Below are 57,306 nucleotides of genomic sequence, written 5' to 3' on the forward strand. Positions count from 1 at the left end.
ACCTGTGGATTGGCTGCTCAGATAGCCGCGTACCGGCTAATCAGATTGTGGACTTGTTACCTGGTGAGATTTTTGTCCACCGTAATGTGGCGAACATGGTTGTGCATACTGATTTTAACTGCTTGTCGGTTTTGCAATATGCGGTCGAGGTGCTGAAAGTAAAGCATGTGATTGTGTGTGGCCACTATGGCTGTGGTGGCGTAGAAGCGGCTATGGGAGATCAACAATTTGGGTTGATAGATAACTGGCTGGCGAATATCAAAGATATTTACGCTAAACACGCTGAAGAGGTAAATGCACTGCCCAAGGACCATCGCTCGGCTCGTTTATGCGAACTGAATGTGATGGAGCAGGCGCGCAATGTAAGCCGCAATAATATTGTAAAAGACGCACTAGCGCGGGGGCAGGAATTAACTATTCACAGCTGGATTTACAGCCTCAAAAATGGACGCATAACCGACCTGAAATTCAATCCTTAATATCAGTTCACAGCCAGTTGTCATTGTTCTTTTGTTAGTTTCTCGTTGATAACTGGCTTTTGTTGTTCTTCTAAGAAAAACTGATAATAAATATCTAACGCGTACTGTGATTGCTGTTCGATAGTGGCTTGTACCGCTTCGAGAAACAAATTAGGTGTCAGTTCATATTTTAACGCGAGGTCGGGTGGCCCCTGTCTTCTTCTCAAGGCCTGACTGGAGCTGTCTTCCTTACTTAGGCCCACGTCAAAATTATATTCTACTGATAGTCTGTCGTTAATCTGGCCGGTCACCGATAACTTGGTGTCATTACCACCGGGGCTGGATGTTGTGCCAATGCTTAAATTCTCGATACCTAGAGATTCACCTACCTGATTCGTTAACGACGTCGTACGAGACAGTCCAAATCCAACCAGCAGTGCTTCGTAGTTTGGATCCTGACTCTTGGAGTCGGGACCACGCCCGTTGAGCAGGTACGAAAGAACAGCGCCCTGGTTCATAGAGGGAGTTGAGAACAGGTTAACATTTGGATTATCGGCTGCCCCATCAATCCTTATGCCGGCAATGACCCCATCAGCGGTTTTATCAGGATTCCTAATGGCTTCAATCAGTAAAAAAGGTTGATCGATTGGTCCATTAAACTGCACTTCCCCGGTTTGGATCAGCAAGTTTTGCCCATACGCTTCATAGCGACCATCTAAAATCTGTAAATCTCCATAGCCGACAACGGCCGGTAACGTATTTACCCGAATAGCACCGTGCAGGTTTGCCGTAAGACCAAAGGCGTCCAGTTTTACTTCACCGCGTTTCGCCTCATCAATTTTAACCTGAACGTTCGCATCAATGATATCAAGGGGATCTTCCTTAGGCGGTTCACCTCGTAGATACACATCTTTTGAGGGGGCAACCGCATTCTCTGGCAACTCTTCCACCACAATGCGCGCCCACGGAACATTAATGTCCCCCGTTACGGTAATGTTGCCAGGTTGAATGGATGCCGAAAGGTCCGGAGAGACTTTTAACGTGGCTTGGCTATGCTTTACATCAAACTTGTCACCCGTCAGGTCCACGTTAAGAACCGGTGATGATGACCAGTCCAGGTCTCCCGACAGCGTGCCTTTTCCTTCTCCAAGCATGAAGCTTCCTGCAAACGTGGCAGCTTGCCCATCCAGCTGGATATGCTGCTGCCATTGGCTGATCGTGATTGGAGAATCCTCCACATTCATCGCGCCATTTTTTAAATCAATTTCGCCATTTAATGATAAATCATTCAGTTTTCCCCCCAAGGATACATGCCCGTTCAAGTTTCCCGTGAGTTCGCGAATGGCGGGTGATACCGGTTTAAGGGGGGCGATATCGATATCATTAAATACCACCCGACCGTCAAAGTTCCCTTCTGCAGAAAGGGGGGTTAAGTTGATATTTCCTTTAAATTCACCCAGTTCAGTACTGGTCACCAGCATCTTTGCGGTTAATTCATCGTTGACTGCTTCTCCCACCAGACTGACTTTACTTAATGTGAGGGTGAGTGGATTTTGTTTGCCAATTTTCCATTTGGCAGGGGTTACCTGGATATTGAAATCGGCATCTAATGGTGAATCCTGCCCATAATTGCCGACACTTTGAATGGATAACATGGAGTCGGGGGTGGTGGGGAATACGTCAGGTAAGAATTCGTGCGCCCATAGCCCCAAGGGTAGACCTTTAGCATCAACGTTCCAAAACCCCTTTTTGTCACGATAGAGCAAATCTTTCATACAAAGTTGACCCTCCTTGCGTGAAAACCAGCAATTTTCTGTGGCTTTTACGATCAGTGGGTCTGCTTTGAATGCCACATCGAAGGCGTTTTGCAAGGACCATTGCGTATTGAATACCGCAACTTCGCTGGATTTTACATTCGCCTGCCAACTCTCGGTGTCGGCCTTCCAGTTACCTAACATCGCTAATTCTACAGTGTGTTCGGGATACGCTAAACTGATATCAATAGCGTGTTCGGCGAGTTCTCCTTCTACCTTTAAATCACCATTTAATGGCCCCTGCTCTGCCATGAACGCACTGAGGGTGGGCGATAGCCTGACGTTGTTAAACGACAAACTCGCCACTGCTTTGGGGTTCTGCCAGTTGCCGGAAGCATCAATTTTTCCCTTAATGCTTCCGCTCGCGCCGGAATATAATGAATTGAGCTGTTCCAAATCAATGAACACATCAGCGGTTAAGTAGCGCTGATTGATTAACTGACCTGCAAAGCGAACAATATTATTCTGCTGAGTCAGTGCCCCGGTCGAAACAATAAGATCACTTGCCTCGGAATAGACCACCGAGCCTGTCAACGAAATGGGCAGGTCGGCCTGCAAAGCCGAAAGAGTTAAATCCGCGATACTGACTTCCAATCCTTTGGCCCCATATTGCAGCAGACTGGGAATAGATCCATTTAAGTTTGTGGGTCCCTGGGCAACTAACCGGGCAGTGTTGATATCCACTAATTGGGTGTTGCCTTGCCAACTTATCGTATCGCTTAAGTACAAGGTGCCGGTGTTGTTGATTTCACCGTTTAATAATTTAAGGGTCAGTTTGTTAACGGCTACATTGTCGGGGGTAATAGTTGCGTCAACCGTTGCCGGGATAAAACCGGTTTGTAGGGTCGTGAGGGCGGTGTCGGCGCGTAACTGATAGGCGCCCATCTTGCCTTGCAGTGATAACGTTCCCTGATGCAATTTACTTTCTGGCAGGGCATCAATATTTTGCTCAGGCCAGGACAAATGCAAGGTTAACGGCAAATCATCGTTTAATACATTCACTTGCAGATGGGCTTGTGCCTGATAAGTTCCTTGCGTATTCAGGTCGACAGTTAAATTATTCAGCGCGCCATCAATATTAAGTTGTAAGGTTTGCTGTATATCCTGGACCTGAATCTTAGAGCCAGCCAGTAAACTAATCGCGTAGTTTTCTTTTAATGTCGCTTGAACATTAAGATCTAACGTCGCTAATTGATGTTTCACGAAGAGTTCTTTAAGCAACACATCATGCTGTGCGAAATGCAGGCGTTTAAATTTTATCTGTTCTATTACCTGTTCAGCCTCACCTGATTTCAGCTTTAAGGTCTTAAACCTGAAACCATTAATCTCGATGGGGATGGGCGTGCTTATTTCGGGCAATTCTGGAGTCGAGTAAGCCAGCGTATAGTTAGTGGGTTGCACACTGGGGGGCACATTTGCAGGGGCGATGGTGATACTCAGGCTTTCACCTTGTATTGCTGCTAACTTAATGCGTTGGTGCGCACTGCCGCGGCCCTTGAGTTGCTTCAATTCGATGACTTGCGCTGCTAAATCGAGCTTGACGCGATCCAATTCGAATGCCTGCACGCCAATGGGAAATGGCAGTTCGATATTTTCCACAGGCGGCTCATCCGTCTCTTCTTCGGACACAGCGAGTTGTTGCACCGCAACGCCAGCCAGCGATAGCTTCTCAATACAAATTTGGGGCGTGAAGAAACAGCCAAACTCAAACTTCACGTATCCCTTTTCCAGATTGACCTGCCACGTGTCATTCTTCCACGTAAGGCCCTTAATATTTAACTCATTGGTTAAACTTCCACTGAGTGAATCAATCTGTAGTTCAGGCACACTCTTGATTGCGACCAGCTTGATAAGAGGCATGCTAAGGGGGGTGAGCAGAAATAGTAGCAGCACCAATACCAGCAGTACCGGAGACAACGTAAGCAGCAAAATGTTGCGCTTCTTCATAGTTCAGGGCCTATCATAAAATGAATTCTCCAACTATCTTCATAATCGGAAAAACCCCGGGCAACATAAAAGCGAACCGGTCCAAACGGTGATATCCAATGAATACCAGGACCTACGCCAATGGCATAATCGATGGTGCCGCTAATGTCATTGGTGGCCGTACCCATATCGACGAAAGCGGCTGCGCGCCAGTTATCTTTAAATTGATAAGCATATTCAATACTTTGCGTGGTCAAATACTTTGCGCCAATCGTGGCTTCGGTACGCTCACCCGTGACTGGGTTGAAAACTTCCGAGCGCGGCGAAATGTCTCTGTATGCAAAGCCCCTTACACTTTGATCGCCTCCGGCAAAGAAGCGAAGTGAAGCCGGTACACGGTCAAAATCATTAGTTTTTATCGCGCCCAGTTCTGCTCGACCTACCCAGCGATGTTTACCATAGGTACGAATTATTTTTCCTTCCACCCCGCCTTTCATGATGTCGATATCGGAAAGCAGATCTTCCCGCCCAATTTGGAAATAACCTTTCAGGTAAAGCCCTTTTGTAACATTAAGAAAATCATCTTTCTTTAGATATCGGATTGCATAACCGGGCATCACCAATTCGGTAGTGCGAGGAATTTCATCGCCTTGCCTGTAGTTTTCTTTCAGATAGGTTACCGAACCATCCTGTTGCCATGGGGAATCAGTTTCCTGCCAATATCGGTGAGTGGAGAGCGAAAGTGTCTCACTTTGTGTCGCCGTATTAGAATATTCAATGAACTGATAGCCTGCCTCGATACTCACATAGTCATTGGAAATATTTTCCATGGGAATGCGGTAATCCATGGTCAATGATTGTTCGGGCTCTGATAAAAATAATTCTGAGTTGACTGAATGGCCACGTGAATTTACCCAGGGGCGTTCCCAGCGCAAACGAAATCGGGGGCCGGTGTCAGTCGCCGCGCCAACGCCTACGTTAAAGGCGTCCCGGGGTTTATGCAGCGCCGTGACTTCGATGGGGACAACATAATCAACCGCTTTATTCACCACGGGACGAGCGATAACACGGGTAAAATAACCTGACTGGTTCAGTCGCCGATTGTATTCCGTTAACTTTTCAGCGCTATACGGCTCTCCTTTTTCAAACGGCGTAATTCGTTCAATGATGGCGACGGCTTTATCCTCGCCCACTATGCGGATCCCGCCAAACTTATAGCGGCGGCCACTTTGCGCAATGAGCAAAATGTTTGCTTCGCGTTGCTCCCTGACTAAATCCAGTCGCGTGGCCTGCCAGTTAAAATCAAAATAGCCATGGGAAAGGGCGTAGTTAAACATGGAGGATTTAAATGCTTCGTAAACGGGCTGTTCCAGCGTGTCACCCGGCTTTAACGGGAAAGCATTAAACCGTTTTCTAAATTCATCATCTTGGCGTCCCTCGCCGATGATTTCCCGCGTTACATTGGCTACTTTTAACGGACTGTTCAGGGAAACTAGCAACGCCACCACGGCGTCTTTTTTTACTTCTACGAGGGTTTCACTATTGTAATAACCAAAGGGTTTAACAGCGGTAGCAACGGTTTCAGCCACTTGCTCCCGCCAAAACGGGTCCGCCAGGTTGGAGGGTTCAACTTTTAAGTTGTTTAGATGTAGTTTGATATTATCTTTAAGTTTATCGTTTTCGACGCCTTTGATGTCGTAATCCACTGCTAACAGTGTCACATTGTGAAATAGGCAACAAAGTGCCATCAGATAGATAGCCAGGCGCTTATGCTGAATAGTAAAATTGAGGAAATTACTGCTTTTGAATAGCGTGAAGTGCACAGTCCCTAGTCTCTTGAATCCTGTGGTGAGGTGAACGCACCGAGGCAGAAAAATCGCATTATAACCTGGATAGTAGAGACTTTTTTATTGATTTGGTACAAATACAACAGATTACGCATAAAATAACTCGGAAATATTTTTCAAAGGGCAAACCGCGAGAAGTGGTGACATCTCTTTTTCTACTTTAATTGCTCAAGAAAGGATTGCTGTATATTTTATTAATGACGAAAATTTAACGGGTAACTAGACGAGGACGTTTTTACCGCATTAGGCGAGTTTCCAAAGAGGGAAATTTTGAGTAAAGTAAGCAAAGGGTAAGTTATAACAACACCCACCATACAAGGAATCATGTCGCATGGAAACTCTAACAGGACCTGAACTTTTCGGCTTCGCCTGGAAAGTTATCGCAATACTCGTAGTACTGGTTGTGGTGAAAACCGGTATACGGTTCGTTCCGCAAAATCGAGCTTATATTATTGAACGTTTTGGCAAGTACAACCGCTCGATGGCCGCCGGACTCAATTTCGCTATCCCCATCATTGAATCTGTTGCCGCAGACCGCTCGCTTAAAGAGCAACCTATTGATGTGCCCTCCCAAGGCGCGATTACCAGAGATAATATAACGTTGACAGTGGACGGCGTGCTATATATTCGTGTGATTGACCCGGTTAAGGCAACCTATGGGGTAGAAGATTATAAATTTGCTGTGTCCCAGTTAGCGCAAACCGCCATGCGCAGTGAAATTGGCAAGATGGAACTGGATAAAACATTTGAAGAAAGAGAGTTGCTGAATACTGCAATAGTGAATGCACTCAATGAGGCCAGTGACCCCTGGGGTGTTCAGGTGCTGCGTTATGAAATAAAAGATATCACGCCGCCTCAATCTGTGATGGAGGCGATGGAAGCGCAAATGAAGGCTGAGCGGGTGCGACGGGCAAAAATTCTCGAGTCCGAGGGTGAACGCCAGTCCGCAATTAATATCGCAGAAGGACACAAAGCATCGAAAGTGCTGGCAGCGGAAGCGGAAAAATCAGAGAAAATTTTATACGCTGAAGGGGAAGCCCAAGCAATATTGAAAGTGGCTGAAGCTCAGGCAGAGTCGTTGCGGGTGGTAGGTGAGCAAGCTGCAACAGACAAGGGAGCAAAAGCTATTCAACTGGATCTGGCGATCAAAGCCATAGAAGCGAAAAAAGCAATTGCGGATGAAAGCTCGGTCATTTTATTGCCAGAGAGTGCTACGGATCCATCTTCATTAGTTGCACAGGCGATGGCAGTGATGAGCAAAATTAATGCAACCCGGGTAAAGGCAGACTAATGTTAGGTGAACTTCCACAAAGCGCACCCGCAATAGCGATGTTGTTGGGATTAGGGCTGATTTTAGTTGACGTGCTGATACTGGGTGGAGGAACTATTATTCTCACCGTCGCCGGTATCACGTTTCTGGTGATGTCGGGATTATTGTACACGAATGTAATTCAATCCTGGGACGTGGCTTTGCTGGTATTTGCAGTGTTGGTGGGGGGGCTTTCACTTATCTTGTGGAAGCCATTAAAAAACTTCACTAAAAATACCTCTAAAAAGAAAACCAAAACGGACTACCACGGGATTAGGTTTGATTTGCCCGAAGATTTACGCAAAGGGCAACACGTACCTTACAGCTATTCCGGAATTACCTGGCAAGTTTATAGCGACACCGAAATCACCGCCGGCAGTACCGTGAAAGTGGTGGATGTCAGTGTCGGTAAATGGTTTGTGAAACCCATCTAACGTGGGGTTGAGGACAGCGTACCAGCACGATGATGGTTTGCTTATCACACCAGTGACGGTAACACCGAGGCCACCAACAGCACTGCCATTGAAACATTAAACATCCGCAGCGTTCTCGGCTTGGAAAGAAAATAGCGTAATTTGGTACCGGCCATCACCCACGAAGAGATGCAGGGTAGGTTTATTACGCCAAATACCAGGGCAACAAACAAAATGCTCGACACCTCTCTTCCTGGCGCATAAACCGTGATCGCTGTGAGTGCCATTGTCCAAGCCTTAGGATTCACCCACTGGAACAGCGCCGCCTGTAAAAAGGTCATTGGCCGGCCGGTATTTTTTGTTTGCCAGTTGGCCTCATTGGCGGTGGCAATTCGATACGCCAGGTATAACAAATACACCAAACTAACCACGCGTAATATTGAATAAACCACGGGAAAGCGGTCAAACGCGACCATCACACCCAACCCCACCGCAGCAATCATTAACGTAAACCCAAGCCCAACGCCAAACATATGTGGCAGGGTGCGTTTGATGCCGTAATTGACGCCGGATGTCATCAGCATAATATTGTTGGGGCCTGGGGTGATAGACGACACCAGAGCAAAAAGACTGAGGCCGGCCAATATTTCAGTTGTCATGATTATTTACCCTAATACGCTTGTAGGAACAATTTTACTCCGGTAATGTCATCATTTCTCAGCGTTAACAATCGTAAATGGCGAACTTTATGCAACAAACTTTCAAAATTGACTCTTATAACAAAAGAATATTGTCAGAGCTGCAAAAGAATGCGCGTATTTCGAACGCAGAGCTTGCCGATATTATTGGTTTGTCTCCCTCAGCCTGTTTGCGCCGGGTTCAGGACCTTGAGAGTAAAGGGGTCATTGCAGGCTATCGGGTGATACTTAATGAAAAGTTATTAGGCAATGGTTTTACCGCTTATGTGGCAGTCGGGCTTAAATCTCACTCCAAATCTTCTCAGGCAGCATTTGAAGAAGCAGTCAGTGGTGCGCTCGAGGTCAAAGAATGTCATAACGTTACAGGGGCATTTGAATATCTTTTACGGGTGGAAACATCCGACATTGACGCATTTAAACGATTCCATACCGACGTTCTGGGTTCGATTCCGCAGGTTAATACGATAAGTACGCATGTGGTGATGGAATCGGCAAAAGATGAGAGGCGATAACAGCAGGTAGTGTTCAGTTTGGAAATAAACGGTTAAATCGGTCTCTTTATCGGATTACCACAGGACATGCCGCAGGAAGATGGTATCATCCCGGCCTATTTTTCTGACCTTGCAGTCACTTTCATGCGCGACGCTTCACTGACAACTTCTGCCACACCTACACTTCACTTAGCTGAGTTTATTGCGTTGATGGCGCTGCTGACTTCTTTCGTGGCGTTAAGTCTCGACGCCATGCTACCTGCACTTAACCAGATAGGTGAGGATCTCCAGGCTAAAAATCTTCAACAGGTTCACCTGACAATTACCGTTTTCTTCGTCGGCATGGGGCTCGGTCAGTTATTTTTCGGTCCCTTCGCTGACGCTAAGGGTAGAAGGGCAACTATTTTAGTCGGTTTACTCATTTTTGCTGCGGGCACATTGGTCTGTATGCTGGCGACCAGCATGGAGATGTTACTTTACGGCAGAGTGATTCAGGCGATTGGAGTGGCGGGGCCGCGTATTGCGTCGATGGCGATTATTCGGGATATTTATGTAGGGAACGCGATGGCCAGAGTAATGAGTTTTATTATGATGGTGTTTATCCTGGTACCTATGCTTGCTCCGGTTGTTGGACAAATGGTGCTCAATGCGTTTTCGTGGCGACACATTTTCACTTTATTTTTGTTAATGGCAATAATTGTGGGGTGTTGGTTTTTTGCCCGTCAACCGGAAACCCTTTCGCCCTCTAACCGTAGTCCGTTCAGCTTAAAACAATTACAAGCCTCGTGTCTGGTAATTTTTCGCCACAGAGGTGTTATGGGGTATACCCTTGCAATGGGTTGCATCTTCGGCTCTTTTCTAGCGTACCTGAGTGCCTCACAAACTATTTTTCAAACGTTTTATAAAACCGGCCACCACTTTCCGTACTATTTTGCGACCTTAGCGTTCGCGGTGGGTCTTGCCTCACTTTTTAACGGCACCATGGTATTGCGGGTGGGCATGAGGAGACTTTGCCGCGTAGCACTCTACGGCGTGATTAGCTTTTCACTGATATTTACCGCCATAATCCATCAGTGGGAAGGGCTGCCCCCGTTATGGATAACTGTCATCACCATGTTCTGTGGCTTCTTTTTTATCGGTATACTCTTTGGAAATCTCAATGCCATGGCAATGCAACCTCTAGGCAACATGGCAGGACTTGGAGCGGCGATTATTGGCTCGATATCCAGTCTGCTGGCTGTGCCAATTGCTATGAGTATCGATGCATTCATCCACACTACCCTTTATCCCATCGGGGTAGGTTTCATCGTTTTTATGTCGCTCGCGTTTTTCGCTGTCAATTACGCTGAGCGAGATTGAGCCGGATAAAAACCTTATCAAGTAAAATCGCAAGCTTCTTAATAACTGAATGACGCTTTTTATTTGACTAATTGAATTTTTGCCAGGGGTTTTTGATTTTCTTCAATGGCGACAATGCGCGGTTGGCGTCTGCCACGACGTACTTTATCGTAATGCACTTCTTTAGCGTCGAGTTGTTTGCAGAATTCGTAGAAAGACATGTAATCATCACGATTAAAGTCTTCATTTAGGCGGGTCATTTGGGAGTCGATATACAGATTGTCTCCATTAACGGTGATACTTGCAAAAGCGCTGTATGGTTGACCAAACTCTTGTACACGTAACGCTCGCACCATTTTGACTTCAAAAATCCAATCTCCAACTTGTGTAAAACGGGACATTCCTGCTTGCATGATTTACCTCTGGTTTTTATAAGAATATAGGAAGGACGTATTGTATAACCAAACTTTGTGCCAACTATGAAAATCTTATAAAAACAACAGGTTACGATATGTAATTGTTACAGAGTGTTGCGAAGTCGCTACAGACGATAATATATCGTACTAATGCGGGAACACTAAACATTACATAAATTTAACAAACACTATTATATCGACTTAAGTTATTGATTTATAAAGACTCAAAAATGTGTCTCTATATGTCGTCACTTTTAGACATAAGTATGATAATTCACTAATACGTATCACTTAGTATTACTAAATACCCGTGAAAAGAAAGAGGTGATCAGTTTATTAGGATAAAAAACGTACAGCGTTGACAGTTTAGGGTGCCAAAAACAAGTCTTTTGTAGTCGTTATCAGGCAAACTAACTTAGTTATGTGAGGCATACAAGGGACTCTGTCTGTATTGTAGCTCAAGGATGATTAACCATTGATATTAAGATGTTAGTGCCATTTTAGGGCAGCATGGTGGGGTGCGCAGCAGGGCTTTTTCAGGAACGCGAATAAAATAGAGTGAGGCGCTTGGTTAAAGTATAAAAAAGCCCAGCTAAATTAGCTGGGCAAGAGGGCTTTTTAAAGCACCTAACGACAGAACTTGATATTTGTTACGCCACAGAGCGCATTGTGAGCATATGTTCCCGTAGTGAATGACCCACACTTTCAATTAAATGATCCCGAATTGCAAAGTTGGCATGCAATAATTTTTGGTTATTGACGTAATTAGACGACAGCTTTCGAGCTTTCCCTATAAGCGTTAGATCAATTTTCGGCATGATCGCTTCTCTCAATAGGGGGATGGCACGCTGGCAGAACAGATAATTCCCGTATTCTGCAGTATCAGAAATGACCACATTCATTTCATACAAGCGCTTGCGAGCAATGGTGTTAGCAATTAAGGGGGTTTCGTGTAAGGACTCATAATAAGCCGATTCAGGCAACATGCCTGCTTCGACCATCACCTCAAACGCAAGTTCCACGCCCGCCTTTATCATCGCAACTAAAAACAGACCGTTATCGAAAAACTCCTGTTTATCGATGGATCCGTTGTAGGCAGGCGCTTGTTCAAAGCCCGTTGATAGGGTTTCTTGCCGCCACCTCAGTAGATTGCTATCTTCGTCCGCCCAATCCTGCATCATCTGTTCAGAAAATTTACCGCTTAGAATATCATCCTGATGCTGTTCAAAGAGGGGGCGCAACACCTGTTTTAACTCGTCTGCGAGGTGCATCACGGTGAGCTTATCCGGGTTAGATAGTCGATCCATCATATGCGTGATCCCGCCTAATTTCAGCGCTTCAGTGATTTGTTCTAAGCCCTGCTGGATCAGGGCCGCAGCGTATGCAGCATCGATACCGTCGGCGGTCATCTTATCAAACGCTAAAATAGCCGCAGATTGTTGCATCCCGCATAAGATCGTCTGTTCGCCCATTAAATCTGACTTAACCTCGGCGACGAAAGACGAAGCGAGAACGCCTGCTCTGTCCCCGCCTGTTGCACTGGCCAACGCTTTGGCAATCTCCCATCCTTGTTGCTGCGGATCATTTTCAGGATGCACGGCAATTAATGTGGGTACACCGAATCCGCGCTTATATTCTTCGCGTACTTCGGTGCCAGGGCATTTGGGGGCACACATCACTACAGTAATATCCGCGCGAATTTGCTGGCCTTGCTCAACAATATTAAATCCGTGTGAATACGCTAAAGCGGCGCCCTCTTTCATCAGGGGCATTACCGCATTAACCACATCAGCATGTTGCTTATCAGGCGTCAGGTTGTACACTACATCCGCTTCAGGTACCAATTGGTTATAGGTGCCTACTTGAAAACCATTGTCACACGCACGTTTGAAAGAATCGCGATTTTCATCGATTGCACTTTGTCTTAACGCGTAACGCACATCTAAACCTGAATCACGCATATTAAGACCTTGGTTTAACCCCTGCGCGCCACAACCCACAATAACTATGCGTTTATTTTTTAGAAACGTGCAGCCGAGGGAGAACTCATCGCGCGACATGAAACGACACTGTTTTAGTTGTCTAACCTGCTCACGCAATGAGAGGGAATTAAAATAATTAGCCATAATTATCCAACTTCTTTTTACTCTTTACTTTCTACTTTTTATCTAACGATCTGAAAAGCGCATGTGCCTTCGTCGGAATAGTTGCAGCTTACGCTGGTCTTTATGTTTTATAAAATGATATATTTGCAAAACTATTTTGCAGAAAATGCAATGTATGGATTTTCGATCACTTAAATTATTCGTCCACTTATCCAAGACGCTTCACTTTGGACAAACCGCGCTGGCCATGCATGTCACCGCTTCCACCTTGAGCCGGGTGATTCAACGCTTAGAAGAAGAGTGTCAATGTGCACTTTTTGTGCGGAATAATCGCTCAGTGAAGCTTACCTACGAAGGGAAAAAGTTGTTGGCCTTCGGTGAGCAGACCCTGCAACAGTGGCAGGAATTGCAGGCTGATCTGAGTACAACAAAACAAGTATTGCGCGGTGAAATCAAAATGTACTGTTCGGTCACGGCCAGTCAGAGCCATTTGCCTGCATTACTGTCCCAGTTCAGACAATTCCATCCCCATGTTGATATTCGCCTGACTACGGGGGATCCGGCATCATCCATTGAGCGCGTGCTGTCTGAACAATGTGATATTGCCATTGCTATTCATACCGATGATTATCCGGGTGAACTTGCTTTTAGTCCTATCGACTATATTCCCCTGGTGCTCATTACGCCAAGAGAGTTCAATGTAGCCACGATAGAAACGATTGATTGGCAGACGCAACAGGTTATTCTGCCTGAGCAAGGCCCCACCAGAACTATCGTCCAAGCGTGGTTTCGTCATCAATCTATCTCACCGTCTATCTACGCATCTGTAGGGGGGAATGAAGCTATCGTCAGCATGGTGGCGCTCGGCTGTGGCATCGGTTTCGTGCCTAAGGTCGTGTTAGATCATTCTCAACTTGGGAGTAAAGTGACGCAAATTCAGGTAGCCGACCTACCGGGGTTTCAGTTGGGACTAAGCTGTTTAAAAGCTAAACGTCATCATCCACTGATAAAGGCCATGCTTCAGTTAGCACTTAATTGAGCAATAATTTTATCCAGGGCTCTATACCCTAATGCTTCAGCTATGTGTTTTCGGGTCACGCACACACTCTGCTCTAAATCTGCGATGGTGCGTGCCACTTTTAACGTGCGATGAAATACCCGCATTGACAGTTTTAACTGTCTGGCGGCTGTCTGCATAAATGCTTTGTCCTCATCGCTAAGCAGACATAATGGAATCAATACATCAATTTTAATTGAGCTGTTTAAACACGCTTGCCTCTCAAGTTGCGTGTGGCGGGCGCTGGCTACACTTTTTTTGGCGCTCATCGCCGAGTCGGTATCAGGAGATACGGCAATGTCATGCATCGGATAGTCGTTAAGACGCGGTACTTCAACCTGCAGATCTATACGGTCTAGTAATGGACCAGATAACCGGTTTAAGTACCGCAATACCTGATCAGGCGACATTCGATTATCTTCTATGTCGCCGGTAGGGCTGGGGTTCATGGCGGCAATAAGCTGGAAGTTAGCTGGGAAGGTCGCACTACCTGATGCTCTGGATATATTCACATCACCTGTTTCTAAGGGCTCGCGCAGTACATCTAATGCTTTGCGACCAAACTCTGGTAACTCATCCAGAAATAACACCCCATGGTGCGCCAACGATATTTCGCCAGGGGTGGGATGACTACCACCCCCTGTAAGCGCTACAGCTGAACTGGTGTGGTGCGGGGCGCGAAAAGGCCGTTGGGCAAATTTGTCAGGGTCAATTCTAATTCCTTTGACAGAATGAACAGAGGCTACTTCCAGCGCTTCAACGTTGTTTAGGGGAGGCAGTAAGCCGGTTAATTTGCTGGCTAGCAAGCTTTTCCCCGTACCCTGGGGGCCGACGAAAAGCAGATTATGGGCACCAGCAGCCGCAATCATCAAGGCCCGTTTAGCTTGTCCCTGCCCTATTACATCATCCCACTGCGGACTGGCCTCAATATGCTGTAAGTTAAGTTTTCGCACCGCCGTTAATTGTTCCTGACCTACTAAAAACTGGTAGGCCTGCAACAGTGACATCAACGGTAAACAGTAAGCGTCACTAACCAAGCTGACCTCGTCAGCGTTAGCCTCGGGAAGAAGAAGTGTTCGCTGTGCGTGACTGCTGGCGATGGCGGCAGGGATCACGTTTTGAACTTCTTTTAACTCGCCGGTTAGCCCTAGCTCGCCAATAATTTCATAGTCACGCAAATGGTCAGCAGGGACAAGGTTCGATGCTGCTAAAATACCGATAGCAATGGCTAAATCATAGCGCCCGCCATACTTTGGAATATCCGCAGGCGCTAAGTTTACGGTTATGCGTCGTACCGGAAAGTCAAAACCGCTGTTAATCAGCGCACAACGAACTCGATCACGCGCTTCTTTTACGCTTGTTTCCGCCATGCCCACTAAATGGAACGCTGGCAGCCCATTCGCCAGATGGACTTCTACCTTAACCAGCGGTGCAGATAACCCCGTCCCTGCCCGCGTATACACGACCGCCAATCCCACCGCTGTTCTCCTGCATTTACCTGGCGCTCAGGCTAGCGGATCCTGATCAGGAAAAGTACTGCGCAAAAGGTCAGTTTTTGGGATGTTCGCTATGAAATACGGGTAATTGCCAGTGCCAGCGCATGGCTCCCAAACGCGTAAGAATAGTGATGATGAGTGCGATCATCATGCAAGTTTGGCTACTTAGCCCCAGGTTATAAGCAAGCGCATAACCGAAACCGCCAACTATGCAGGTTATGGCGTACAGTTCACCATTTAATACCAGTGGAATTTCACGGCAAATTACGTCTCGTAGTAAGCCTCCAAAAACTCCAGTGATGGTGCCCATAGCTATAGCCACCGCCATCGGCGCATCCACCATCAGCGCTTTTTCCAGACCGACCACGTTAAACAAAGCCAAGCCAAACGCATCGGCGATTAATAAATAATGGTAAGGAAAACGTGGGCTAAAGCGTAACCAGATGATGGTGACAAAAGCCGCCAGAAGGGTGATATAAAGATAATCGGTGTTTTGGACCCAGAACACGGGCAGGTCTAACACCATATCACGCAAGGTCCCCCCACCAATAGCGGTGACCGAAGCCAAAACAACTACACCGAATCCATCCATACGCTTTTGGTAGGCCATTAACGTACCTGAAATTGCACACACAGCCACACCAGCTAAGTTAATGATATGAAACCAATCTTCCACACTGCATTCCGATAATCTTGGAGAGTTCATTGCAAAATACTTGAATATGCCGTTTATTTCATGCTATTTATTCTAAAAGTGAAGAGTCCTAGCCAGCTTTTCACTTTTCACTTCTCTCTTTTTACTTTTTACGATTACTGTTAAAGGTAATCATCTAACTTTCGCTATCTATCTGTAGGTATGCGCTTATCTATCTCTTGCGTCGGGCAGGAAAATTTACACCTGCGCTGATGAAAAGTGGTCTGACGAAAGCAATCGTTATTGGGTGCGTATGCCCCGTCATGTATTATTCGTTGCGATACTCATTACGCTGCATTGGCAGCACGGGGCGCTGCTCCGACACTCAAAGGATTTAACATGGCTAAGCAACTTGCTGAATATATTTGGTTTAACGGCAAAATCGTTCCCTGGAAAGAGGCTACCGTTCACGTTTTGACCCACGCGATCCATTACGGTTCGTCGGTGTTTGAGGGCATCCGCGCCTACAACACTCCTGATCAGGGCACCTGCGTGTTCCGGCTGCAAGAACATAATCGTCGCTTGTTCGATTCGGCGAAAATTTATCGGATGACCATCCCTTATACGCTCGATCAAATTAACGAAGGTACGTTGGATATTATTCGCAAAAATAATTTGAAATCTGCGTATATCCGTCCCATCGCCTATTACGGCGATATCGGAATGGGCCTGCAGGTGCCCTTTGGACAAGAAACTGAAGTGTCCATTGCTGCATTTGAGTGGGGTGCGTATTTAGGTGAAGAAGCACTCAAAAATGGTGTGGATGCCGGAATTTCTTCCTGGAACCGTCTCGCTGCTAACACTATGCCTACGGGCGCAAAAGCAGGCGGAAATTACCTGTCTTCACAATTGATTTCAATGGAAGCTCGTCGTCATGGATATGGCGAAGGCATCGCACTAGACCGAAACGGTTATATCAGTGAAGGGGCGGGCGAAAACATTTTTGTCATCCGCAACGGCGTGGTCAGCACCACACCCAAGACGGCCGCCATATTGCCTGGCATTACGCGGGACACTGTGATGACTCTGCTTAAAGAAATGGGTTATGAAGTTCGTGAAGAAAATATCCCTCGGGAAGCCATGTATCTGGCTGATGAAATTTTAATGTGTGGGACTGCCGCTGAAGTCACACCTGTGCGTAGCGTGGACGGTATCAACGTAGGCAGTGGCACCCGCGGCCCAATCACTAAACAGGTGCAAGACATGTTCTTCGGTCTGTTTAACGGTTCAACAGCTGATAAATGGGGTTGGTTAACGCCCGTTTACAAATAACATTATGGTAAAACAACATGCCCAAACTACGATCTGCAACGACCACTCAAGGTCGCAATATGGCGGGCGCCCGAGCTCTATGGCGCGCTACTGGAATGAAAGATGGTGATTTTGGCAAACCCATTATTGCGATTGCCAATTCCTTTACGCAGTTTGTGCCCGGGCATGTTCATCTCAAAGACTTAGGTCAGCTGGTGGCTCAGCACGTTGAGCTGGCCGGCGGCGTAGCCAAAGAATTCAATACCATCGCGGTGGATGATGGTATTGCTATGGGCCACGCGGGCATGTTGTATAGTTTGCCTTCCCGTGAAATTATCGCTGATGCGGTGGAATACATGGTAAATGCGCATTGCGCCGATGCCCTGGTATGTATTTCCAACTGCGACAAGATTACCCCCGGCATGCTAATGGCGGCGATGCGGTTAAACATCCCGGTAGTGTTTGTTTCAGGGGGCCCTATGGAAGCGGGTAAAACGAAGCTGTCCGATCAAATTATTAAATTAGATTTAGTCGATGCGATGGTCGCCGCAGCCGATGATACGGTCAGTGATGAGCAAAGTGACGAAATAGAACGCTCAGCCTGCCCTACCTGCGGCTCCTGTTCTGGTATGTTCACTGCCAATTCCATGAATTGTTTAACCGAAGCGTTGGGGCTGGCGTTACCTGGCAATGGTTCTACCCTGGCTACCCATGTTGATCGCAAACAGTTGTTTGAGCAGGCCGGCAAGGTAATAGTCGATTTATGTCAGCGTTGGTATGCACATGATGACGAAAGCGCATTGCCACGAAATATTGCCAACCGACAAGCGTTCGAGAATGCAATGAGCCTGGATATTGCAATGGGAGGCTCAACTAATACCATCTTACATTTATTGGCAGCAGCTTCTGAAGGGGAAATTCCCTTTTCGATGGAAGATATTGACCGCTTATCAAAGCAGGTACCTCACTTATGTAAAGTAGCGCCGTCCACCCCTAAATATCATATGGAAGATGTTCATCGGGCTGGGGGGGTAATGGGAATTTTAGCAGAGCTTGCCCGTGGCAAGTTGTTGCATGGCGATGTCCCCCACATTTTAGGTGGCACCCTACAAGACGTGGTCAATGCCTGGGATATCACCAATGAGAGTAATCGCGCGGCGATAGAATTTTATTGCGCTGGCCCTGCGGGTATTCGCACAACCCAGGCCTTCAGTCAAAATTGTCGCTGGCCGGATGCCGATACCGACCGCGAACATGGCTGTATCCGAAACGTCGATCACGCTTACAGTCAGGATGGCGGGCTGGCGGTACTTTACGGCAATATTGCCGAAAACGGCTGCATTGTTAAAACTGCTGGCGTGGATGAAAGTATCCATACCTTTACCGGACGCGCGCGCGTGTTTGAAAGTCAGGATGATGCTGTGGCCGCCATTCTGGGAGATAAAATCGTAGCTGGTGATGTGGTGGTTATCCGCTATGAGGGGCCAAAAGGCGGGCCAGGGATGCAGGAAATGCTATACCCTACGTCTTATTTAAAATCAAAAGGGTTAGGAAAAAGCTGTGCCTTAATTACTGACGGGCGTTTTTCTGGCGGCACCAGTGGGTTATCCATAGGACATTGCTCCCCCGAAGCAGCAAATAAAGGGGGTATAGCGCTGATCGAGGATGACGATAAGATAACCATCGATATTCCCAACAGAAGTATAAACGTTCTGCTCGCGGATGAAGAAATGCAAAAACGCTATCAAGCGATGGAAAGTCACGTCGCGCCGTGGCTACCGAAGTCGCGTCAACGTACTGTATCCACTGCGTTAAAAGCGTTTGCCCTGCTGGCAACCAGTGCTGATCGTGGGGCGGTTAGAGATAAAGAAAAATTGGAGAAGCTGCTATGAGTCAGCTTTCTCACCATGAGTACTTAAAAAAAATCTTACTTGCGCCCGTGTATGACGCGGCGGTACAAAGCGATGTTACGCTGATGAGCAGGTTATCTAACCAGCTAGACAACGATATCTTTTTAAAACGTGAAGATCAACAACCGGTTAAATCGTTTAAATTACGTGGCGCGTACAATCGATTAATGACACTCAGTAATGCGCAACGTGAAGCAGGCATTATTGCAGCATCTGCGGGTAACCATGCGCAAGGGCTGGCGTATGGGGCAAAAATGTGCGGTGTGAAGGCGACTATTGTGATGCCTGAAACCACCCCTGACATTAAGGTAGAAGCGGTGAAACAATTTGGCGGTCAATACGTCAATGTGGTGCAGCACGGCACCAGTTTTGATATGGCCAGCCACTACGCCCATCAGTTAGGAGAAAAGCAGGGGTTGACCTTTATCCCCCCCTTCGATGATCCAGATGTGATTGCCGGACAAGGTACTATCGGTAAAGAGTTATTAGAACAGCTCCCCCATGTCGATATCATTTTCGTAGCCGTCGGCGGCGGAGGTTTAGCGGCAGGCATTGCCGTTTATTTAAAACAACTGCGTCCGGATATAAAAATTATCGCGGTAGAGTCGGAAGAGTCAGCGTGCTTCAAAGCTGCCAAGCAACAGGGGCGCCCCGTTTCATTACCGGCGGTGGGTATTTTTGCCGACGGCGTGGCGGTCAAGACCATGGGGACGGAAACCTTCAGGTTATGTAACGAGCTTATCGATGACATCGTTACGGTGACAAATGATGAGATATGCGCCGCGATTAAGGACATATTTGATGATACTCGCGTGATTGCTGAACCAGCCGGTGCCTTATCAGTAGCAGCAATTAAGAAATACGTGAAAGCAAACGCGTTATCTGGTTGTAAGCTCGCTGGCATTTTGTGCGGGGCCAATATTAATTTTCACACGCTTCGTTATGTATCGGAAAGGTGTGAACTAGGCGAGCGTAAAGAAGCGGTGTTTGCTGCGACCATTCCTGAACGGACTGGTGCCTTCAAACAATTTTGTGAATGTGTAGGGGGTAAGGCCATCACCGAGTTTAATTATCGCTACGCGGGGGAGAATGAAGCCCATGTCTTTGTGGGTATTCGATTAAAGCAGGGGGCGGCGGAATACACCGCATTAGCTGATAATCTGCAAAAGGGCGGTTTTAATACGTTTGACCTGTCGGACAACGAGCTGGCAAAGCTGCACGTGCGACATATGGTGGGAGGACGTCCCCCCACCATCTTAAACGAAGCGGTATTTGCTTTTGAATTTCCAGAATATCCCGGGGCATTACTTAAATTTTTAAGCACCCTGGGGGAGCGCTGGAACATAACCTTATTCCATTATCGAAATCATGGCGCGGCGCAAGGGCTGGTGCTAGCCGGATTTGACATACCACCGCCTAGCCGGCAAGAATTTAATGATCACTTAAGGCAGTTAGATTACCAATATCAGGACGTCAGTAAGGATCCTGCTTATCGGTTCTTTTTATCCACGCCCACTGAAGTGCAACCAACCTGTAACCTAGAGTGAGTATAGTGGAGGCTCTGTCGGCAGAGCCTCTTATAGGTTAAGCCGTGTTAAAATCGACCTTTTCCAGGTGTTGGGTAATTTCAGGCCAGACTAACGCCATTACATCCTGACGTAATGCTTCACTTTCTTCTGAGTGCTTAAAACTGCCATCGGCGGTGGTATCCAGCCAATGGTTGTCGCGCAGCGCAGTGATAAAGCTTGAAAGGACATTTTTGTCATAAAATTCCGGTGAACTCATGCCAAATAAAGTAGACAGGCGCTCTGCGACTACGCGGCTGACCCTTTCTAATTCATTGCGACTGAGCACTTTTTGTTTGCTGATAACAGTCAGTACTACCGCATACCGTTGAAATGTTTCCTGCATGCAGCGGCTCAGTAACCAGGCATTGTGAAACTGTGGTGCCTGGGCCGGCGGAGGCGAAATGAAGGTGTCGTTTTCAACCAGTAATCCTTCAGCAATCATAAAGGTTATCAATTTATCTACATAGGCCAGAGCTTGATCCTGCGTCATATAGATAAAGAGTTCTTTTTGTAGTAGAGGATATAACGCAGCCACCAGTTGTAATGTGCGATTACGGTCTACACCATTACAGGTAAAGACCTGCGCCATGATCAAACCTGGTAACGCGAATAAATGTTGAATATTGTTGCGATAGTAAGTCAGGTATATAGCTGAGTCGGGCTGTGGACTGATTAAGCGACCGTATCCGTCATCTGTAATAGTAAATTTGTCCAACTTGAGTGTGGCGTTGACCAAATCAGCAGCTTTCATGTTGGGTAGCGTTGCATCATTGCTAAAGGGCACTTCCTTGAGCATCGACATATAACACTCCACCGCACTGGTAAGCTCGCTTTCACTCATCCCTTTGGTTTTTGAGGAAAGTAAACAAAGCGAAGTGATGGCCATACCATTGATCGCCGCGGCCTTGTTGATCCGTAACATCACTGAGTTGGCCAGAGTATTGACGGTAGGGGTCAACCACCCCGGTTTCTTATCGGGATCGGCAGGTAACTGAGAACGCCATTCCGGTACCGTTTTTTCTAAGAACTGATTGAGGTGAATGGGTTCACCAAAATTCACAAAACCATGCCCGTAATTCTTGAGCTTACGAATGGCCGAAAACACCTGCAAATTGGACTCTTTTTTCTTGCCGCTGCCCTTCAGCTCGCTCAGGTAGCTTTTCACTTCCATCACGTTCTCGTAGCCAATATACACAGGAACAATGCTCACCGGGCGATTAACGCCCTTGATGATGGCCTGCATCGTCATTGCCAACATCCCGGTTTTAGGGGGGATCAGGCGGCCTGTCCGACTGCGTCCCCCTTCCGGGTAATATTTTACCGAATAGCCGCGGTTGAACAGCAGTTCCAGATATTCCCTAAAGACCGCGGTATAAAGTTTATTGCCCGCAAACGAACGGCGTAAAAAGAACGCTCCGCCGCGGCGGAATATTTTACCTACAGGCCAGAAGTTCAAATTTATACCCGCGGCAATGTGGGGAGTTACCATGCCTTCGTGGTAAATTACATAGGTGAGTAACAGATAGTCCATGTGGCTGCGATGGCAGGGCACATAGATAATTTCATGACCATTCCGCGCCAGCTCTCGGATGCGATCAGCATGTTTGACGCTTATCCCATTATAAATTTTATTCCAGATTCGGGTCAGTAACCGATCACCGAAACGGATCAAGCCTTCGCGATAATCAGCGGCAATTTCATCGATATAACTTCGGGCATTGTCCCGCGCTTTATCGTGACTGAGTTTTTTGTCTTTTGCTTCTTCGGCGATAGCACGTTTGACAGAAGCCGATCCTAATACAGAGTTATAGAGCGTTTCGCGCTCTAACAGTAAAGGCCCCGTCATGCTCTGACGCTTTCTGTGAAAGTGAGTGCTTGCTACCCGCATGAGCTTTTGTGCAATATGGGCGTCGCTACCATGATGAGCCGCCATTTGTTGGGCGGACACGGCACGGCTAAAACTGATAAAGTTGTCTCGGCCCAAAAACATCACGATAAAAAGTTTACGTAACCAACTGGGTGCGGCGCGGTCGGCAATAAGATCACCTAACCCCGGTTTACCTTTGCCCGGCGCTCTGCCCCATGACACAAATACTGGCACCACCTGCGCATCGATTTGCGGATGATCCCGATGCAGATGTACCAGTTCGGTAAACACCGACTCCACCTCGGTGCTTGAGGGATGCTTCATAAATAAAGGTTGCGTCTTGCGCAGAAACAGCACACCCGGGTAATGCTTACCTGCCAGCTCTACCGATGTATTAGGGGTCGGCAAGAGCAGATTTTTCGCCGCCATTCTCAGCGCGAGCTGATCGGTTACCGAGTCAGTTGGCAACAAATAGATGATGGGTTTACTGGTATCAATTCCCAATTCATCAGTAACGTTGGCCGGAATAGTGTGTGGTTTGACTAACCATTTAACGGGATAATGAAACACTTTAAGCAGTGTATTTCGCATCCACGACATGCATATAAGCCCTGTTCAGTTAAAACCGGCGAAGTGTACCACAACTTATAAAACAATCCTCGTTCGATTCGATAGAGGATTAATTCTGAATTTTCTTCCTATGGTAGCGCATGGCCACATCACAACGCTCATAAGCCTTACCGTAATTTTGCAGAATTTCCTTGTCGTGCACAAAGCCGTGTTTTTCGTATAAGTGTATGGCTGCCTGACATTTTTGGTTGGTTAGCAAAAACAATGTGTTGTATGCAATAACCTCAGCCTTGGATATCACAAAGCTTAGCAACTTTTCGCCTACCTTCAATCCTCTGGCATGAGAACTTACGCCCATTTTAGTTAATTCAAACACGCCATCGGCTTTTTTCATCAATGCACAGGTGCCTACCACACCATGTTCAGGATGACTGGCAAACCATATGTATCCGCCACGATCGATAACATAGTGCTGTGGATTGCTGATCACCTTTTCATCTATAGGTTCCAGGGTGAACATGTCACTAATCCATTCGCGATTAATTGCGTCAAAGTAGGGCGCGAGATCTGGCGTAAATTTTAAAAATTGCATGGGCAAATAATTGAGTAAATGTATTTAACAATTTAAGCCAATCGGGAGCGCTGTCAACTTCAATTTTGCCCACGCTACGCCCGCAAAATTAACCTCCATGCAAAAGTCAGTAGCGCGTTAACAATGAACGCCGTGAACATAGAGACGCTCCGCACGTAAGGTGGATAGCTCGCAAAAACGAAAAAAACCGCCCGCTTCCCTGTGCCGCTTGGTTTTTTAGGGAACACGACAGTAAAAACTTTGCGGTGTTATCAAGCCAAATCGTTGCCTTGCTCGGTACCACGTTTTTAGTTTTATTACCTTCCCGGCTCATGGCTGACATAGCGAGGTAAAGTGGCATCCAAATCATCCCAGTTAGCTTTTGACGAAACAAAATTATGGGAAAGAGGACGTTCTTCAATATTTGAATCTAATATACCAATACGTAGACGCAGTCGAGCAGGGTCGGCGGCATTAGAGCTATACAGTGGCGAGGCACACTTTCGGCAAAAATGGCGTTTACGCCCAGGGCGCATTTCAAAATACTGGATGTCGTGCTTCCCCATTTCGATATGTAAATCATTACGCAAGATAAAGCCATTGGTTGCGTAAGCTGTCCCACTGGATTTGCGGCATAGCGAGCAGTGGCAATGAATAATTGATGAAATAGGGCCATTGACTGTGAGTTTAATCGCATCACATAAACAACTTCCGCTGTACATATTCAGTTCCTTTACTTATTTGTTTGTTCTAAATCCGCTGGACACGGATGGGCAAGGGTATGGCTTAAGTCGCAAACTATAAACTGGTGGACGTAGTCTATCCATAGTAGCCACTCCTCTTTTGTTGGTCTTTTCATAAAAGTGCGGCGAAAGCGGTAGTGTGCTTCATTGCCGACTATCACTTTATGCAACACCAGAGCAGTTAACCCATCCACTGCCTGACAGAGACTCCGCCAGGTTAGCTGTGGGTAGCCATTTTGTATCCCCTCAGTCAACACTTTGCTGGAAAAGCCGGCTTCACATGCTTGCTCACCTATGTTGTCATCTTCATTCTTTAAAGCAGCGACATCGACGTTGCGTACCTCATAAGTCACAATAGTTTGGGCAACAGCGCCGCTTGATGAAGTCCAGCGTGTTTCGATCGACGGTGTAAGCTCCGACGAAATCTGCTGTACCTCCCACTGGCCAGCGGGGAGGGGCATTTTTTGTACTAACATCTCGCCGTCGAGTGCTGGTTGTGGCGATATAGAGCACCCGGCTATCCATGCAGAAATAAGAAGCAATAAAACGCAAGAAACCGGTTTTTTATCGTTAACAATAAATTGGCTTCGCTTTTCATTCTGCATGCAGCGTTTAATCTTCACGGCTTTATTCAATTTTGTCACCATTAATATCAAGTGTTAGTTTGCTGCTTGTCTCGGCGCAACTTCATTCTAGAAACTGCGCAGCTAATACCACAGCGCATACAGTTTAAACCTCAATTACCGCTAAGAACGTGTTGGTCCCTTAGCGTAATACCCCTGGTAGGTGACGCAAGCGCTGATCAATCACTTTTTAAAACCTGGTGATGCGCCTAGCCTTTTTCAATCGAATGCGGGCGGGGACATACGTAATGAGTACGGGAGGAGCAGTTTATAATGATGAGATGTTCAGGTGTAAAGAAAAAGCGCTCCACCTGATGTAAGAGCGCTGTTTTATACCGGCTGTAAAGCGACCGAATCGGTTATGATAGCATCAGCCCTATTGGAAAGGTGACTGGCTAAAGTGTATCAACGGGTGTATAAGCGCGAACCGAACAAGGCGAGTAGCCGATGATACGTCAAATGAGGGGTGACGAATCAACCAGGCTGAACGGCACGCTTGGCTAATTTTTGTTGGATATAATCCCCCGCTTTACCGGTCACGGCCCATACAATCAACGCGCCCCAGGCGATAACTGAAAAGCCGGCGGGTAAGTTGAAAACAGCTATTTTAACTAGATGACGGCGATTAAAAAACACAGCTAACAGAGTGGGCAGAAAATAAACCATAAGAAAGAAGCCGCCGAATACTATTAATGATAAGGCATCACTCTGGTTCCAGATTTGGGTAAATTGCTCAATATATTCGTTCATTTTAGTATCCTTGTGGCTATTAAATTTCACCTTTTGTCATCGAGTCCAGTTTTTGTCGCCGGTTTCAATACACCAAAAAGTGCAGGTTTTTCTACATAGTCAAAGACTTTTTAATTTTCTTACACATAATCAAAAAAATTTTTCACAAGCGATTAAAGCTACCAGTATGAGCACCACTAATAGTGAAGTAACTAAGGAGCATTGCATATATGAATGAATGGGATACAGCGTACGTTAAGCTATTAAATGGCTCGCTAGGTATCGGTCATCGACCCAGGCTTAAGAAACTAAAAGACTATAAGCACATAGGCGTTACTCATATCTGGACCCTTCTCTCTGAAAAAGAGGGGGCGCTGGATATCAAAAGGGCAACGCATAAAAGCGGTTTGGAGTGGGTGTGGCTACCTCTTTCTAATGGTAAGCCCCCAGAGGAAGAGGTGAATACTGTCATTTCACATTGTTTCGCCAATACCAAAGAATTGCTAGCAGAGGGAGCAAAAATTTACCTGCACTGCTCGGCAGGGATCCATAGGACGGGCATGATTTCCTATGCATTTCTTCGCTTTTTAGGGTATTCAGATTCTGAATCATTTGGCAAATTGAACGAGATGCGAGCGCTCACCAGCAGCGGTGTGGGTATGGAGAGACTCGAATGGGGGAATGTAAATTATGGCTGAGTCATTACCAAGATAACGTACAATGAATCACCGCTCATTGCCTGGATGACCTTACGCTAAAATTCAGGTTGGAAATTTAATGATTTAACAAAGGGCATGAAATATCTCTAAGATTGGAGGCTGGTTAAATAAAGTCCATTTTCGATTATGTACTTAATACCTAATGGTTGGTTTGCGATGGACAGCAGCACAGGACCGTAATTGACGAAATGTAGAACTACGTGGCTGAGTCAAAGCCGACATTGAATCACGGCTAATGAAGAGACGAGTAAAAGCTAGCCAAAATTGGGATGAAGAAACTCGTCAAGCAGTGAAAAATCATTCATGCGATGAGCTGTACATTGCCGTTTGAACATCTTCCAGCTTGAGCAACCATTTCTCTATTTTGCTGGAATCTTGTTTATCGAAGGCCATTAAACTCGAATGCGCTCTATTTTTAAATATCAGTTGTGTTACTTGACTGTTTGCATCAGATAGAAAGTAGCTGGGTGGGGATACCGAATCTATATTTGAGTTTACTAATAAAACTGGTTTCCGCGTGTTAGTTAAATTATTTAATAAGTCGGTTTCGTCTAATGTAACCGATGCGTTTTTCATTGTTTGAATAATAATATCATCTATATGGTCAGAAAAAATACGGCTTAAGAACGGTGCCTTATAGGGTAAATACTTCTTAGCAGCAAGATCGAACCTCATCATAGGGGCTAATAAAATAGCCGCATCTACCTGTTCGGATGAAAGCAGGTTACTAGCAGTCAAAGCCCCCATAGAGTGACCAATGACTATTGTCGGCCCTTCTATTTCATTTGCTAACTGACCAAGCAGCTTCGAAAGTATTTGATGCTCCCGTGCAGCAAATACAAATGTTTCATTGGATTCACCATGACCAAATAAATCGGGAATGACCACATTCATGCCAATAGCTCTGAAATAGATCGCAGTGGCCATCATGACTTCTTTATTACCGCCATATCCATGCAGTAATAAAGCAGTGCCTTTAAAGCGGTTGAATGTGTCAGCTGTCATTCTATGCGTTACAGTATTTTCTACTCCATTGCCTATCGCGTGGAGGTTATAATAAACCGAGCCATTCGTCGGAAAGTCATCAGCATGGTAAGGTGGGGCTGTTATATATGGAATGCACTCTTTTTTATCAGGTGAGCAAAACTCACTTCTTGTGAAGCCTATTTCCTCTGGCGCAGCTTTAATAAACTCTGCCTCGGATAAATAAACATCAGGGTTGGATAAAACGTAACTACCTATTGTCGTGCAGCCTGATGAAAGTACTACAAAAAACATATAGAAATTTAATTTAATAAAGTTACTCACGTGACTCCGATTACGCAGCGAACGCACCACTAATAAGTAAACCCAGTGCTGCCGTGGCGACTTGCGCAGCAAATGGTATGACAGCCCTGAGGAAGCTTAATTCAGCTGCTGGTTATTTGCACGCTGATTATCGTTTTGTTGGCTTTTGAAGTTGTGAAAGTTATCAATGACTTGGTGATGTATTGCAGAAGATGACTTACTTGCCGCCGGATGTAACGCGTTAATAAAAATCATACTGTCTTAACAACATGTACTCTGTGATGTGATTTAAGAAAGGAGATTTTGTTTTCATGACTTTTAATTTATATGTATGAAAATGCAGTTATAACAGCCTTTCCCCTATATTCAAGCAAACGACCCAATCGCGCGTTTGCGTCCTAAATGTAAATAACTTTATTTTCTTGCAGCCATTGCCTGTGCCGACTTTCACAAGCTTGATAATCATGGCAATATGGATAAAAACGAGCGGTAGCTCGGTAGAAAAACGCGCAAGTTGCGCCTTATTAAATTGTTATGCACCATGAAGAAATCTAAGTATTTTCAAATTCTTGCTGTAAACGTTTCTCTTATTTGCTTTTCGAGCCTTTCCGCAGAAGATTTAACTGTTTCAGATAAAGCTCAAGCAGCAGCGAAGCAGTGGTTGCTATCAAAAAACTATCAGGTATCAGAGTATTTCATAAAACCAATTTGCAAAAAGTCATATTGTGAAATTTCCATATTCTCCAGTGACTATAATGGTAACGATTCCTCAATAAGGGGTTGCATTGCAAAATTCTGTGTAACAATGAAATATGATGTTAAGTTAAACAAAATTACTGATGTTGTGCACGTAAGGTAATGGTGCATAACAAAAACTTTAAAACGCGCGCAGGGGCGCGCTGGGACAGTAACACAGCGGCGGCTTCGCCATTTTCGCCGCTGTGCTACTGCCCTTTAAGTGAAAGTTAAGTGTCACTATGGATAATCGAGCATTTACAAAACTCATAGAATATTTGGAAAAAGTTCCAGCAATATACGGCACCATTGGAAGTGGTTCTGATAATGATGGTTGTTGGTGGGTAAAATTTGAAATAGATATTAATCACCAATATGCTTGGCACACAGTACAAGAGATGGCGCATGTACTTAATTACATGTCTATTGATGAGCGTTTACCTACATCATTTCACCCTGTGTCTCCGCCGCCATATATGAATGGAGGTCCAGATGAATTTTTGTCGTGGGTAATAGAGTGTCATAATCCGGAGTTTAGGCCTGGCACATGTGCTGAGTGGCTTATTGGCCGCCTGCCCAATCCAGTCGAAGATTTAGAGCAATGGGCATCAGAGTAACACACTTAACAATTCGCTCAAACATCGTTCCGGCCTTCGGCCTCCACTGGACGCCCAAAGCTCCGCTGGTTTGTGCATTTGCTTCGCAAATTTTCGCACAAACCAGCTCCACTTTGTGCGCCGTTTAGCTATGCGTTATGCACTTAAGGATGAGACAAATGAGTATCAAAGCTAAGTTACTTCTGCTTGTGATTTTATTTACCTTCAAATCATATGCGGGAACATCAATAAAAATTCACGCGATCCACAAAGAAACATTTGCATGTACTGAGCATTGGGATGGCCAGTTTAAATATGCTGGTGATGCACTAGGAACAGACTGTGTTATTGGGGGGTGGTATGAAGATGATAAAAGACTATTTCAACGTTCCTTCACAAACAATGGCTTTGAAAATGAAGATTGGTTTGGTTTTAAAAAGAATGTGCTTGCACCATGTGATTGCACAGTTACAAAAATCCACATAAATCCAATTACGAACCAACCGGGTGTAATGACCCCAGGAAGAGCAAGCTCTATAACTTTCCAAACTAAAGAAGGATTATCTGTATTACTAGCCCATGTACGTGAGGTAGAAGTAAAGGAAGGTGAAACAGTCAAACGCGGTACTGTCGTTGCGAAAGTCGGTAATAATGGATACAGCCGAAACCCCCATATTCATATTGGAGCATGGGATGAAGAAGGCAAACCTATTCAAATTCAGTTTGATCAAAGTACATTGGCGTTGATTGACCGCGAGTAAGTGCATAACAAACGCATTAACACTCGCTGCGCTCGCTAGGGACAAAAACACGTAGGCTCCCTGCGCTTCGCTTGGTATTGAAGCCTACGTATTTTTGCCCGTTATGCGGGCCGTTAGTTCCCAAAAGGTTGTTTATGGATAAAAGTGTTTTAGTTATTTTACTTACTGTGCTAATCGCAGCATGTAGCTCAACTAGTAAAAGTTCTATCAGTCCTTGTGGTGAAATTAGCAATGTCCGTTCTAACCATCCAATAGTAGGCTGGGTTGAGCTTTCATTTGAAATTTCTGAAGCCGGAACAACTGAAAATATTAAAGTAATAGCTTCTTCTCCAGTGGGATATTTTGAAGAAGAAGCTATTAAGGCGCTCTCCAGCTGGAAATATAAGCCAAAAATTGTGGATGGAAACCCTATCAGGCAGTTAGATTTATGGGTAAAACTAGACTTTAAGCTTGAAGATGATGAGAACTAACAAAAAAATTAAAACGTGCGCGGGGCGCACTGGGACAAAAACACGGTGCCGAAAAGAGCATGGCACAGTGTTTTTGCCCTTTATTTAAAAGTTAACTACCTATTGAACATGGACAGATATGAGCTCTGAAATTATATGGAACGATTGCAGGAAGTGTAATCAAAATACAAAGCATAAAGTTCTTGGAAATACTAGCAAGGTAACTCCCCCAGATATTTATCACGATGAAACAATATACTATCTATTGGAGTGCAACGGTTGTGAAACTATCGCTTTCCGAGAAGAGTATCATGATTATGAACAATATTATCCGATCAGTGAAGATGAGTATGAACACCCTATATCAGTAGAGACTTATCCACACTTTATAAAAGATCATATCCCTCTTGAATTCTCATTCGATTTACCGCCTATTGTTGAAAACATCTATAGAGAATCAATTACAGCGATCCAACGAGAGGCATATACTCTCGCAGGATTAGGTCTTCGAGCGACGATTGAAGCAATATGTAATGACAAAGAAATAACCGGTAGAAATTTGCAAGTCAGAATTAACAATATGAGTAGATCGGGCATGATTTCAAAGTCCGACACCCAACGATTACATGCGATCAGGTTTATGGGGAATGATGCCGCTCACGAAATAAAAAAAGCAAAAAAAGAATCTGTGATGATAGCTTTAAAAATCGTAGAGCATTTGCTGCTTTCTGTTTATATTTTTGAAAATGAAGTCTCTAAATATTTAGAAACTCCAATCAGTACATTAGACGAACTAATTCCTATTTTAGACAAAAAACTTAAACTAATTGATTCTGGTTCCACCTTCACTTTCGTAAAACTCCTAGGATCTGCAAAACGCAGAATTTTAGATGGAATAGAATCACTAGAGTCAGAGTTTATTCAAAGAATTACGGACGGGGTTTATGATAAGGTTGAGCTTACTTCACAGCCGGATGGCTCTGCAGAGACGAATCAGTGGTTTAAAAAGGCTGCCGGTAGTTAACAAACACATTAAGTCGGTCGCAAGCTCCCTGGGACAGTAACACGTGGGCTCTGTCGCTTCGCTACTATTTTAGCCCACGTATTACTGCCCCTTATGTGGGTGTTAGGGCTATCCACTATTATGCTACGGTTGTTTTTCTTAGTCTTTTTCGTTTTTTCTTTCAGTGTTTCAGCAACTTCGATTTGCCCAAAAGATGTGGACAATGATAGATACATAGATCTATTGAAAGTTACTACAGAAACCTGGCCAAATGACTACGATTTTCAAGTATCAACACCATTAAAAATTAATGGCGAAGACTTTAGTAGTGCGTTTTGGAACATTGGCTCACTGACGGAGACAAAGGCCTTTGCTCAACTAAATGTTGAAAGGATGCGTGACAGATTCATCATACATGTGAATTCAGATTATGATACAAATAGTAAGATTTATATTTATTATGGTGATCAGTGTGGAATTTCCTTACGTGTGGATGTTAAAGCGGGTGAGCCCTAACAAACTACTTAAGACTCTCGCTTCGCGAGCTGGGACGCTAACACATGGGCTGCGTCACTTCGTTCCTAATTTTAGCCCATGTGTTATCGCCCCTTAGTGGGGTGTTAGGTGCTCTGGAGTTATGTAATGGCTGGCGGTGCTGTTTTCGTTTTTGTTTTGCTTGTTCTTTCTACCATTATTGCTTCAATATGGCTGTTTAAAGGAAGAGGTTCTCGCAGCTGCAAGGTCGTTCAAATTGCTTTATATTTTAGTTGCACCCTTCTGCCAGCAATAGTTATTGTAATTTTACAGGACAGTGCTGAGCATAATGTCATTCTTAGCAATATCAGTTTCATTTTGTTCTGTTGCGCAAGTGTGTACGGTTTTGTCCTTCCAATATTTTCAGGCTACAAAAATGAGCGGGTTAAAAGTGAACGCACCTAACAACAACTTAAACACGCCCGCAGGGGCTGGCTGGGACATAAACACAGCGCCGCTTCGCGATTGTAGCGCTGTGTTTATCCCGTTAAGTAAAAGTTATGCCTCAGGGAGTCTCATGGCACATATAAATAAAATCATTTTTACTTTGCTTCTTACGTTCGTAATAACTGGATGTAATTTTCAAGCTAAAGATATGCAGTTAATAGAGATCAAGGCTCTAGCCGACAAAGAGGAAAATGATCAAGTTGCACAGGCCTTAATGTATTATTCCCCTGCATATTTCATGCACCACATTCCTAGTATCACCAAAGAAAACGGAGCTGCAGTCCAGACTGGATACGTACGACCATCAGATGACAATATTTCTTACTTTAGAGTCTTTTACGTAGTATCAAATAGTAATTTAAAGTCATCAGTAGTTGATTTTTTGAAAAAAGAGTTTGAAAGGCATATTCCAATAATGGCCAAAAATCATGCCTCTGTATGGGATATACAAGAAAAAGAATCTGTCCAAAAAGCGCAGTGGATCAAAGATTTCTTTAATAGCTCTGATACAAGTAAGTTTCGTGCAGATCTATCACAGCAACTGCCACCTGACTACAAAGATCACTTTTTAAAAACACCTCAAACCACTCAAGAAAAATTAGGCCTTATTGAAAACACAACTTATCTGCGATATCAGTACTATAAACCTTTTAGTGAATTTAAAGAGCAGTTAGTTTTAAACTACAAGGTAACCTTTGATAAAGGGCGCAGTGCATTGGTGAATGTTTCTCTTGATAAAAATCAGAAAATTTCGTTAATTGAAATTGTACCTCTAAAGGCATAACAAGGCCGTCAAGAAAGGACGCAAAAAGCTTGGCTTGCGCTCATTCTTCGCTAATTCTAGCCAAGCATTTTCCGCCTCTTACGGCGGCGTTATACACCCTAGAGGAATTTGAAAATTTTAATTCGCGCAATTAATAGCCAAAGAAAACTTAAACCATATTTTTATTCAAGGTCAGCAAAAGTGGGTGGTGTAGGTTGCCTTTTAGGTTTTGTTGTTGCTTATCCAGTATTTTTCGCGATTGCCGCCTTTTTTGGAGTAGATTCTAATACTCCATTAAGGCAATACGATACTGGTACAATTTTGCTACTTTTTTCATTGTGTATATTCACTCTAGCCCTTTCACTTTATTTCTTTTGCGCCCTTTCATCTTTTGTTTACTATGGCATCAAGTACAAGAAAAAAGTTATTAGTAAAAATGAGTTCTTTAATATTGTATTTAAGGGGCTATATCCAGAGCGTTGGCAAAGAGGTTAGAGCGGGTGTATAACAACAACTTTAAAACGCGCGCGGGGCGCGCTGGGACAGCAACACAGCGGCGGCTTCGATATTCTCGCCGCTGTGTTGCTGCCCTTTAAGTAAAAGTTAAACCCCTAATTGGCATCTAGCCTTTTTAATGCTTTTTTATACGCCTCATTTCTTTCTCGTTTCCCTACAGCAAGTACTGTAACGATAATTACCTCATCCTTCACCTGATAAACTAATCTGTATCCTGATTGGCGTAACTTCACTTTATATACGTTATCAGCACCTGAAACTTTATCAGAGTTCACGTGAGGCGCTTTAAGTCGTTCGGCTAATTTCTTTTTAAATTGAAATTTCACTGTTGCACCAAGCTTGTTCCATTCCTTGAGTGCAGTTTTCTTAAATTCTAATTTATAAGTCATCCAAACTCACCGAGATACTTTCTTCACCTTTTCTTTCTTCGACCAACTGCAATAACTCTAGGTCTTCTAATCGATCCATCATTTTTTCGTAAACTTCAGCAGGAACACAGTAGAATGCTGGTTCATTTCTATTTAGTATAGCTACGGGGTCACCATAAGCACTGCTAGCAACTTTCATAGGGTTGGCTTTTAATTCGGTAATGCTGGCTGCGACTTCCGCTAAAACTCTTGCGGTCATAGAGGTCTCCTAATAGGTCTTTTATTAGGTCATTTTAGTTTAAGTGTAAGGGTTTAACAACAACTTAAACACGCCCGCAGTGGCGGGCTGGGACATAAACACAGCGCCGCTTCGCGATTGTAGCGCTGTGTTTATGCCCGTTAAGTAAAAGTTAGGTGATAAGTGAGCTTTAGACGAGATCCATACATAACATATATGAATGCAGCCGGTGTAGCTGTAGCTTGGATTGGTTCTGTGATAGGACCACTTTTTATCTTCTCAACATTCGGTGATTTTACACATCCAAACACTTATATTGGTGCTGCATTAATTCTAGTAGTTTTGCTCTCAATCAAAGATGGTATAAAAGCAAGGAAAAACAGAAATATGTCTGGTTTTGTTGCAATGTGTTTGGTGCCTTCAATACTTCCATTTATTGTAATAGTTTCTTTTTATATTTTTTGGAGTCGGCAATGAGCGGTTTATCACCTAACAAAAACATCATGCTCATTCGCTCCGCTCATTGGGACGCATACTCGCTGGCCGGCGCTTCGCGCAATTATAGCCAGCAAGTCTACGCCCCATATGTTAAGCGTTAGCTACCACCTATAATGAGGATTTAAATGAAACGCATTACTATATTTTTTTTATCAATCATATTCTGCGCCAATACATGCGCTGGTACGGCAGTGGAAAAAGTTGAGCAGTATTTAGGTGAATTAAAAAATAAAAATTACCATGCCACAGCTTCATATTTCGAATCTTCTGAATTGTCCGAATTTCGAGAATTGATGTCTTTCTATAAGGAACTGCCACTTGAAGTGCAATCGCAATTATTGCATCACTTTTTTGGTCCTGAAGCGACTGAGGAAACAGTAGAGAAGCTATCAGATAGTGAGGTTTTTGCTTCTTTTATAAAGGTGACATTCCAGCAATTAGAAGCAGTTGGAGGACTAAATTTAGAGGAAATTGAAATACTCGGGCAAGTTGACGAAGGTCAAGATATAACACATGTAGTTACCAGAAATAATGTTACCGCTGGTGAAGTAGAAATGGAGCAAATGGAAGTAATTTCATTGAAAAAAATCAAAGGAGAATGGAAGTTGCTGATGTCTGCTAAGGTAAAAGGTATGCCCAATCAAATCAGAGCTGCTTTCATTAGGCAGCGGTAGCTAACAAAAACTTTAAAACGCGCGCAGGGGCGCGCTGGGACAAAAACCCTGTGCCGCTATGAGCTTAGCACAGCGTTTTTGCCCTTTAAGTAGAAGTTATATTTCAAGGAAGACTCAGCGTTGGATTCCCTAAAGTTAAAAGATTTTATTCACCCAAGGCCTGTCCCAAAAGGGATTGATGTTCTCTGTAAATTACAACACTTTGCGATCATCACTTACGCAGTAGAGCCTTCAAGGTTTGATGGGCTTTTCCCAGATCGTTTTAAACTAGATACTTTAATAATTTGTGGTGAAGAGAAAGCTTTAATCTCTGTTGTTCCTTTTATCGATGTTGACTTTACCTCAGCAGTTTTCACTTTTCTTAAATTTACAATGGGGCAAACAAATTACCGAATTTATATCATCGATAAAGAAACAAACGAGCGATGTGTTTGGTTTCTTGGTACCACTTTAGACTCATGGACACTTGCAGTACCAAGATTTTGTTGGAACTTACCCTGGTATAGCGGTGAAGTTAAATTTGATTGTGAATACGATGAAACGAAACGTATTTACCGAAAATACAAAATGACTACAGATGCTAAGTGGGCTCCGGCAAATGTAGAGTTATCCCAAGAAGAAGGTAAACCTATAGAGCTAGCTGGTTTTCCTGATACTGAAACAGGGTTAGTATATTTAACTCACCCTTTGGCTGGATTTTACCACCGCCGAGATGGCAAACTGGGAACTTATCGTGTTTGGCATAAGCAGTTAGAGGTTTCTACAGCAAACCTTAAATCCGCAAATTTTGGTTTATTAAGTCGCCTAGGGCTAGTAACTATCGAAGAGCAGCAACATGCGCATAGCGTACTCATTGAACCCATTAATGAATTTACTATTTATTTACCCCCTAAATTAGTGAAATAGAAATATAATAAGTCATTGAAGACTCGCAACGGCTGCCGGGAGCTTTCTCAGTTAAATATACGGTAGCCTTAACTCGCTTCTTAATGAAGCGTTATGTTTCAAGGAAAGTTGAGTGAAAGTTTTCTTAATCGCCGCACTGGCGTTATCAGTAATATTTAATCTATATCAGCTTTCGATTAGTCAAAAACCAGCTAATTTATTGATAGCCAATTCGTCACAAGCTGAATGCATCAAAAACTTACGATCTTCAACAAGTGAGGCTGATATCATTGGTCCAGAATTTCTTTCAGGGTATAAGGCACTCAACGTTAGTCTGAACTCGAAGGCTTCTTTCAGTGAAGAAGTATCAGGCTGTTATTTTGACAGCTATTTTGGAAACGTTACTGTGGAAAACCTAGCTGATAAAGTACGCTTTTTACGCTCAACAGGTAGTAATAGTATCACTTTTTTCAAAGATGCCAATTCCAATGAGTTTATCGTCTACGGCAAGAGTAAATGAAACATAACAATAACTTAAACACGCCCGCAGGGGCGGACTTGGACATAAACACAGCGCCGCTTCGCGATTGTAGCGCTGTGTTTATGCCCGTTAAGTAAAAGTTATGTTTTCAGAAGGCTCGGTGTACATCCATGCTTTTATGTAGAATTCGAATAATTATAACTTCTTCCTTGCCAAATTCTTTGTAATAGATGACATGACTTCCTTGCGGTCGCTTTCTATAGCCTTGCCTAATGTAATCACAGGCATAGCCGAGTTCAGGCTCTTCTGCAATTTGATGAAAAACGCTATCAAGTAATTTCAAATAGTCATTTCTCTGCTCCCTGCCCCAGTTAAGTTGTGTGTAGCGAGCGATTTTTATTAAATCTGATTTAGCTTTTTTAGATAAATGAAATTTCATATCAATGATTTTCTTTATCCAAATCACTTAATAGTGTGTTATATGAATAGTCTGCTATTCCGCTATTTTCTCCCTCAATCAACATATTCCTCAGATTGTTCATTTTCAACTCTTGATCTTCTAAGGCTCGTAAACCAGCTCTTAAAACTTCACTTGCAGATCCATACCTACCAGTCTTTAATTGCTGACTAATAAATGAATCAAAATGCTCACCTAATGTAACACTTGTATTTTTCGCCATACCAACCTCCAATACCAATATTTAATATATTTTGGTACCAAAAACATAACAAGTCAATTAAGAAAGACAAAAAACAGTTGCCTCCTGCTCCTACGTCGCTAAAGTACAAGCAACTATTTTTTGCTTCTTATGAAAGCGTTATTGCCAGACCGTCAAACCACCATAGTGATCCTTCGATTATAGATTCATGACAATCCGGATATGGCACATACAGAAGCCCAATGTTTCTAATCATAAAGGTCCGCTCATGGTTGTGAGTTGACCGTCAGGCTTGCCTACATTTTCTGCTAATGATTTCATAGAAGATATGATCCAATACTGTCAGAAGGGATGCGTGTTTATTGTGCATACTTATTCTGTCTAAAATTTATTTATGGGATGAGTTTAACTCCTCCGGAATTTTGTTGAGTTAAACCGGAACCCACAAATTTGCCTTGCGCTTTCGATTATGCCAGTTATACTGCGCCTAACTGTATAGAAAAACAGGCTGGTTATGCGTCCACTTACCCCTAGACAAACGGAAGTACTAGAACTAATTAAAGGCACCATGCAAGATACCGGGATGCCTCCCACTCGTGCAGAAATTGCCAGAGAACTAGGTTTTAAATCGGCTAACGCTGCTGAAGAACATTTAAAAGCGCTTGCACGTAAAGGTGTGATAGAGATTTTACCGGGCACCTCGCGTGGTATTCGGGTGTTAATGCAGGACGATGAGCCCGAAGAAGAAGGCTTACCGTTAATTGGACGGGTAGCGGCGGGTGAACCTATCCTCGCACAAGAGCATGTTGAAGCGCATTACAAGGTGGATCCCGGTTTATTCAAACCCCAGGCAGATTTCTTACTTCGGGTTAACGGCATGAGTATGAAAGATATCGGTATTCTTGACGGTGATCTCCTGGCTGTGCACAGAACCGTTGATGTACATAATGGGCAGGTTGTGGTGGCGCGAGTGGAAGATGATGTCACCGTAAAACGGCTGGAGAAAAAAGGCAGCCAGGTTATTTTACATGCAGAAAACGATGAGTTTTCGCCCATTAAAGTTGATCTTTCTTGCCAACCATTTTCGATTGAAGGCATCGCTGTTGGTGTAATTCGCAACGCTGATTGGATGTAACGTTAATTGGCTGTTAAATCCTGTTAGCAGCCTTTTTCCTTCCAACTTATAAAATTTCTTTGTACCTCCGCTAGTTAGCAGTAATTTTAACGATTACCTCATTAGGTTACCTGCACTTTTATTGTGCAGTGCTGTTCATAAAACGCTCAAACACCCTCGATAAGTGATGGTTTGCTCAAAACTTGAGCAGATCCACGTTTTTTTAAAAGAAAAGACTAGACGCGCCTTTTAAATTGCGTAATTCTTAGTCACTAATTAACAATATAATAACAGTGGCCTATCTAATTGTTTACATCAGTGTGTGCTGTAACCTGGATAAGGTCAGGACTTACCGGATACTTTTTCCGTTCTGTCCATCACGGAGGTGTTGAGTGAAAAGACTCACAAATGTCTTATCGATAGTTTTGGGGACGCTACCAACATTAGTTTTCAGTTTCATTGCTCAGGCAGCTGAAAGTGGTGGTAAAGAGTTGTCTGATCTTAACTTACGTCCAGGCGTTACCGAGATCAGTGGTCAGGTATATGATCTTCACATGCTAATGTTCTTTATCTGCGTGGCGATAGCCGTCGTGGTATTTGGTGTGATGTTTGTTTCTATGTATCTGCACCGTAAGTCTCGTGGGGTGAAGCCTGCGCATTTTCATGAAAATGTTAAAGTGGAAATAGCCTGGACTGTGGTGCCCTTCCTGATCCTTGTTTTTATGGCTGTTCCAGCGGCGCGTACGTTAATCGCGATGGAAGATACCTCTGAGCCGGATATGACCGTATTGGTTACCGGTTCACAGTGGAAGTGGCACTATAAGTATATGGATAGTGACGTAGAATACTATTCGCTGTTAGCCACTCAACAAGAACAAATTAATAACCGTTTCTCCAAAACTGAAAATTACCTGTTAGAAGTAGATCGTCCTCTTGTTATTCCAACAGGTCAAAAAGTTCGCTTCCTAATTACTTCTGAAGATGTCATCCATTCCTGGTGGGTACCTGATTTCGCAGTGAAAAAAGACGCCAACCCCGGCTTTATCAATGAAGCCTGGACAAAAGTAGATGAGCCGGGTGTGTATCGGGGTCAGTGCGCAGAGTTGTGTGGTAAAGATCATGGCTTTATGCCGGTAGTCGTTATTGCTAAAGAGCCAGCAGAATTTAATGCGTGGATGAGTGCGCAGGAAGAAGCGCAGCGTCAGGCGCAAGAAGAAGAACAGCGCTTACTGGCGATGAATATGAGTATGGAAGAGCTGATGAGCGAAGGTAAACGTGTGTACAACGCCGCGTGCGCCGCATGTCACATGCCTTCTGGAGAAGGTCTGCCTGGTGTGTTCCCAGCGCTTAAAGGCAGTGCCATGGTGTTAGAAGATCGGTTGGCGCATATCGATATCGTCATCAACGGTAAAGCAGGTACGGCGATGCAGGCTTTTGGCAAGATGCTAAGCCTCAAAGAGATAGCGGCGGTGGTTACCTACGAACGAAATGCATGGGGTAACAATACGGGTGATCTCGTGCAGCCAAAAGATGTTAATGCAGTAGCAACCGGCGAATAGGAGAACGTTATGGCACATTCAACAGACACTATTGCGCCTGAGCATACTACGGCGCACGAGCATGATGATCATCACGACCATCATATTCCAAGCGGGATAAAGCGTTGGCTATATACCACTAACCACAAGGATATTGGTACCTTATACCTGTGGTTCGCATTTATTATGTTCCTGATTGGCGGGGCCATGGCGATGGTAATTCGCCTGGAACTGTTCCAGCCCGGTCTACAAATTGTTGACCCGAACTTTTTTAATCAAATGACCACTGTGCATGGTCTGATAATGGTGTTTGGTGCAGTGATGCCTGCATTTACCGGTTTAGCGAACTGGTTAGTGCCGATGATGATTGGCGCACCTGATATGGCCTTGCCGCGCATGAATAACTGGAGTTTCTGGATCCTCCCAGGGGCTTTTTTAATTCTACTCTCTTCTCTATTTATGGAAGGCGGTGGCCCATCTTTTGGGTGGACCTTTTACGCCCCTCTTTCTACCACCTATAGTGGTGACAGTACTGCACTGTTTGTATTTTCGGTGCATATCATGGGTGCCTCTTCCATTATGGGGGCTATTAACGTAATTGTGACCATTTTCAACATGCGTGCCCCAGGTATGACGTGGATGAAAATGCCCCTGTTCGTGTGGACTTGGTTGATCACCGCCTTTCTGCTGATTGCGGTAATGCCAGTGCTGGCGGGTGCTGTCACCATGGTGTTAACTGATAAGTTCTTTGGTACCAGCTTCTTTAACGCTGCTGGCGGCGGCGACCCAGTTATGTTCCAGCACATCTTCTGGTTCTTTGGGCATCCTGAAGTGTACATCATGATTTTGCCTGCTTTCGGTATCATCTCGCAAATCGTGCCCACTTTTGCGCGTAAAAAGCTGTTTGGTTATGCTTCCATGGTTTATGCAACTGCGTCTATCGCATTATTATCGTTTGTTGTGTGGGCGCACCATATGTTTACTACGGGGATGCCTGTAGCGGCAGAAATGTTCTTTATGTTCGCAACGATGCTTATCTCGGTGCCCACTGGGGTTAAAGTATTTAACTGGGTCGCCACCATGTGGCGCGGCTCAATGACCTTTGAAGTGCCGATGCTGTTTGCGGTTGCCTTTATTGTCTTGTTTACCATCGGCGGGCTTTCCGGACTGATGCTGGCGATCACGCCAGTGGACTTCCAGTATCACGATACCTATTTTGTGGTGGCTCACTTCCACTACGTATTAGTAACAGGAGCCATTTTCTCCATCATGGCCGCAGTGTATTACTGGCTGCCTAAGTGGACAGGCAAAATGTTTGATGTGACGTTAGCTAAATGGCATTTTTGGTGTTCACTCATTTCAGTGAATGTATTGTTTTTCCCGATGCATTTTGTGGGTCTTGCCGGTATGCCTCGCCGCATCCCTGACTATGCACTGCAGTTTGCCGACTTTAATAAGTGGATCAGCTTAGGTGGTTTTGCGTTTGGCTTGTCGCAGCTGATTTTCTTAGCGCTGTTAATCAAAGCCTGTCGTAAACAAGGCGAGCCAGTTTCTTCTCAAGTATGGGAAGGGGCAGAAGGGCTGGAGTGGGAAATACCTTCACCAGCACCCTATCATACTTTCGAAACGCCGCCTGTGGTCAAGTAACCGCAGGATAGTGCAGAGGAAATATTCATGAGCGAACAGGCTAAAGATAACCAAAAAATGGTCATTAAATTATTAGTGATTGTGGTGGGTATGTTTGGCTTTGGTTTCGCTCTGGTTCCGCTATATGACGTATTTTGTGATATTACCGGGATAAATGGAAAAACCGCTAATTCTGCGGCCGTTTACACAGCCATTGAAGTGGACGAGTCGCGGACTATTAGCGTGGAATTTATCACCCGAACCAATACCGGTATGCCCTGGGAGTTTCGTGCTGAAACCAAGCGCATTAAGGTTCACCCAGGCGAACTGCACACCGTCAATTTTTATGTCAGAAATCCGGCTAACAAGCAGATAATCGCGCAGGCGATCCCCTCTGTTTCGCCGGGACAAGTGGCGCTGTACCTTAACAAAACAGAATGTTTTTGTTTTAACCAGCAACCTTTGCTGGCAGGGGAAGAAGCGACCATGCCTATGCAGTTCTACGTCGATCCTCAATTACCTGAGGATATTTCATTTTTCACCGTGCAATACACCCTTTTTGATGTAACCGGCAAAGGTGACAGCCTTGCTGTTAAAGACAACCCTTACTTACGCGAACAGCCTAAGAGTGGTACCTAACTCTTTAGGGATATGGAGAATAATATGCAGCAGCCCTATGAAAAATACTATGTTCCTGCACAAAGCCCCTGGCCCATAGTGGGTGCAGTAGCCCTGTTTTTAATCGCATTAGGCGCAGGTAACTTTGTTGTTGAAGCAACCCAAGGTAAAGAAGGCTATGGTGGGTACGTCTTACTGGCAGGCATTGTAACTTTGCTCGTGATGTTATTTGGTTGGTTTAAAAATCAAATTGACGAATCCATGAGTGGTCTGTACAGCGCCCAGCTTGGACGCTCTTACCGCCAGGGCATGAGTTGGTTTATTTTTTCAGAAGTCATGTTTTTCTTCGCCTTTTTTGGGGCCTTGTTTTATGCCCGTATGATCTCGGTGCCTTGGTTGGGCGGCAGCATGAACAACGAGATGACGAACGTAGTTTTGTGGCCTGGCTTTGAAGCGATTTGGCCGTTAGTTAAAACGCCTGACGGCACGACCACCCAACAGATGGGACCGGCTGGTTTACCCACTATCAACACCATTATTCTGTTAGTGTCCTCGGTTACCCTGCATTACGCCCACGTCGGCCTGGAAAAGGGGAAACGCAAACAGTTAACCTGGCTACTCGGCGTAACTATTCTGCTTGGCTGTGCATTTTTGGTGTTACAGGTGGAAGAATATATCCACGCCTACAAAGAACTTGATTTAACCCTGCAGTCGGGCATCTACGGGAATACCTTCTTTATGTTAACCGGGTTTCACGGCATGCATGTTACGCTGGGAACCATTATCTTGATGGTGATGTTTTTACGTGTGTTAAAAGGGCATTTCACCCCCGATGATCACTTTGCTTTCCAAGCTGGGAGTTGGTATTGGCATTTCGTAGACGTGGTCTGGGTAATGCTATTTATCTTTGTCTACGTATTGTAGTTAAGTTTATTCCGCGCTCAATAAGGGCGCGGATTCGGTGTAATTAGACCGGTTGCCATGGCAACCAAAATAATGACAACAATCAGTGCAGAGGTCATCACTCTTCGGCCAATAAATTTACTCATCGGTTGTTTTGTATCGTTTTTCATCATGACACGCATGGCCAGAAATAAATTCACAATCATATATATGAGCAATCCGACCAGAATTATTTTAATTAACATCTTTACCTCGTATTTAAAATGGAGCGAGTAAGCTGTGTTGTTAACGTCTCCTCGCTCATATATCGCTTTTGGTGTTTGTATTTTGGCTGTAGTGGCCATGTTGGGGTTGGGCGTATGGCAACTAGACCGTATGAATCAAAAGCAACAACGTCTCGCTAGCATAGCGCAAAAAGAGCATTTAGGAATTATTCCATTAGCGGAATTAGATCGTTATGAGGATATTCGCGATGCCAAAGTGGGGTTTACCGGGCAGACCGACAACCAACGGATTTTTTTATTAGACAACCAGATTTACCAAGGGCGGGTGGGTTATCAGGTGATGGCACCGATAGAAACCAACTTTGGCACTGTTCTGGCTAATTTCGGTTGGATTGAAGGAAGTGTTCAACGAGAAGTGTTGCCCACTTTTGACTTACCCGAGACACTATCTGAATTTACCGGCTATGTGCATTTACCCAGCAAGAACCCGTTTATCTCGGAAACTGCTACCATCGCTTCTGCATTTCCAATGGTTATACAACAGGTGGAGCTTGAGACCTTGGGCGTATTCGCTGGAAAATCGTTTCTGCCATTTACAATAACCATTGATACGCCTGATGACCCTCAATTTGTCCAGCAGTTTACGCCTGTGGTAATGCCGCCGGAAAAACATTTCGCATATGCGTTTCAGTGGTTCGGCCTTGCTACCGCTGCAGTTGTAATTATTTTCGTTGTCTTCTTTAAACAGAGGGAAAGCCATGACCAAATCCACAATGACTAAGAAAGGGGCAATTATATTATTGTTTGCTGCTTTTATCGTACCTGTGATCCTAGCTAAGTTTGCCCTGGAGAATGACTGGTTTAGTCGTGGTAGCACCAATAAAGGGGAACTGCTACAACCGGTGAAAGATATTAATGCAGTATTGAGTGACCAGCCAAAACGATGGCGTCTATTGTATACGCTGCCAGCTGAGTGTGATGCGGCGTGTCAAAATGCGATTTATAGCATTCACCAGGTTTGGCTGGCGTTAGGTAAGGAAAGTGATCGTGCCGAAGTAACGGTACTGATCACGCCGGAAAGCGACGCCAACACCACCCAGCAAATAGCCACCGAGAAGAATATCCGCGCCATCACCACTACGAATGAGAAGATTAAATCGTTGCAGTTAAATACACGGGGAAACGAAATCTTGTTGGTAGATACCCTTAATAACGCTATGCTGCGCTATGACGTGCATGACGATAAACAAGCCGCGGTCATGGCAAGCAGGGATATATTGGCGGATTTGAAAAAATTATTGAAGCTGTCACGAATCGGCTAAAGGGACCAGCATGAAGAAGTTAGTTATTTTCAGTATTTTTCTAGCGTTCGTTGTCATCATTCTGGGGGCTTATACCAGACTGACCGATGCCGGCTTAGGCTGTCCTGATTGGCCGGGCTGTTATGGTCACCTTACGGTGCCAAAAGGGGAACACGTTGACGCTGCCAACCAGGCTTTTCCGGAACGCCCGGTAGAAGCGCACAAAGCTTGGAATGAAATGATCCACCGTTATTTTGCCGGTACGCTGGGCTTGGTGATTGTTGCCATCGCCGCGCTTGCACTGCGTAATCGCCAACAACGCCCTGTGAAACTCCCTCTTTTTCTGGTCGGGCTGGTAATCTTTCAGGCTGCACTAGGTATGTGGACCGTCACCCTCAACTTACTCCCCGCTGTGGTAATGGCTCATTTGTTGGGAGGTTTTGCCGTACTAAGTTGTTTGTTCCTGTTATTTTTACGACTGAAGCACTCCCGTACCCCTGTTCAGCAACTGCCAACCAAGCCTCCACTCAAGTTAGCCGCCATCGGTCTGGTTATTTTAATAACGCAAATTGGGCTTGGCGGCTGGACGTCGGCCAATTATGCAGCACTGGCATGTACTGACTTTCCCATATGTGAAGGTGGATGGGTGCAGCGCTTGGATTTTGCCGGTGCATTCAGTATTCCTGAAGCGCAAAATTACGAGTTCGGCGCTCACAATTACGATGAACGCATGACTATGCACGTGGTGCATCGAGTCGGCGCATTGGTAACATTTCTATATTTACTCTGGTTTGCGACCAGAGTAGCCAAAATAAAACAATTCCAGCTCAAACGACACGCTGCAGTGATGTTAGTGTCGGTACTTGGCATTCAGGTAGCTTTAGGGGTAAGTAACGTGGTGTTTAGTCTGCCACTATCGGTGGCGGTATTACATAATGCGGTAGCCGCCACGTTATTACTGGTTATGGTCTGGATCGCATTCCATCTTCATCGTCTTCAAAGGGGTTATCATGAGTAAATCAGTATCGGTTTCCGTAGCTGCAAACCAAATTCAGGCAAGCTGGCACGACTACTATGAAATGACGAAACCCAAGGTGGTGCTGTTATTGCTGCTGACTGCTTTGGTTGGAATGTGTTTAGCCACACCCGCGTGGGTCAGCTGGCAGGTACTGGTGGCGGGGTTGTTGGGTATCGGTATGTTATCGTCCTCTGCCGCGGTCATTAACCATGTGGTTGATCATCAAATTGATAGCAAAATGGCTCGCACCGTTAATCGACCGGTGGCGAAAGGTAAAGTATCAGTCACTCACGCGCTTATTTTTGCCGCGCTGTTAGCCGTAGCAGGCTATGTTTTGCTGGAGCTTTATGTAAACCGTCTTACTGCGCTGCTCACCCTTGCCAGTTTAGTCGGCTATGCAGTGATTTATACCATGTTTCTTAAGCGTGCCACGCCGCAGAATATTGTGATTGGCGGATTGGCCGGGGCTGCGCCACCCTTGCTGGGCTGGACTGCGGTAACAGGCGAAATTCACGCGCATGCCTTGCTACTGGTACTGATTATTTTTACTTGGACCCCGCCGCACTTTTGGGCGCTGGCAATTCATCGCCATAAAGATTACGCGCGCGCGAAAGTGCCGATGTTGCCCGTGACGCACGGTCTGGAATTTACCAAGACGTCCGTTTTACTCTATACCGTATTGCTTTGTCTGGTTTGCCTATTGCCCTATCTAACGGGGATGACGGCTTTAATTTATCTGGTGGGTTCTAGTGCATTGAATGCTGGGTTTGTTTACTATGCCTGGAAACTGAAACGTTCTACCGACTTAAAAGTGGCAATGAAGACCTTTAAATATTCCATCTTGCATTTGATGTTGTTATTCATTGTCCTGCTAGTCGACCACTACATTCCTGTGATCCTATGAAACAACATACTATCGTCGGAGTTGTCGCGCTATTGGCATTACTTGGGGGTGTAATCGGGGCGATATACATTGCACCGCCCGGGTTTGATAGCCGGCCTGAAACCGAGTTTTTAAGTGAATATCCCACTCCCCGCGCGTTGGCAACGGTTAATCTTACTGACCAAAAGGGAGAGCCGTTTACGCTGGAAACCTTAAAGGGCAAATGGTCACTGCTTTTTTTAGGGTATACCTTCTGCCCTGATATCTGCCCCACCACCTTGGCGTCCTTAAATCGCATCTACCCGGAACTGCAGCAGATACAAAGTGAACACCCGATTCAGGTGGTTTTCATCTCAGTGGATCCAAAACGCGATACGAGGGCGCGCTTAAGAGAATATACCCACTTTTTCAATGATGAATTTGTCGCGGCCACGGGGGATCATGACCAGTTATTCCCTTTCGTACGCAGTATGGGGTTGATGTATGCATTATCTGAAAGCACCGAAAACCCGAATTACCTGGTTGACCATAGCGCGTCGGTGATTTTGGTGAACCCTCAGGCTCAGGTTATTGGTCGCTTTAAACCGGTACATCAGCAGGGTATGCCAGCTATTACCGATAGTCAGCAAATCCTGCATGATATGGCTGCCCTGGCAGCTGATTAAAACGATGAATATTGTCATCCGCCAAGCCTCCCCAGCGGATGTTCACGCCGCCACTACACTGCTATATCAGGCAGGCGAGCAGTTGTTGTGTACTATTTTTGGCGATGGCGACAAGGAAAAAACACTCGATTTCCTTAACTATGCCTGGATGAATCAAAGCGGGCAATACGGTTGCAGCAATCATTGGTTGGCGTGCGACGGCAATCTGCCGGTCGGTATCATCACCTGCTGGCATGATAAGCTTCCCGAGGACTTTGATCATCAAACGCTGATGAGTATTACAGATTTTTTCGGAATAGCAGAATCATTGAGCGTTATTGCTCGCAGCCAACACATTGCTGAGTCGTTGCAGGTTCCCAGCCAAAACCAGCTCGGGGTGGGCCACGTGGCGGTGCACCCCGATTACAGACGCACCGGGGTGGCCACTGCATTATTACAAGAAATGGTGAAGCAGGCAGTTAAGCATCACAAGCGCAGCCTTATTTTGGATGTGGAAAGCGAAAATAAGGGGGCTATCCAATTTTACCTTACTCAGGGCTTTCAAAAGAAGGGTGTTTCCCCCCCCTTTGTACACATGAGCAAATCACTTTAGTCCGGATAGCGTCCTTTCTCGTTGGCTACAAAAAAGGGTTGAGAATACCAGTAATAACGGCCTTTATACTGTTTAGATGGAGCGGTACAGTTTACCCGTGAGCGGCCCACAGGCAGGGGTTCTTTGACGGTGTATGCAAACGTATGGTGTTTTATCTCACGTTCGATAGCTTGCCCTTGAAAAAAGCAATTTAACTGGTTCAAAACAACATCTTCACTGTTCACGGTCACTTTTATATTTTCTTTTAGTTTAGCCCCCTTAATTTCCGGGTCACTGATGGAACTGGATTTAACCGGCATTGCCAAACTGTTTAACTTCGTTTTCAGTGTCTCTAAGCGGGCATAATTACCGGCGGCGGGAAAGCGAGGCAAGGTAGTAAAGTCACTACTACTGCTGATCGCACCAGAGTATTGCGCAAAGCCAGTGTAACCTTCATCCGCTAACTTTACAGCCAGAGACTGGTTATATTCGCCAAATGGATAGGCCAGATACCTAAATGACTGACCGGTTTTATCTTTGATAGCCTTTTCTGCCTGCTCGATATTACGCCAGACTCGTGCAAGCCAGTCGTCGTCGTTTTCCCCTTGCTGACGATTGAGTAGATGCGAGTGGTCTAAGGTATGGTTGGCGAAGGTTACTCCTTCTTTCTGCATAGCTATAACCTGTTGCCAGGTTAGCTGGTTTTTCTGCGAACCGATCGCATCAGGGTTGATAAAAATGGTGTAGGGGAAATTGTAGCGTTTTAAAATTGGGTGGCCATTCTCTAGAATATTGGCATAACCATCATCGAAGGTGATCACCACCGTTTTGTCGGGCAGCGGTTCTTTTCTCTTGAGCTTATTGATGGCTTCTTGAAGCGATACTACCTGGTGATGTTTATCCAAATATGCCATGTGCTCGGCAAAAAGCTCAGGACTGATACTGGTGCTCTTGGGTGTTTCATTTGAAACATGGTGGTAGAGTAAAATCACCGCATTATCTGCTGCTGCCTGCACGACCGTTGAGAAACCCACACATCCTAGCACCACTCCCAGGATTTTCGCTGGACTAAACCATGTCATGATACACTGCACACTTTCTCCTTAATAATAAATTGCTTACGTTTTGAATACGCCCGCCTATTTTAAACCACACGTGCAGCTTTTACAGCTGGCGTTGCCGATGATTCTGGCAAATATTACCACACCCTTGTTGGGCTTGGTGGATACGGCGGTAATGGGGCATATGGATTCATCTGCTATGTTAGCAGGGGCATCCATCGGCGCGCTGATCCTAACCCAGATTTATTGGGTGTGTGGCTTTCTGCGGATGTCGACCACGGGTTTAAGTGCTCAGGCCAAAGGCAATACAGGCAACGCCACCCTGCAAGCGACGCAGGTGCTATGGCAGGGAGGAGCGGTGGCACTGGCGCTTGGCTTTGCACTGTTAGTGTTACACGTCCCCGTGTTAAAAATTGGTCTGCTACTGGCTGATCCCAATGCGTTGGTTTCTGTGCATACAGAGGCCTATTTTTCTGTCAGGGTGTGGGGCGCACCTGCCGCGTTATTGAATCTGGTAATGATTGGCTGGCTGGTGGGACAACAGCGAACCAAAGCCGTCATGCTGATTCAAATCGTAGGGAATATGCTTAATGTCGGATTGGACCTGCTATTCGTATTGGGCTTCAACTGGTCAGTGGCGGGAGTAGCCGCAGCCAGTGTCATTGCCGAATACTCCATGGTGGCCATGGCGCTGATTATTGCCTTCCCTCTGTGCAACACCGTTAAGCCGCAGCGAGAATGGTTTGGTAAAGCTGCGCGCAAAACGATTCTCTCGTTAAACAGTAATATTTTGCTGCGTAATCTCATTCTACAATTATGTCTGGCATTTCTGACCTTCCAGGGCGCTCGTTATGGGCAAACTGCGGCAGCCGTGAACGCTATCCTCATGCAATTTTTTGTCTTAATTGCACTGGGGTTAGATGGGGTAGCGTACGCTGTGGAGGCGCTGGTGGGTGAAGCCGCGGGTGCAAAAAAACAACACGAAATTAAAACTACGTCGTTAAGAGGGTTATTCTGGTCCAGTCTGTTTGCATTACTCTATTCTATTGGATTTTACCTGTTCGGCGACATTATCATTGGTCAGCTCACCGATATTACCAAGCTTCAGCAGGCCGCCATGACCTATCTGCCTCTGATGGTATGGCTACCGATAGTGGGGCACTGGTGTTTTCTATTCGATGGTGTTTTTGTGGGTCTGACCCGCGCCAAAGCGATGCGCAATAGCATGTTAGTAAGCGCGCTGGTGTATTTTCCCACATGGTATGCACTTAAAAATCTTGGCAATGAAGCCCTATGGTATGCGTTACTGGCATTTTTACTTAGCAGAGGGGTGGTATTGGGAGGCTATTTCGCCTGGTTAAGTCGTCAAAATAGCTGCCATGATTAATTTTAATGCCCACAACACAGTATCTCTTTACACCTCACCCTCTTGCTCTCACCTCAATAATGTCAAACTAATCAACCATCCGATTAGTGACATCGTAATACTGCCTGTAACAAAAATAATAATCAGTGACATAGTTGAATTAAATAAGAATGCTCGAGGCTGGGTGACTTGATGCTCAACTACCACTTTTACAATGGTTTTATTCAAATTTATTAAATATTGGCGGTAGGCACTTAATTTAGCTAAATAGGGTTTGAAAGTAGCTACCATACAGAGAAAAGCGACCTCGATGCCGCCGTATTGCAGAAAGATAAGCAGTTCCATTGCTATGGGCGAGGCGAGTAAGACTGCAAGCAGCAACAGGAAAAGCTTTGCTCGCGGATGAGTCTCTAAGTAGCCCTGTATTTTTGTAAGCAATGCTTCTTCCGTTTAACATAAGCTGTGTAAATGAAATGTTAACTTCACATAAATGAAACATGCTGTCAATATATTTATTGGCGTAGTAAATAGGTTCGTTTTTTCTTATTTTTTGGGCTTGTAGCAGGGAGCATGTCCCTGATGTAGCCGACATGACGTATGCCAACGATCACTTATTATGAATAATATCATTTTATGTAGCTAAACTGGCCGCCACGAATTCTCTTGTCGGGCTTGAGACAGTATTACCTTGGACGGATTGCAATTGTAAAACAGAAGAAGGAAAGTGAACGCTGTCTATGGGCTTTGGTAAGGGCAGTTATCCTGCCGCAAAGGGTAAAAAGCCGCGCGTAGGGCAGATCAGGGCTGAAATCTTTTTCCCGTTACCCGGGCTCGACAGGCTCTAGCCTCCTTCACTTTTCACAAACATGCCTTGACTAAATACCCGCCTCTGTCTCTGCGCTCATCAAACATCAATGCGGTTGGGGTTGAAACGCACAAGCGAGCGCTTAATGCGAGATAAAGCATGCAAAACTTCGAACGTACGCTGTAAGCGGTACACAAACCAGAATAATATCGACCTTTCTAGGCCTAAAACAGAACTTCAAAACTGGTATCATTTATTTTTTGAATCGGTGAAATGGAGTCATATTCATCCACGCATAATATTACCTTGGCATCTCAGTTCGAGAAACACACACATTGGCAGGGGGATGACAGTCAGAACTTTTGCTGGCTCCGCACTGATGAGGTCTCAGAGTAGAACTGGTTACGATTGATGTATACTCATGCATGAACACGCGGGGTAATATTTAACGTTAACTCTCGGACAGAAGAAAGCCATCGTACTATACAAAAAAGCCTGGGCCCGTTATCTTCATGAAGGGTTTTGTCTGGCACTACAACTCAGGCGTCCAGCAATTCATTGGTGTTTTATACAAGCATAATCAGGGTGTGGTAACGATGGGTTACCTATTCATCAAATGGATTATGTCGCGACCGGGACTCACGCAGCCGGGTGAAGCGATTGAGAAAGATGCCGATGTAACCGCTCATCGCCAGGGCGAAACCCATCAGCATTATCGCCACACTAACCCATAAGGTAATTATGCTCTGCGCATCGGCGAACAGCATGCCACTGGCACCTAACGCAAAAACCAGCAATCCCCACTTAAAGCGGTGCCAGCTTTTGCTCAGTCCGAAAAAGCGAGTTTCGGCATCCATTTTAGTAGTAGGAGTGTTCACCAGCCTGGTGTTCTGTGGCATCTCTTACGCCTTTTAATTCACCAGCAAACTGCTCCAGCATCTGTTTTTCGATGCCTTCTTTTAAAGTAACATCCACCATTGCACAACCGTTGCAGCCGCCGCCAAATTGTAATACAGCGAAGCCGTCTTCGGTAATCTCAGTGAGTACTACCTTACCACCGTGGCTGGCTAATTGCGGGTTAACTTCTGACTCAATCATGTAGTTAACACGTTCAACTAAGGGCGCATCATCAGCCACCTTACGGGCTTTAGCGTTCGGAGCTTTCAGTGTAAGTTGAGAGCCCATTTGATCCGTAACGTAATCAATCTCAGCTTCCTGCAGATAGGGTGCGCTCTCTTCATCCACAACCGCGTCAAAGCCAGTAAAGGGCAGTCTCACATCGGAGTCTTCTACCGCGTCCGGTGGGCAATAGGAGACACCACATTCTGCCGATGATGTACCAGGGTTCACCACAAACACACGAATATTGGTTCCAGCTTCTTGTTTTTCCAATAATTTAGCAAAGTGTGCCTGCGCTTCTTCTGATATAGTGATCATTAACAAATCCTGTCTCGAATTAATGTTCAGACTATGATAACAAATTTACTTGAGTAAAACAGTCAAGTATTGCACAGAATTTTACGTGAGTTCAGCAGACATGAACAAGGTTTGGTAATGAAGAAACTGAAAATGTTGATATCGTCGGTGGGTGTGGTGTTTTTACTATGCACGACCCAATCATTAGCTAAATTTCCACAGGTCGATGAGGGCGGCCGACCTGCCGCGGCTTATCTTCCTAAAAACATCACCTTTGATCCTGCTATTCCAACGCCAGAGGCGTATCTCGGTACAGAGGTAGGGGAATGGCATGTGCGTCACGATCAATTAGTAGGATATATGCAGGCACTGGCAAATGCTTCTGACCGGCTATCTATCGAGGTGACCGGATACACTCATGAACAGCGTCCCCTCGTCTTACTGACCGCTACCAGCAAAACCAATCAAAACAACATTGAATCATTGCGCAAACAACATATCGCCGCGTTGGATAGCAAGCAGAATGCGAACAAAAATAACCCATTGGTTATGTATCTTGGGTATAGCATTCACGGAAACGAGCCATCGGGGAGTAACGCAGCTATGGTCGTGGCTTATTACCTGGCTGCAGCTCAAGGTGAGGAGATAAACAAACTGCTAAACAACGCGATTGTGCTTCTTGATCCTTCGCTGAATCCGGACGGACTATCGCGCTTCGCCCATTGGGCAAACATGCATAAAGGTAAGCAGTTGAATGCCGATCCTGAACATCGTGAACATCAGGAAGGCTGGCCCTCAGGCCGGACAAATCATTACTGGTTCGATTTAAACCGAGACTGGTTATTGCTCACCCATCCTGAATCACAGGCGCGCATTCATCAGTTTCATAAGTGGCGACCGCATGTGCTCACTGATTCGCATGAAATGGATACCGACAGCACCTATTTCTTCCAGCCCGGGGTTGCATCCCGCAAGAACCCCTGGACACCCGATGCGAATGTCACCTTGACCGAGGCATTGGCCAAGTTTCACGCCAAAGCATTTGATGCCAATAACGTACTGTATTTCTCTCAGGAAGCCTTTGACGATTTTTACTATGGCAAAGGCTCAACCTATCCTGACGCGCACGGCAGTATCGGTATCCTGTTTGAACAGGCTAGCAGTCGAGGTCATGTGCAATCGTCCATTAACGGTGACGTAGAATTTGCTGACACCATTCAAAATCAGGTTACGACCAGTTTAAGTACTTTAGAAGGGGCGTTGGCCAATAAAGCGGCACTGTTAAACTACCAGTCTAATTTTGCAAAAAACACGCAAAAACTTATAGATGAAGATGATGTGTTTGGTTATGTGATGCGCATGCCCAAGGACCAGCAGCGTGCCCAAGCCATGCTTAATTTACTGGACCAGCATCAGATAGAATATCGTGGCATAAGCAAAGAGCTGGAGGTGGATAAACAGCGGTATGATGCTGACTCGTCATTATTCATTCCATTGAACCAGCCCCAATATCGTTTGGTAAAATCATTGTTTTCCACTCGGCAATCTTTTACAGATAACACCTTTTACGATGTATCAAGCTGGAATCTACCGTTTGCCTTCAATATCGAATTCGACGAAGTGAGCCAGCGCCACCGCAGGCGAGTGAAAACGTCAGACAGCTTTACTCTGAATCAAGCCGGGACGACGCAGATTGATGCTAAAGCCTATGCTTATGCTTTCGAATGGCATCACTACTATGCGCCTGCGCTCTTGCAAGCATTGCTCGAAAAGGGAGTCAAGGTGCGTTCTGCCGGCGAGACATTTACAGCTACCCTGACTAACAGCGAAAATCATCAATTTGGACGTGGCACCATTCTTATTCCAATGGCATTACAAGACCAAAATATAGTGGATACGTTAAGTGAGCTTAGCAGTCAATCAGGGGTGCCGGTGAAATCTATAGCAACCGGTTTAACCAGCCAGGGTATTGATATCGGTAGTGGTAAGATGGCGCCCATCACCCCCGTTAAATTGTTGCTGGTGGGAGGAGAAGAAGCCAGTGAATACGATGTGGGCGAGGTATGGCATTACCTCGATACCAAAGTGGGGTTACCGGTCAGTGTCGTAGAGTTAGATAGGCTAAAAGAAGTCTCGTTAAAAGATTACACCCATGTGGTTTTTGTAAGCGGCGACTACGGCCCACTAGATGAATTGTTTGCCGCAAAGTTAAGTGCCTGGATCCAGGACGGTGGTGTATTAATAGGACAGCAGTCAGCACTAAAATATTTTGAATCCAGTGGTTGGTTAGAGGTGGAAATTGAAGAAGATTCAGCCATTGAAGAGGCCTTTTCCACTGAAGGGTTGCGCTATGCGGATAAAGAAGCGCTGGAAGCGAAGAAGTTAATTGCCGGTGCAACCTACGAAATGCTTATTGATCAGACCCATCCGCTTTTTTATGGTTATCAGCGAGACGCCATCCCAGTATTTAAGTCGAGCAACTTAATCGTAAAAAGTGATAATTCGCCGTTTACCACTATCGCCCGTTATAATCAGGAGCCCTTGCTGGCTGGGTATACCGCACCTGAGCTGGTTAAGATGATAGCAGCTACCACAGCGGTCATCAGTCAACCGCTTGGAGAAGGTGTCATCATCGCATTTACCGACAATATTCATTTTAGAGGCTACTGGTACGGCACTAACAAGCTGATGAGTAACGCTATTTATCAATCAGCCCATATCAAATAGGGTTGAAATGGGCCTCGCTAGGCGCGTTTGCTGGTAGGAGCGAGTGTCACCGCCATCGCCCAGATATCAATCTTGATGCGCGGATGACGTTGTCGTAACTGCCTTGCCAACACATCTACCGTGCAGCCAGTGGTGATGACGTCATCGATGATAGCAATGTGTCGATAAGGTAATGCTTGCGTTACCTTATAAGCCTGACGCAAATTTTGCAGGCGCTGTTGGCGGTTCAGGCCGGTCTGCTGCTTTGCTGATTTGCGTTTAGCCCATTGCGTGTGCATTGGCACGTTCAAGCGTTGACCAAGCAAACTAGCCAGCTCGCTGGCTTGATTGTAGCGCCGCTGATAATAGCGCCAATAGGTGATAGGCACAGGTAGCAGAATTTCGGGTAACGGGGTGTCGCCAAGCATTTGCGAAAACCACTTCGTCAAGATGTCAGCTGGCACCATATCCCGTGATGATTTAAGCCTGAGAATTAACTGATTTAACGGCCATTGGTAAGGACCGATGGCATAGAGCCCATCGATGGCTGAATGTTTTATATTGCGCGCCACCTCTGGTCGCAGCAGCAGGTTTGGGGGTTTGTCAGGGTGGTGAAAAAACACGGTATCATACTGGCAGTACCGGCATACCGCGCTGGCGCTGTATTGGCAGCAAAACAGGCAGGTCAGGTTGGGTAAAAATCGTCTCAGCATGGATCTGCTCTCTTCTTTGCGCGGTATGTAGTGTGAAAACAAATTTTTAGGAAGTACGACGTGCTAGATTCTCATAAACGTAGTGGGCTGATCACCCGATCGGTTGGGACAGGAAAAGAACTGATTTTTCTACATGGGTGGGGCATGAATGGGGGCGCTTTTTCGCAGCTGTTTCCTTATTTGCAAAATGACTTTACGTTAACTGTTATTGATTTGCCTGGGTTTGGTGAAAATAGCCATATTGTTCCCGAACCCTTTTCCCTGCCTGCATTAGCAGACTTAATCGCCTCTCAACTGTCAGAACGCTCTGTTTTGGTGGGGTGGTCGCTCGGTGGTTTAATTGCACAATATTTAGCTCTGCAGCATGAACATACCATCACAGGTTTAATCACCATCGCTTCTTCGCCAAAATTTGAGCAGGCGTCAGGTTGGCCTGGTATAGATGCAGAATTGCTGACACAGTTTCAACAGCAGCTTTCAACTGATTACAAAAAAACCATCGAGCGCTTTTTAGCGATTCAAGCAATGGGGAGTGCTACCGCCAGACAGGATATAAAAGCGATTCGTCAAGCAATTCATGAATACCCTGAGCCCGCACAAAAGGCGTTGGCCGAGGGGCTGCGGCTCTTATCCACTGAAGATTTACGCCAGGATATCAATCGCATCAAGCAACCGACTTTGCGGTTGTATGGCAGGCTGGACAGTCTGGTTCCGCCAAGCAGCGTGGATCAAATCTGCAAGCTGCATCCGCAGGCTGATTCCGTAGTGTTACCCCACGCCTCACACGCGCCTTTTATTTCACATCCCCAGCAAACCGCCGACATCATTAGGCATTTTGTTATGACGCAGCTTACCTAAGTATATTATTGCATACGCAAAATGGGTGTTTTTACGGTGACTGCCTTTTTAATTAGCGCCGTTTTGTATAATAATTGACCTCGGGTAGTAAGAGGTAGAAGTATTTTGAACAGTATTGATTCAGGTATGGCGTCGGCATTTGCGGCGGGCTATAGCGGCCTTCAACAAGCGCAAGCTGATATTACGCAAGCGTCTGAAAATATCGCCGAGCGTACTATGCGAACGTCAGAGAGTCAGAACCAAAATGGTAGTGGCTCCAGTACATCGGGTCAGTCGTCTGCTTCAGCGGGCAATATGACGTCTGATTTAGTTTCGTTGAAGATGGGAAGTATCAACGCCGAAGCCAACGCAAAAGTGTTGAGCACGTCATTTGATAATCTCGGAACCATCATCGATACGCTTGCTTAGAAGCA

Annotated in this window: 60 protein-coding genes (1 of these 60 cut by a window edge); 37 read left to right on the top strand and 23 right to left on the bottom strand. The window is 45.2% G+C overall.

Annotated features, from left to right (window positions below; genetic code table 11):
• On the top strand, nt 1-479 hold the 3' portion of the coding sequence (gene can / locus OPS25_RS10635; RefSeq protein ID WP_265617698.1) for a carbonate dehydratase. 109 nt of this gene lie to the left of the window's left edge; the window shows 479 of its 588 coding nt (coding positions 110-588); its start codon lies off the left edge, out of view; its stop codon occupies nt 477-479.
• 20 nt (nt 480-499) lie between these two features.
• On the opposite strand, the gene OPS25_RS10640 is transcribed toward can, so the two are convergent.
• Together OPS25_RS10640 and OPS25_RS10645 are read right to left on the bottom strand one after the other, a co-directional pair.
• Nucleotides 500-4,219, bottom strand: coding sequence for a translocation/assembly module TamB domain-containing protein (locus OPS25_RS10640; protein WP_265617699.1), 3,720 nt, complete (start codon nt 4,217-4,219; stop codon nt 500-502).
• A complete protein-coding gene (locus tag OPS25_RS10645) occupies nt 4,216-6,021 on the bottom strand; it encodes an autotransporter assembly complex protein TamA (RefSeq protein ID WP_265617700.1) in 1,806 nt (601 codons plus the stop codon). Before OPS25_RS10645 ends, OPS25_RS10640 begins: the two co-directional genes overlap by 4 nt.
• A 355-nt stretch (nt 6,022-6,376) precedes the next feature.
• On the opposite strand from OPS25_RS10645, the gene OPS25_RS10650 reads away from it, so the two are divergent.
• On the top strand, nt 6,377-7,336 hold the full coding sequence (locus OPS25_RS10650; protein ID WP_265617701.1) for an SPFH domain-containing protein: 960 nt from the start codon (nt 6,377-6,379) through the stop codon (nt 7,334-7,336).
• Complete coding sequence (locus OPS25_RS10655) at nt 7,336-7,788, top strand: NfeD family protein (protein WP_265617702.1); 453 nt, start codon at nt 7,336-7,338, stop codon at nt 7,786-7,788. Before OPS25_RS10650 ends, OPS25_RS10655 begins: the two co-directional genes overlap by 1 nt.
• A 44-nt stretch (nt 7,789-7,832) precedes the next feature.
• Here OPS25_RS10655 and OPS25_RS10660 read toward each other — a convergent pair whose 3' ends face one another.
• A complete protein-coding gene (locus OPS25_RS10660) occupies nt 7,833-8,426 on the bottom strand; it encodes a LysE family translocator (protein ID WP_265617703.1) in 594 nt (197 codons plus the stop codon).
• A gap of 89 nt (nt 8,427-8,515) precedes the next feature.
• On the opposite strand from OPS25_RS10660, the gene OPS25_RS10665 reads away from it, so the two are divergent.
• Nucleotides 8,516-8,977 carry an Lrp/AsnC family transcriptional regulator gene (locus OPS25_RS10665; RefSeq protein WP_265617704.1) on the top strand — a complete coding sequence of 154 codons (462 nt, stop codon included), beginning with the start codon at nt 8,516-8,518 and terminating at the stop codon, nt 8,975-8,977.
• Between the two features lie 123 nt (nt 8,978-9,100).
• Nucleotides 9,101-10,315 (top strand): multidrug effflux MFS transporter, encoded by a 1,215-nt coding sequence (locus OPS25_RS10670; RefSeq protein WP_265618406.1) that lies wholly within the window; start codon nt 9,101-9,103, stop codon nt 10,313-10,315.
• 59 nt (nt 10,316-10,374) lie between these two features.
• Here the strand turns inward: OPS25_RS10670 and OPS25_RS10675 are convergent, their stop codons facing one another.
• Nucleotides 10,375-10,707 (bottom strand): hypothetical protein, encoded by a 333-nt coding sequence (locus OPS25_RS10675; protein WP_265617705.1) that lies wholly within the window; start codon nt 10,705-10,707, stop codon nt 10,375-10,377.
• Between the two features lie 653 nt (nt 10,708-11,360).
• Nucleotides 11,361-12,836, bottom strand: a complete 1,476-nt coding sequence (gene ilvC, locus OPS25_RS10680; RefSeq protein ID WP_265617706.1) for a ketol-acid reductoisomerase — start codon at nt 12,834-12,836, stop codon at nt 11,361-11,363.
• A 154-nt stretch (nt 12,837-12,990) separates the two neighbouring features.
• On the opposite strand from ilvC, the gene ilvY reads away from it, so the two are divergent.
• Nucleotides 12,991-13,854 carry an HTH-type transcriptional activator IlvY gene (gene ilvY, locus OPS25_RS10685; RefSeq protein ID WP_265617707.1) on the top strand — a complete coding sequence of 288 codons (864 nt, stop codon included), beginning with the start codon at nt 12,991-12,993 and terminating at the stop codon, nt 13,852-13,854.
• Here the strand turns inward: ilvY and OPS25_RS10690 are convergent.
• Together OPS25_RS10690 and OPS25_RS10695 are read right to left on the bottom strand one after the other, a co-directional pair.
• On the bottom strand, nt 13,836-15,350 hold the full coding sequence (locus OPS25_RS10690) for a YifB family Mg chelatase-like AAA ATPase (RefSeq protein ID WP_265617708.1): 1,515 nt from the start codon (nt 15,348-15,350) through the stop codon (nt 13,836-13,838). The genes ilvY and OPS25_RS10690 overlap by 19 nt on opposite strands.
• 70 nt (nt 15,351-15,420) lie before the next feature.
• Entirely contained in the window at nt 15,421-16,044 is a 624-nt protein-coding gene (locus tag OPS25_RS10695) for a trimeric intracellular cation channel family protein (RefSeq protein WP_265617709.1), read from the bottom strand.
• Nucleotides 16,045-16,401: 357 nt separating this feature from the next.
• Between OPS25_RS10695 and OPS25_RS10700 the strand changes: the two genes are divergently transcribed.
• Genes OPS25_RS10700 through ilvA form a run of 3 tightly spaced genes read left to right on the top strand, consistent with a single transcriptional unit; the run spans nt 16,402 to nt 20,770 of the window.
• Nucleotides 16,402-17,334 (top strand): branched-chain amino acid transaminase, encoded by a 933-nt coding sequence (locus OPS25_RS10700; RefSeq protein WP_265617710.1) that lies wholly within the window; start codon nt 16,402-16,404, stop codon nt 17,332-17,334.
• 17 nt (nt 17,335-17,351) lie between these two features.
• Nucleotides 17,352-19,205 carry a dihydroxy-acid dehydratase gene (gene ilvD / locus OPS25_RS10705; RefSeq protein WP_265617711.1) on the top strand — a complete coding sequence of 618 codons (1,854 nt, stop codon included), beginning with the start codon at nt 17,352-17,354 and terminating at the stop codon, nt 19,203-19,205.
• A complete protein-coding gene (gene ilvA, locus OPS25_RS10710) occupies nt 19,202-20,770 on the top strand; it encodes a threonine ammonia-lyase, biosynthetic (RefSeq protein WP_265617712.1) in 1,569 nt (522 codons plus the stop codon). The genes ilvD and ilvA overlap by 4 nt, the downstream gene beginning before the upstream one ends.
• A 37-nt stretch (nt 20,771-20,807) precedes the next feature.
• Here the strand turns inward: ilvA and plsB are convergent, their stop codons facing one another.
• The 5 genes from plsB to OPS25_RS10735 form a co-directional block, all read right to left on the bottom strand.
• On the bottom strand, nt 20,808-23,258 hold the full coding sequence (plsB, locus tag OPS25_RS10715; protein WP_265617713.1) for a glycerol-3-phosphate 1-O-acyltransferase PlsB: 2,451 nt from the start codon (nt 23,256-23,258) through the stop codon (nt 20,808-20,810).
• Between the two features lie 79 nt (nt 23,259-23,337).
• Entirely contained in the window at nt 23,338-23,820 is a 483-nt protein-coding gene (locus OPS25_RS10720) for a GNAT family N-acetyltransferase (RefSeq protein WP_265617714.1), read from the bottom strand.
• A gap of 296 nt (nt 23,821-24,116) precedes the next feature.
• Entirely contained in the window at nt 24,117-24,521 is a 405-nt protein-coding gene (locus OPS25_RS10725; RefSeq protein WP_265617715.1) for a GFA family protein, read from the bottom strand.
• An 11-nt stretch (nt 24,522-24,532) separates the two neighbouring features.
• On the bottom strand, nt 24,533-25,147 hold the full coding sequence (locus OPS25_RS10730; protein ID WP_265617716.1) for a hypothetical protein: 615 nt from the start codon (nt 25,145-25,147) through the stop codon (nt 24,533-24,535).
• Between the two features lie 492 nt (nt 25,148-25,639).
• The gene (locus OPS25_RS10735; protein ID WP_265617717.1) at nt 25,640-25,915 is read right to left on the bottom strand and encodes a superinfection immunity protein; all 276 of its coding nucleotides are present in this window, start codon (nt 25,913-25,915) and stop codon (nt 25,640-25,642) included.
• Nucleotides 25,916-26,124: 209 nt separating this feature from the next.
• On the opposite strand from OPS25_RS10735, the gene OPS25_RS10740 reads away from it, so the two are divergent.
• Nucleotides 26,125-26,592 carry a protein-tyrosine phosphatase family protein gene (locus tag OPS25_RS10740; protein WP_265617718.1) on the top strand — a complete coding sequence of 156 codons (468 nt, stop codon included), beginning with the start codon at nt 26,125-26,127 and terminating at the stop codon, nt 26,590-26,592.
• 318 nt (nt 26,593-26,910) lie between these two features.
• Here OPS25_RS10740 and OPS25_RS10745 read toward each other — a convergent pair whose 3' ends face one another.
• Complete coding sequence (locus OPS25_RS10745) at nt 26,911-27,921, bottom strand: alpha/beta hydrolase (RefSeq protein ID WP_265617719.1); 1,011 nt, start codon at nt 27,919-27,921, stop codon at nt 26,911-26,913.
• Between the two features lie 956 nt (nt 27,922-28,877).
• Here OPS25_RS10745 and OPS25_RS10750 point away from each other — a divergent pair.
• The 8 genes from OPS25_RS10750 (at nt 28,878) to OPS25_RS10785 (ending at nt 33,683) form a co-directional block, all read left to right on the top strand.
• The gene (locus tag OPS25_RS10750) at nt 28,878-29,252 is read left to right on the top strand and encodes a hypothetical protein (RefSeq protein ID WP_265617720.1); all 375 of its coding nucleotides are present in this window, start codon (nt 28,878-28,880) and stop codon (nt 29,250-29,252) included.
• A 158-nt stretch (nt 29,253-29,410) separates the two neighbouring features.
• Nucleotides 29,411-29,992, top strand: coding sequence for a M23 family metallopeptidase (locus tag OPS25_RS10755; RefSeq protein ID WP_265617721.1), 582 nt, complete (start codon nt 29,411-29,413; stop codon nt 29,990-29,992).
• Nucleotides 29,993-30,126: 134 nt separating this feature from the next.
• On the top strand, nt 30,127-30,462 hold the full coding sequence (locus OPS25_RS10760; protein ID WP_265617722.1) for an energy transducer TonB: 336 nt from the start codon (nt 30,127-30,129) through the stop codon (nt 30,460-30,462).
• A 118-nt stretch (nt 30,463-30,580) separates the two neighbouring features.
• Complete coding sequence (locus OPS25_RS10765) at nt 30,581-31,465, top strand: DUF4145 domain-containing protein (protein ID WP_265617723.1); 885 nt, start codon at nt 30,581-30,583, stop codon at nt 31,463-31,465.
• A gap of 120 nt (nt 31,466-31,585) precedes the next feature.
• On the top strand, nt 31,586-31,960 hold the full coding sequence (locus tag OPS25_RS10770; RefSeq protein WP_265617724.1) for a hypothetical protein: 375 nt from the start codon (nt 31,586-31,588) through the stop codon (nt 31,958-31,960).
• 126 nt (nt 31,961-32,086) lie between these two features.
• Nucleotides 32,087-32,383 (top strand): hypothetical protein, encoded by a 297-nt coding sequence (locus OPS25_RS10775; protein WP_265617725.1) that lies wholly within the window; start codon nt 32,087-32,089, stop codon nt 32,381-32,383.
• A complete protein-coding gene (locus OPS25_RS10780) occupies nt 32,355-33,209 on the top strand; it encodes a hypothetical protein (protein ID WP_265617726.1) in 855 nt (284 codons plus the stop codon). The genes OPS25_RS10775 and OPS25_RS10780 overlap by 29 nt, the downstream gene beginning before the upstream one ends.
• Before the next feature lie 108 nt (nt 33,210-33,317).
• Nucleotides 33,318-33,683: a hypothetical protein gene (locus tag OPS25_RS10785; RefSeq protein WP_265617727.1), complete on the top strand. Its 366-nt coding sequence runs from the start codon at nt 33,318-33,320 to the stop codon at nt 33,681-33,683.
• A 116-nt stretch (nt 33,684-33,799) separates the two neighbouring features.
• Here OPS25_RS10785 and OPS25_RS10790 read toward each other — a convergent pair whose 3' ends face one another.
• Together OPS25_RS10790 and OPS25_RS10795 are read right to left on the bottom strand one after the other, a co-directional pair.
• Entirely contained in the window at nt 33,800-34,093 is a 294-nt protein-coding gene (locus OPS25_RS10790) for a type II toxin-antitoxin system RelE family toxin (RefSeq protein ID WP_265617728.1), read from the bottom strand.
• Nucleotides 34,083-34,331 (bottom strand): type II toxin-antitoxin system Phd/YefM family antitoxin, encoded by a 249-nt coding sequence (locus tag OPS25_RS10795; protein WP_265617729.1) that lies wholly within the window; start codon nt 34,329-34,331, stop codon nt 34,083-34,085. Before OPS25_RS10795 ends, OPS25_RS10790 begins: the two co-directional genes overlap by 11 nt.
• A gap of 162 nt (nt 34,332-34,493) precedes the next feature.
• Between OPS25_RS10795 and OPS25_RS10800 the strand changes: the two genes are divergently transcribed.
• The 4 genes from OPS25_RS10800 (at nt 34,494) to OPS25_RS10815 (ending at nt 36,887) form a co-directional block, all read left to right on the top strand.
• Nucleotides 34,494-34,787, top strand: a complete 294-nt coding sequence (locus OPS25_RS10800) for a hypothetical protein (RefSeq protein ID WP_265617730.1) — start codon at nt 34,494-34,496, stop codon at nt 34,785-34,787.
• Between the two features lie 146 nt (nt 34,788-34,933).
• Entirely contained in the window at nt 34,934-35,482 is a 549-nt protein-coding gene (locus OPS25_RS10805; protein WP_265617731.1) for a hypothetical protein, read from the top strand.
• A gap of 120 nt (nt 35,483-35,602) precedes the next feature.
• Nucleotides 35,603-36,388 carry a DUF2071 domain-containing protein gene (locus tag OPS25_RS10810; protein WP_265617732.1) on the top strand — a complete coding sequence of 262 codons (786 nt, stop codon included), beginning with the start codon at nt 35,603-35,605 and terminating at the stop codon, nt 36,386-36,388.
• Nucleotides 36,389-36,500: 112 nt separating this feature from the next.
• Nucleotides 36,501-36,887 (top strand): hypothetical protein, encoded by a 387-nt coding sequence (locus OPS25_RS10815; RefSeq protein WP_265617733.1) that lies wholly within the window; start codon nt 36,501-36,503, stop codon nt 36,885-36,887.
• A 109-nt stretch (nt 36,888-36,996) separates the two neighbouring features.
• Here the strand turns inward: OPS25_RS10815 and OPS25_RS10820 are convergent, their stop codons facing one another.
• Nucleotides 36,997-37,287 carry a type II toxin-antitoxin system RelE/ParE family toxin gene (locus OPS25_RS10820; protein WP_265617734.1) on the bottom strand — a complete coding sequence of 97 codons (291 nt, stop codon included), beginning with the start codon at nt 37,285-37,287 and terminating at the stop codon, nt 36,997-36,999.
• Between the two features lies 1 nt (nt 37,288).
• Nucleotides 37,289-37,528, bottom strand: a complete 240-nt coding sequence (locus tag OPS25_RS10825; RefSeq protein WP_265617735.1) for a type II toxin-antitoxin system ParD family antitoxin — start codon at nt 37,526-37,528, stop codon at nt 37,289-37,291.
• Nucleotides 37,529-38,021: 493 nt separating this feature from the next.
• On the opposite strand from OPS25_RS10825, the gene lexA reads away from it, so the two are divergent.
• The 5 genes from lexA to OPS25_RS10850 all read left to right on the top strand — a co-directional run bounded on the left by lexA (nt 38,022) and on the right by OPS25_RS10850 (nt 43,327).
• Nucleotides 38,022-38,642 (top strand): transcriptional repressor LexA, encoded by a 621-nt coding sequence (gene lexA / locus OPS25_RS10830; protein ID WP_265617736.1) that lies wholly within the window; start codon nt 38,022-38,024, stop codon nt 38,640-38,642.
• 371 nt (nt 38,643-39,013) lie between these two features.
• Nucleotides 39,014-40,180 (top strand): cytochrome c oxidase subunit II, encoded by a 1,167-nt coding sequence (coxB, locus tag OPS25_RS10835; protein WP_407080234.1) that lies wholly within the window; start codon nt 39,014-39,016, stop codon nt 40,178-40,180.
• Nucleotides 40,181-40,189: 9 nt separating this feature from the next.
• On the top strand, nt 40,190-41,806 hold the full coding sequence (gene ctaD / locus OPS25_RS10840) for a cytochrome c oxidase subunit I (protein ID WP_265617737.1): 1,617 nt from the start codon (nt 40,190-40,192) through the stop codon (nt 41,804-41,806).
• A 27-nt stretch (nt 41,807-41,833) separates the two neighbouring features.
• Nucleotides 41,834-42,424, top strand: a complete 591-nt coding sequence (locus tag OPS25_RS10845; protein ID WP_265617738.1) for a cytochrome c oxidase assembly protein — start codon at nt 41,834-41,836, stop codon at nt 42,422-42,424.
• Between the two features lie 24 nt (nt 42,425-42,448).
• Nucleotides 42,449-43,327, top strand: coding sequence for a cytochrome c oxidase subunit 3 (locus tag OPS25_RS10850; protein WP_265617739.1), 879 nt, complete (start codon nt 42,449-42,451; stop codon nt 43,325-43,327).
• A gap of 17 nt (nt 43,328-43,344) precedes the next feature.
• Here OPS25_RS10850 and OPS25_RS10855 read toward each other — a convergent pair whose 3' ends face one another.
• Nucleotides 43,345-43,551 carry a DUF2909 domain-containing protein gene (locus tag OPS25_RS10855; protein WP_265617740.1) on the bottom strand — a complete coding sequence of 69 codons (207 nt, stop codon included), beginning with the start codon at nt 43,549-43,551 and terminating at the stop codon, nt 43,345-43,347.
• A gap of 34 nt (nt 43,552-43,585) precedes the next feature.
• Between OPS25_RS10855 and OPS25_RS10860 the strand changes: the two genes are divergently transcribed.
• From OPS25_RS10860 to OPS25_RS10885, 6 genes are read left to right on the top strand one after another with little or no spacing between them, the layout of a single operon-like run.
• A complete protein-coding gene (locus OPS25_RS10860; protein WP_265617741.1) occupies nt 43,586-44,311 on the top strand; it encodes an SURF1 family protein in 726 nt (241 codons plus the stop codon).
• On the top strand, nt 44,289-44,852 hold the full coding sequence (locus tag OPS25_RS10865; RefSeq protein WP_265617742.1) for a hypothetical protein: 564 nt from the start codon (nt 44,289-44,291) through the stop codon (nt 44,850-44,852). The genes OPS25_RS10860 and OPS25_RS10865 overlap by 23 nt, the downstream gene beginning before the upstream one ends.
• Nucleotides 44,853-44,862: 10 nt before the next feature.
• Nucleotides 44,863-45,849, top strand: coding sequence for a COX15/CtaA family protein (locus tag OPS25_RS10870; protein ID WP_265617743.1), 987 nt, complete (start codon nt 44,863-44,865; stop codon nt 45,847-45,849).
• The gene (cyoE, locus tag OPS25_RS10875) at nt 45,842-46,753 is read left to right on the top strand and encodes a heme o synthase (protein WP_265617744.1); all 912 of its coding nucleotides are present in this window, start codon (nt 45,842-45,844) and stop codon (nt 46,751-46,753) included. Before OPS25_RS10870 ends, cyoE begins: the two co-directional genes overlap by 8 nt.
• Nucleotides 46,750-47,397: an SCO family protein gene (locus tag OPS25_RS10880; RefSeq protein ID WP_265617745.1), complete on the top strand. Its 648-nt coding sequence runs from the start codon at nt 46,750-46,752 to the stop codon at nt 47,395-47,397. Before cyoE ends, OPS25_RS10880 begins: the two co-directional genes overlap by 4 nt.
• Nucleotides 47,398-47,401: 4 nt before the next feature.
• Complete coding sequence (locus OPS25_RS10885; RefSeq protein WP_265617746.1) at nt 47,402-47,989, top strand: GNAT family N-acetyltransferase; 588 nt, start codon at nt 47,402-47,404, stop codon at nt 47,987-47,989.
• Here the strand turns inward: OPS25_RS10885 and OPS25_RS10890 are convergent.
• Nucleotides 47,986-49,062 (bottom strand): polysaccharide deacetylase family protein, encoded by a 1,077-nt coding sequence (locus OPS25_RS10890; RefSeq protein ID WP_265617747.1) that lies wholly within the window; start codon nt 49,060-49,062, stop codon nt 47,986-47,988. The genes OPS25_RS10885 and OPS25_RS10890 overlap by 4 nt on opposite strands.
• A gap of 88 nt (nt 49,063-49,150) precedes the next feature.
• On the opposite strand from OPS25_RS10890, the gene OPS25_RS10895 reads away from it, so the two are divergent.
• A complete protein-coding gene (locus OPS25_RS10895) occupies nt 49,151-50,416 on the top strand; it encodes an MATE family efflux transporter (RefSeq protein ID WP_265617748.1) in 1,266 nt (421 codons plus the stop codon).
• 48 nt (nt 50,417-50,464) lie between these two features.
• Here OPS25_RS10895 and OPS25_RS10900 read toward each other — a convergent pair whose 3' ends face one another.
• The 3 genes from OPS25_RS10900 to nfuA all read right to left on the bottom strand — a co-directional run bounded on the left by OPS25_RS10900 (nt 50,465) and on the right by nfuA (nt 52,637).
• Entirely contained in the window at nt 50,465-50,833 is a 369-nt protein-coding gene (locus OPS25_RS10900) for a hypothetical protein (RefSeq protein WP_265617749.1), read from the bottom strand.
• A gap of 972 nt (nt 50,834-51,805) precedes the next feature.
• Complete coding sequence (locus OPS25_RS10905) at nt 51,806-52,078, bottom strand: hypothetical protein (protein WP_265617750.1); 273 nt, start codon at nt 52,076-52,078, stop codon at nt 51,806-51,808.
• Nucleotides 52,059-52,637: a Fe-S biogenesis protein NfuA gene (gene nfuA / locus OPS25_RS10910; RefSeq protein WP_265617751.1), complete on the bottom strand. Its 579-nt coding sequence runs from the start codon at nt 52,635-52,637 to the stop codon at nt 52,059-52,061. Before nfuA ends, OPS25_RS10905 begins: the two co-directional genes overlap by 20 nt.
• Nucleotides 52,638-52,754: 117 nt before the next feature.
• On the opposite strand from nfuA, the gene OPS25_RS10915 reads away from it, so the two are divergent.
• Nucleotides 52,755-55,343, top strand: a complete 2,589-nt coding sequence (locus OPS25_RS10915; RefSeq protein WP_265617752.1) for a M14 family metallopeptidase — start codon at nt 52,755-52,757, stop codon at nt 55,341-55,343.
• Nucleotides 55,344-55,360: 17 nt separating this feature from the next.
• Here the strand turns inward: OPS25_RS10915 and OPS25_RS10920 are convergent, their stop codons facing one another.
• Nucleotides 55,361-56,035 (bottom strand): ComF family protein, encoded by a 675-nt coding sequence (locus OPS25_RS10920; RefSeq protein WP_265617753.1) that lies wholly within the window; start codon nt 56,033-56,035, stop codon nt 55,361-55,363.
• 60 nt (nt 56,036-56,095) lie between these two features.
• On the opposite strand from OPS25_RS10920, the gene bioH reads away from it, so the two are divergent.
• Entirely contained in the window at nt 56,096-56,893 is a 798-nt protein-coding gene (bioH, locus tag OPS25_RS10925) for a pimeloyl-ACP methyl ester esterase BioH (protein ID WP_265617754.1), read from the top strand.
• A 105-nt stretch (nt 56,894-56,998) separates the two neighbouring features.
• Nucleotides 56,999-57,301 carry a hypothetical protein gene (locus tag OPS25_RS10930; protein ID WP_265617755.1) on the top strand — a complete coding sequence of 101 codons (303 nt, stop codon included), beginning with the start codon at nt 56,999-57,001 and terminating at the stop codon, nt 57,299-57,301.
• The last annotated feature ends 5 nt before the right edge of the window (nt 57,302-57,306 follow it).

It is taken from the genome of Alteromonas aquimaris (assembly GCF_026183695.1).
In the GTDB taxonomy this organism is placed as follows: Bacteria; Pseudomonadota; Gammaproteobacteria; order Enterobacterales; family Alteromonadaceae; genus Alteromonas; species Alteromonas aquimaris.

What these genes read in the sequence shown, in the direction of transcription:
- OPS25_RS10825 (WP_265617735.1), bottom strand. Translation starts at nt 37,528, where the DNA reads ATGGCGAAAAATACAAGTGTTACATTAGGTGAGCATTTTGATTCATTT.
- OPS25_RS10770 (WP_265617724.1), top strand. Translation starts at nt 31,586, where the DNA reads ATGCTACGGTTGTTTTTCTTAGTCTTTTTCGTTTTTTCTTTCAGTGTT.
- ctaD (WP_265617737.1), top strand. Translation starts at nt 40,190, where the DNA reads ATGGCACATTCAACAGACACTATTGCGCCTGAGCATACTACGGCGCAC.
- OPS25_RS10720 (WP_265617714.1), bottom strand. Translation starts at nt 23,820, where the DNA reads ATGCAATTTTTAAAATTTACGCCAGATCTCGCGCCCTACTTTGACGCA.
- OPS25_RS10870 (WP_265617743.1), top strand. Translation starts at nt 44,863, where the DNA reads ATGAAGAAGTTAGTTATTTTCAGTATTTTTCTAGCGTTCGTTGTCATC.
- OPS25_RS10805 (WP_265617731.1), top strand. Translation starts at nt 34,934, where the DNA reads ATGAAACGCATTACTATATTTTTTTTATCAATCATATTCTGCGCCAAT.
- ilvY (WP_265617707.1), top strand. Translation starts at nt 12,991, where the DNA reads ATGGATTTTCGATCACTTAAATTATTCGTCCACTTATCCAAGACGCTT.
- OPS25_RS10845 (WP_265617738.1), top strand. Translation starts at nt 41,834, where the DNA reads ATGAGCGAACAGGCTAAAGATAACCAAAAAATGGTCATTAAATTATTA.
- OPS25_RS10820 (WP_265617734.1), bottom strand. Translation starts at nt 37,287, where the DNA reads ATGAAATTTCATTTATCTAAAAAAGCTAAATCAGATTTAATAAAAATC.
- OPS25_RS10670 (WP_265618406.1), top strand. Translation starts at nt 9,101, where the DNA reads ATGCGCGACGCTTCACTGACAACTTCTGCCACACCTACACTTCACTTA.
- OPS25_RS10730 (WP_265617716.1), bottom strand. Translation starts at nt 25,147, where the DNA reads ATGCAGAATGAAAAGCGAAGCCAATTTATTGTTAACGATAAAAAACCG.
- OPS25_RS10750 (WP_265617720.1), top strand. Translation starts at nt 28,878, where the DNA reads ATGGATAATCGAGCATTTACAAAACTCATAGAATATTTGGAAAAAGTT.
- OPS25_RS10880 (WP_265617745.1), top strand. Translation starts at nt 46,750, where the DNA reads ATGAAACAACATACTATCGTCGGAGTTGTCGCGCTATTGGCATTACTT.
- OPS25_RS10895 (WP_265617748.1), top strand. Translation starts at nt 49,151, where the DNA reads ATGATTCTGGCAAATATTACCACACCCTTGTTGGGCTTGGTGGATACG.
- OPS25_RS10725 (WP_265617715.1), bottom strand. Translation starts at nt 24,521, where the DNA reads ATGTACAGCGGAAGTTGTTTATGTGATGCGATTAAACTCACAGTCAAT.
- OPS25_RS10735 (WP_265617717.1), bottom strand. Translation starts at nt 25,915, where the DNA reads ATGAACGAATATATTGAGCAATTTACCCAAATCTGGAACCAGAGTGAT.
- OPS25_RS10780 (WP_265617726.1), top strand. Translation starts at nt 32,355, where the DNA reads ATGAGCGGGTTAAAAGTGAACGCACCTAACAACAACTTAAACACGCCC.
- lexA (WP_265617736.1), top strand. Translation starts at nt 38,022, where the DNA reads ATGCGTCCACTTACCCCTAGACAAACGGAAGTACTAGAACTAATTAAA.
- OPS25_RS10755 (WP_265617721.1), top strand. Translation starts at nt 29,411, where the DNA reads ATGAGTATCAAAGCTAAGTTACTTCTGCTTGTGATTTTATTTACCTTC.
- OPS25_RS10790 (WP_265617728.1), bottom strand. Translation starts at nt 34,093, where the DNA reads ATGACTTATAAATTAGAATTTAAGAAAACTGCACTCAAGGAATGGAAC.
- OPS25_RS10765 (WP_265617723.1), top strand. Translation starts at nt 30,581, where the DNA reads ATGAGCTCTGAAATTATATGGAACGATTGCAGGAAGTGTAATCAAAAT.
- OPS25_RS10650 (WP_265617701.1), top strand. Translation starts at nt 6,377, where the DNA reads ATGGAAACTCTAACAGGACCTGAACTTTTCGGCTTCGCCTGGAAAGTT.
- OPS25_RS10700 (WP_265617710.1), top strand. Translation starts at nt 16,402, where the DNA reads ATGGCTAAGCAACTTGCTGAATATATTTGGTTTAACGGCAAAATCGTT.
- OPS25_RS10660 (WP_265617703.1), bottom strand. Translation starts at nt 8,426, where the DNA reads ATGACAACTGAAATATTGGCCGGCCTCAGTCTTTTTGCTCTGGTGTCG.
- OPS25_RS10850 (WP_265617739.1), top strand. Translation starts at nt 42,449, where the DNA reads ATGCAGCAGCCCTATGAAAAATACTATGTTCCTGCACAAAGCCCCTGG.
- OPS25_RS10655 (WP_265617702.1), top strand. Translation starts at nt 7,336, where the DNA reads ATGTTAGGTGAACTTCCACAAAGCGCACCCGCAATAGCGATGTTGTTG.
- OPS25_RS10675 (WP_265617705.1), bottom strand. Translation starts at nt 10,707, where the DNA reads ATGCAAGCAGGAATGTCCCGTTTTACACAAGTTGGAGATTGGATTTTT.
- OPS25_RS10760 (WP_265617722.1), top strand. Translation starts at nt 30,127, where the DNA reads ATGGATAAAAGTGTTTTAGTTATTTTACTTACTGTGCTAATCGCAGCA.
- ilvD (WP_265617711.1), top strand. Translation starts at nt 17,352, where the DNA reads ATGCCCAAACTACGATCTGCAACGACCACTCAAGGTCGCAATATGGCG.
- OPS25_RS10665 (WP_265617704.1), top strand. Translation starts at nt 8,516, where the DNA reads ATGCAACAAACTTTCAAAATTGACTCTTATAACAAAAGAATATTGTCA.
- OPS25_RS10920 (WP_265617753.1), bottom strand. Translation starts at nt 56,035, where the DNA reads ATGCTGAGACGATTTTTACCCAACCTGACCTGCCTGTTTTGCTGCCAA.
- plsB (WP_265617713.1), bottom strand. Translation starts at nt 23,258, where the DNA reads ATGTCGTGGATGCGAAATACACTGCTTAAAGTGTTTCATTATCCCGTT.
- ilvA (WP_265617712.1), top strand. Translation starts at nt 19,202, where the DNA reads ATGAGTCAGCTTTCTCACCATGAGTACTTAAAAAAAATCTTACTTGCG.
- OPS25_RS10640 (WP_265617699.1), bottom strand. Translation starts at nt 4,219, where the DNA reads ATGAAGAAGCGCAACATTTTGCTGCTTACGTTGTCTCCGGTACTGCTG.
- ilvC (WP_265617706.1), bottom strand. Translation starts at nt 12,836, where the DNA reads ATGGCTAATTATTTTAATTCCCTCTCATTGCGTGAGCAGGTTAGACAA.
- nfuA (WP_265617751.1), bottom strand. Translation starts at nt 52,637, where the DNA reads ATGATCACTATATCAGAAGAAGCGCAGGCACACTTTGCTAAATTATTG.
- OPS25_RS10795 (WP_265617729.1), bottom strand. Translation starts at nt 34,331, where the DNA reads ATGACCGCAAGAGTTTTAGCGGAAGTCGCAGCCAGCATTACCGAATTA.
- OPS25_RS10885 (WP_265617746.1), top strand. Translation starts at nt 47,402, where the DNA reads ATGAATATTGTCATCCGCCAAGCCTCCCCAGCGGATGTTCACGCCGCC.
- OPS25_RS10915 (WP_265617752.1), top strand. Translation starts at nt 52,755, where the DNA reads ATGAAGAAACTGAAAATGTTGATATCGTCGGTGGGTGTGGTGTTTTTA.
- OPS25_RS10740 (WP_265617718.1), top strand. Translation starts at nt 26,125, where the DNA reads ATGAATGAATGGGATACAGCGTACGTTAAGCTATTAAATGGCTCGCTA.
- OPS25_RS10775 (WP_265617725.1), top strand. Translation starts at nt 32,087, where the DNA reads ATGGCTGGCGGTGCTGTTTTCGTTTTTGTTTTGCTTGTTCTTTCTACC.
- OPS25_RS10855 (WP_265617740.1), bottom strand. Translation starts at nt 43,551, where the DNA reads ATGTTAATTAAAATAATTCTGGTCGGATTGCTCATATATATGATTGTG.
- OPS25_RS10865 (WP_265617742.1), top strand. Translation starts at nt 44,289, where the DNA reads ATGACCAAATCCACAATGACTAAGAAAGGGGCAATTATATTATTGTTT.
- cyoE (WP_265617744.1), top strand. Translation starts at nt 45,842, where the DNA reads ATGAGTAAATCAGTATCGGTTTCCGTAGCTGCAAACCAAATTCAGGCA.